Here is a 57,671-nt window from a genome sequence, read left to right as displayed (position 1 = left end):
ATTTTATGAGCTTGATTTCATCGATCAAGATGGTTGGCCACATTGGAAATTAATAAAAGAATTGCCCCATTTTGACATCCTTGAGCAAGAAAAACTCTTAAAAATCCAAGTCTTGGAATATTTCGAAAAAGAATTTGAAATAGACATTAAATAGAGAATTTACTTTGAATAAATATATTATTTAGTCTTAAAGGATAATTATTAAACCAAAGACTAACAAAAATAAATCTATTACAATATGAATATCGTATCCTATAATGTCAATGGTATAAGAGCCGCTATGAGGAAAGGTTTTGCCGAATGGTTGGCAGAATACTCTCCTGACATCATCGGATTACAAGAAATAAAAGCCACTAAGGATCAGATAGAAATTAATCTATTAGAAGACTTAGGCTATCATAGTTATTGGTATCCAGCTGTTAAAAAAGGATATAGTGGAGTAGCCATATTGAGCAAAGAAAAACCAAAAAACATTGAATATGGCATGGGTATATCATCATTTGACGATGAAGGGAGAATGATCAGGGCTGACTTTAAAGATTTTTCTTTTATCAGCGCTTATTTCCCGTCAGGAACAACTGGTGGACCAAGACAGGATTTCAAATACGAATTCCTTGACGAAATTTACGATTATACACAAGACTTGACAAAGCAGCTACCGAATCTTATCCTGAGTGGGGATTATAATATCTGTCATAAGGCTATAGATATCCATAACCCGGCCTCCAATAAAAACACTTCAGGTTTTCTACCTGAAGAAAGGGCATGGATGGACAAATTCACAAACTCAGGATTTGATGACAGCTTCAGACTGATCAATACAGATCCTCATCAATATTCTTGGTGGAGCTACCGAGCCAATTCCAGAGCAAACAATAAAGGTTGGAGAATAGATTACCATATGACTAGCACCCCAATGAAGGAAAGGATTACTGGAGCAGAAATCCTAGCAGATGTGGTTCATTCAGATCACTGTCCAATTTCATTGGAGATCAAATAGGTATACATATTTAGGAAGATAAATAACAAGATAAACTTAATGAAATCGATCAAAATTTCTATCCCTTCTCTTATCGAGAACATAAAAATCATAGAAAGCTTCATTGATAACGCAAAGGAGAAATTCCAAATCAATGATGACATTTATGGAAATATCATGATTTCAGTCACGGAATGTGTCAGCAATGCCATTATCCATGGAAATCAGGGAGACGCACAAAAAACCGTAAAATTGGAACTAAATTTCCTCGAAGACCAATTAAAGTTTATCATTGAAGACGAAGGCAAAGGCTTTGACTTTGACAATTTACAAGACCCCACTTCTCCTGAAAACATTGAAAAATCGGGTGGAAGAGGAGTATTCATCATGAAAAACCTTTGTGATGAAGTCAAATTCGAAGAAGAAGGCAAAAAAACAGTATTGACATTCTACATGAACTGATATGGCCATAAATTTCTTCCAAGAAGACATCAAATACAATCTTCCTAAAAAAAACATAACGAAGAAATGGTTAAGACTTATCGCACAAAAAGAAGGCTTCACCATTTCTGACTTAAACTACATATTCTGCACAGATGAATACTTGCATCAAATAAATGTAGAATACCTAAACCATGACACCTATACTGATATCATCACCTTTGATAATTCAGAAGAAGAAAATAATATCGAAAGCGACATATTCATTAGTATAGAAAGAGTAAAAGACAACGCTAAAAAAGAAGACCAGGATTTTCAAAAAGAAATCCTCAGAGTTCTTTGTCACGGAATACTTCATCTCTGTGGCTACAAAGACAAAACCCCGACAGAAACCCAAACCATGCGAACAAAAGAAAACGAATCCATAAATAGTTTCTTCAAACTAGCAATAGAAAAATAAAATGTTCCACGTGAAACACATACAATACTCATATCATAAACCTTATGCATTTCCAAAACGTTTCACGTGGAACACTAAAAAACATCAAACTTCATCACAATGTTCCACGTGAAACATTGTGATGAAAGACAAAATCTTAACAGACGTGTTCCACGTGGAACACCTTAAACTTATTTGATTATGTTTCCAGAGTACGACGTAATAGTAGTGGGAGCTGGTCATGCTGGTTGTGAAGCCGCGCATGCTGCAGCAAAGATGGGGAGTTCAGTGCTTTTATGTACAATGAACATGAATACTATTGCCCAAATGTCATGTAATCCTGCAATGGGAGGGGTGGCAAAAGGACAAATCGTAAGGGAAATTGATGCCCTAGGTGGACAATCTGGTATCATTTCTGATAAATCGATGATCCAATTCAGAATGCTAAATCGCTCAAAAGGCCCCGCAATGTGGTCTCCAAGATCACAAAATGACCGAATGAGATTTGCAGAAGAATGGAGACTAGCATTAGAAAGAACTCCCAATGTAGACTTTTGGCAAGAAATGATTACTGGCTTGATCGTAAAAGACAAACGTGTCACAGGCGTAAGAACCAGTATTGGATTAGAAATAAAAGCAAAATCCGTTGTCTTAACCAATGGTACTTTTCTTAATGGTCTTATCCATATCGGAGAAAAACAATTTGGGGGCGGTAGAACAGGGGAGGCTGCTGCGAGAGGAATTACAGAGCAATTGGTAGAACTTGGCTTTGAAGCAGGTAGAATGAAGACAGGAACGCCTCCGAGAGTAGACGGGAGAAGTCTTGATTATTCTAAAATGGAGGTGCAATACGGTGACGAAAAACCAGAGAAGTTTTCATTTTCCGATGAAACAACACCTCTAAAAGAACAAAAAACCTGTTGGATCACTTATACCAATAAAGAAGTTCATGAAACATTGGAAACAGGATTTGATCGATCTCCTATGTTTAATGGCAGAATTCAAGGTTTGGGTCCAAGATATTGTCCTTCTATAGAAGATAAAATCAATCGCTTTGCAGAACGAGATAGACACCAAATATTTGTTGAACCTGAAGGTTGGGATACAGTTGAAATCTATGTAAATGGATTTTCCACCTCTCTACCAGAAGATGTACAATATAATGCCATTAGAAAAATTCAGGGTTTTGAGAATTGTAAAATGTTCCGCCCGGGTTATGCGATAGAATATGACTTCTTCCCACCTACTCAATTGAAGCTTACACTTGAAACACAATTGGTAGAAAATCTGTTTTTCGCAGGCCAAATCAATGGCACGACAGGTTATGAAGAAGCAGCATCACAAGGTTTAGTTGCCGGTATGAATGCCGCTCAAAAAGTAAAAGAAGAAGCGCCATTCATTCTTAAAAGATCAGATGCTTATATTGGTGTATTGATAGATGACTTAATCAATAAGGGTACAGAAGAACCTTATAGGATGTTTACCTCCAGGGCTGAGTTCAGACTATTATTAAGACAGGACAATGCTGATCTCCGTTTAACAGAATTAGGCCATAAACTTGGTTTAGCATCTGATGAGAGATTAGATAAAATGATGGACAAAAAGAATGATACTGCGAAATTGATCAATGATCTCAAGCAGAAAAAGCTTAGCCCAGATAGTATCAACACAGGTTTGGAAGACTTACAAACTGCTACTATTAAGGAAAAAATTACAGTAGAAAAATTACTAAAAAGACCACAATTAGGTTTACAAACTATTAAGAACTTGGATGAAGAATTAAACAGCTACTTAAGTAGATACCCTAAACAGGTATTAGAACAAGCTGAAATTCAAGTAAAATATAATAGCTATATCGAGAAAGAACAACAGATGGTAGAAAAGCTCAACAATATGGAGAATTTCAAAATACCACTTAATTTTGATTATTTATCAGTTCCGGCCCTATCTGCAGAAGGCAAACAAAAGCTCAGTAAAGTAAAACCGGAAACCTTAGGACAAGCATCCAGAATCAGTGGAGTATCACCAGCTGATTTATCCATACTCACAGTATATTTAGGAAGATAACATGTACGAAAGATTAACCAAATGTCCACTTTGCCAGAGTGGACTTTTTCTTAATCATTTGGTGGTAAAAGATCACAGCGTTTCGCAAGAATCCTTTACCATTTGCAAATGTAGTAACTGCAATTTTTTATTTACAAACCCAAGGCCAGATCAAAAGCATATTGGAGATTACTATAAGTCTGAAGACTATATATCCCATACAGATAAATCCACCAACCTGGTCAACTTTATCTACAAACAGGTCAGGAAATTTACCCTCAAGCAAAAAGTAAACTGGATCAATAAATACAGTACCAAGAAGGGAAGGTTACTTGATTTTGGATGTGGTACTGGTCATTTTTTAAACCAAGCTAAATTAGACGGTTGGGAATCCATAGGTCATGAACCAAGTAAAGATGCAGCTACAATCGCCAAAAATAATTTCAATCTCAGCATATATACTGATCCCTATGAATTAAGTGCAGAGAAGAAATTTGATGCAATAAGCTTATTCCATGTATTAGAACATGTACATGATCTCAGAGGTACGATGGATCTACTCTTAGGCAGATTGAAGAAAAGGGGTACATTATTCTTGGCAGTTCCTAATTATAATGCATATGATTCCAAACTGTTCAAAGAAGAATGGGCCTCATTGGATGTACCTAGACACTTATACCATTTTACGCAAGAAACCATGCAATATTTGGCTGATGAATACAATCTAAGAATCATTGCCAAAGAACCCATGGTTTTTGACAGCTATTATGTCTCAATTTTATCCAACAGTATAAAATATAAAAGGAAAAATCTAATTTATTCCCTTATTACTGGATATAAGTCTAATAAAAGTGCAAAAACAAATAATAATAACTATTCAAGCATATTGTTTATATTAAAGAAAAAATGAATAGCAGGTTATATCAAATATTATTAGCTACCGTAGCGATAGTTTTTTGCTATGCTTGTGCAAAGCAAAGTTCTCCAATGGGAGGTCCAAAAGATGAAGAACCACCACAACTAATAGAATCAAATCCACCTGATCAATCCTTAAATATAAAACCAGAGAACATTACCTTAGAGTTTGATGAATTCATAAAGACAGACAATCCAACCAGAAATATCATTATCACGCCAAGCTTGGAAAAGGATAAAATGGAGATCCTGGCCGTCAAAAATACGCTACGGATTAAACTCAATCAGGAATTAGAAGATAGCACCACCTATGTTTTTAACTTCCAAAAAAGTATACAAGACATATCAGAGAGTAATCCAGCAACGAACCTTAAGCTCGTATTCTCTACTGGGGATATGATTGACAGTCTAAAATTTTCAGGAAATTTAGCTTATGTATTTCCTCAGAAGTCTTCAGAAATAAAGGATGTTCTTGTAGGCTTATATAGAGTGGAAGATGATACCATGAATGTTTTCACAGATCCTCCATATTATATCAGCCAAGCAGATTCAGCAGGACGCTTTGAAATTACCAATATCAAGGCTGGAGAATATAGAGCTTATGCTTTTTATGATGGTAACAATACTTCAAAAGCTGAATTCAAAAGCGAGCGGTATGGATTCATTACCGATACAATTAGGATAACAAAAAACATTTCAGGAGTTCATTTTAAACTATTCAGAGGTGATCTTTCGGATTTCAAAATCAATCGATCATCCAGCATAGGAAATAATTATGATATTGTATTAAGTAAGGAACCTTCCAACTTACACGTGGAACACCCTGATTTAGGTACAAAATTATTTTATAGAATAGAAGAAAAACAGATCCGCTTATTTCACAATGATCTTAGAAACGATAGTACACAAATCAAACTTGTGGCAACTGACTCGGTAGGTTTCAAAATAGACACTACTTTGTATGCAGCATTCATGGAAAGTGAAAGAAAAGCACAAACTTTACAAGCCTCCCTGGATAACAATAAAGAGTTCATAACGTCCATCAAAACAAAAATAACTTTTAACAAACCCATTACAGAAGTCAACTACGACTCACTTTATATCCAATATGACTCTGCCTCTTTTATTGAAATAGAACCTGAATACCTGAGCTTTAAAGACAGTAGCAGGAGAACTGAATTATACTTTGACATACCTATAATTGATTCATTGAACAGCAATAATTTCAACTTTATCGCTGCAGACTCAAGCTTTGTTGATATAGAACAAGAATATAATTCCACTGCACTTAAAACCTCTTTTAAGCGCTTAATCGAGGATGATTTGGCCGATGAAATAAGTGGGAAGATATTAACTGAAGAACTCCCTATTATGGTCCAACTGATCACCACTGACGGTTATGTGGTTAAGGAAGTCTATCTAACAGAAGATACTACCTATAGCTTTAAGAAAGTAAAAGCTGGAGAATATGAATTAAGGGCTATAATTGACAGAAATGGTAACAGACAATGGGATCAAGGTAATTATTTGGAAAAAAGACAACCAGAACCAGTCTATTACTATTTTGATGAGGAAAATAAAACCAGAAAGATATTGCTCAGAGGAAGATGGACCCGTCAGGACCTTAATATTGAAAAAAGCCCAGAATCTGGCCTAGATAAGCCAAACAACAGTCTAATTGATTCCTTAGACATTAATTCAAAGCCTAAAGAAACAATGTAGATAACCATGGAATATAGTGTTGATAAGTGTATATAACCTATGGACAAAAACAGACTTATCCCGAATGTGTATCAACTTTCGGGATATTTTTTTTTGCCCTGAGGATAACCTCTATTTTGTAAACGTCTATCCACATTTATACACACACACATTCATACACATTAAACTTATTGATCATTTATACACAAAAAACCTCCATTTATAAGAACTCCTTAAATCATAAGAACTTACAAGTTGATAAACTGTGGATAGACGGTGCATTAACTATGGAAAAACTATAATTAAACTGTTGGTAAAAATACCTTATAAACTTACCCACAAATCCACAGCTTAATAACTACAATAGTTTTTTATTTAAAAAAAGAATATATATAAATATATAGGATGTGGATGAATTGAGTGAAAAAGGGACTTCATCCTCTGATATGTGATTCAAACCTTTTTGATTAATTCCTTAAATGAAACTAAAAGGTATAAGTCATTTTAAAGGGGATTTAAGCGCTTAAAAAGTTTTTGACTAACAAGGTTACGTTTTAATCATTAAAATAAAGGAGAAGGCCTTAAAATAATGAAAAACGGGCTAAACTTTGATGAAGTGATATTGAACAAAAATGAATGTCATATAGAAAAGCCATAAAAATGAATCAAAGCCGATTTGATTTTGTGCAAGGTAATTGAAAGAATAAAGTGCATTTTACTTTTACGAAAAATGAATTCAAATAAAACTGCTGAAAACAAATAAAATGGATAAATTTAAAAAATGATGATCTCTTGATCTTTGAAGATTATTAGCCTGATTTTGGAGATAGTAAGGTTTCTAAAAGAAATTACATTATGATTAAACGGTTTTTCATCTTGATGCTTTTTGCCATGGCTTTTCAAACAAGCATTGTTACGGCTCAGGATAAAATATACTTTACTGATTTTTATGTTTCGGCTGGATTTAGGAATCAAGCCTATAAAGACCTAAGTGATTATTTGGAAAATTCAGGTTACCAAACTTTTGATCAGCAAACCGCCACATTGGGAGGTGGAGTATCTTACGTGGCTATGTCGGGATTAGGTTTTTACTTGGAAACAGAGTTTAATCTTAATAGAAAGCGTTACAGCAATGAATTTGTTAATTACAGGTATTTACCTATTCATGTTACAGGTGGATTTCAGTATCATTGGAAAAATACCACATTGAATGATTGGAGATTTTATCCAAAATTCGGACTGTTTTATGGCTCGACTTCATTGGATATGATTGCCAAGGATCTCAATACAGATTTCAATGAAAATCTAATGGGAGGAATGAATACCAGTTTTATGTATCAAAGAAATTATGGTATAAATATTAGTCTCAATGCGGATAAAATTTTGGGAGCATTTTTGAAGCCGACTACTCAAGTCGGTGTATACTCCCGAATGGGCTTACAAGTGGGCTATATGCTCAATGTTTTCACAAGTGTAACCAAGCTAAGAAGAAATTTCAACCCTGCCCTTCGCAAAGATCTCATCATTTCCAATGCTCCAAAATTTAATCCAAGCGCTTTCTATATCAAGCTGAATTTTGCTATTGGAAAGTTTGAAAAAGAGCGTGAATGAGCTAATTATTTATTGACAAAATTGACTTTAAATTGATGAAAAATAGCCTTATATGGTGTTAAATTTTGGATAAACATTCAATGGGACCTAAAAAAACAAATTTATAATTTCAGCATAAAATTTAAATTACCACTTTACCAAAATGAAAAGAATATACCTACTGTTTATTGTCTTATTTGGCATTCAAAATCTAACTTTTTCCAAAACAGATACGATCAAAGTTCATAGTCAAATTATGGACAAAACCATTTCCAATCTCGTCATTACACCGGAAAGTTATGATCAATCAGAAAGCTATCCAAGTGTTTACTTATTGCATGGTGCAGGCGGCAATTTTACCTCTTGGTCTGGAATAGCTGATTTGCAGTTTTATGCAGATCTATATGACATGATCATCGTTTGCCCTGATGGTGGAAGAACCAGTTGGTACTATGATAGCCCTGTGGATCCTCAAATGCAGTATGAATCTTATGTGACTTCTGAATTGGTCGAATGGGTAGATGATCATTATGCTACAAAGCAACGGAGAGAATTCAGGGCAATTACGGGTTTAAGTATGGGAGGACATGGAGGCTTATATCTGGGATTTAGGCATCAGGATATTTTTGGAAATGTCGGAAGTACCAGTGGTGGAGTTGATATCAGACCATTTCCCAGGAACTGGGACATCTCCAAAAGATTAGGAACTTATGCCGAAAACCCTGCTACTTGGGAAAAAAATACGGTTATTAATTTGGTACATCTGCTTGATGGAAAAAGTTTGAATATAATCATTGATTGTGGTACTGCTGACTTTTTCTATGATGCCAATGTCCGCTTGCATGAGAAGTTGGAAGAAAGAAATATTCCACATGATTTTATTAGTAGACCAGGTGCTCACAATGGAGCATATTGGAAGAATTCAATTGCCTATCAATTGCTGTTTTTTAACAATAAGTTCAAGTCATTATAGTTAATTTTCTACCTCAAAGGAAGAGCACAAATGATAAGCTAATCGGAAACTAAGTAAGGTTTATTTTATTCAAAATGAGTATATTAAAATAAATGCTTACTTGGTTTTTTATCGAATAAATTACTGAATTACAGTGACTTTAATCTTATTTTTAAATCTTTAAATAAAAAATCAAATTGGGGGAATTAGTATTTTAAATGTTATAAAATAAGGATCAATCAGCAGTAATTGATATTGAAATATTCAATCATTTATAAATTTATTTATTAAGTCTAAAAAATTAAAATATCGGATTTTGTTCCATTTTAACGAGGTTATTCCATTGATTTCAAATAGGCGTTGAACTTTTACTGCTTACTATTATACCTGCTGTGACAATAAATTATGGTTGAGATACTAAAAAATATGTATTGAAAATAATGCAAAATAATCACTTTTTTGTGGAGTCTGCTTAACCTCGAAACATGTTTAAATATCTTTTTATTATATGTTAAATGACCTTATTGATAATATACTTTTAGAATATTCTTATATCCAATTGTTTGGCTTGTCCTTTGGATATTTTATGTTCCTATACTTTGGCTTGGCTCCACTGTTTTCCTTGCTTTGTAAATATTTGGCCAAAAAAGATCTCCTTCATTTGATTGATAACCGCAAGCTGAAACCAGGGCAATTAACCTTTGAAAAATGGCATTCTCTAAAATCAATTATTGTTTTTGGATTTTCAGTTGTCCCGGTCATTTATTTTATCAGAATGGGATGGATTGACCTTTTACCAGATACATGGATGAACATTTTGATAGGATTAGTCGTACTAACTCTCTGGAATGAAGTCCATTTTTTTGTGGTACATCGCATCATGCACAAGCGCTTTTTTATGAAGAATATCCATTATGTTCACCATAAATCCAGAACACCAACTGTTTATTCGGTGTATAGTTTTCATTGGTTTGAAGCATTTTTGCTAAGCACTGTACCGATCACTATTGCGCCGTTTATACCTTTTTCTATCCTTGCGATTTTTATTTATCCCTTTGTTAGCATTCTATTGAATTATGCTGGGCATTGTAATTATCGATTTGGATCGGGCAAAGGAGATAATTGGTGGTTATTTGGAACTCATCATAATAAGCACCATAGCAAAGGGAAGAAGAATTATGGCTTTGCACTGAATTTCTTGGATAGATTATTTTCCAAGCCTAATCATTAGATCATGAGTGAAGTATATATAACAAGTGCCGGTATTTTTTTACCGAACAAGCCCATTTCCAATGAGGAAATGGAAGATTATCTAGGCAGAATAAACGGGAATGACAGTCGTGCCAGAATACGTATCTTAAAGCAAAATGGGATCAAGCAGCGCTACTATGCGCTCAATAAAAATCAGGAAACCACCCATTTCAATAGTCAATTGGCTATCAATGCTGTGCAAAGTGCCTTGGAAAAAAGTAATCTGAGAACAAAGGACATAGAACTACTTTGTACGGGAACTACTCAAGGGGACTTGCCCATTCCTGGTTTTGCCAGTATGGTGCATGCAGGTTTGGATTTTGAAAGGTGTGAAATTGCCAGTTTCCAAAGCGTATGTGCTAGTGGCATGATGGCACTAAAGGATGCTTTTGCCCAAATCAAGAGTGATGAAAAGCAAAATGCCGTTTGTGTGGGCAGTGAACTGTCCAGTAGGTTATTTAAGGCTTCCCGTATTGAAGCACAAAATGTAAGTTCATTACCTTTTGATGCAGAGTTTTTACGTTGGATGCTTTCGGACGGCGCAGGTGCCTTTGTCCTCCAAAACAAAAAAAGTGAGCAGGGCATTTCTTTGAAAATTGATTGGATAGATATTAAATCCCATGCAAATGAATATCCGGTTTGTATGTTTACCGGCAAGACTGATAATCAGAATGAGCTTGAAAGAACCTGGTTGGACTATCCCAGTTATGAAGAAGCTTCCAAGGCAGGGGCCATAAATCTAAAACAGGACACCCGATTACTGGATCAAGTGGTGAAAACTGGCGTAGCTCATTATTTTGAATTGATAGATAAGGGTAAAATAAATAGGGATGAAGTGGATTGGCTTTGCTGTCACTATTCCTCGGAAGTTTTTAAGGCCCCTATAAAAGAACTTATGGAAAAGGGAGGTGGTGCTATTCCTGATGATAAATGGTTTACCAATCTCACTAGCAAAGGCAATACTGGAGCAGCATCTATTTTTATCATTTTAGAAGAGCTGATGTATGCTGGAAAGTTAAAGCATGGGGACAAAGTCCTATGCATGGTTCCAGAGAGTGGCAGATTTATTACCTCCTTTATGCAGTTGACGGTAGAAGGAATTGATAAGAAAAGTCACAAAGCTTATCCGGTTCGTGAAATTGAAGCTCCAGGTTTGGTCATTGAGAAGAATGAAACTTCTGAATGGTTGATCCGACAGCTGGCCCAAATCTGGATTGATTTTGAAACGGCCTTGTTGAAAGTGCCCATTGTCTCGAGAATCCATAAGGGGCAGTTAAGTCTCGAGGATTATAAATTGCTGTTAATGGATCTTCGTCAGCAGGTGATAGATGGTTCGCAGTGGATTTCCCGCGCAGCATCCAATATTGATATCGACTTATTTGAGCTTCGGTCTGCTTTTATCAAACATACTGCTACAGAGCATAAGGATTATCAGATGTTAGAAAGAAACTTTGAAGCACTTGGAGAGCCTCTTTCTGACATTTATTCAGGTGAGAAAAATATTGGGACAGTAGCTTTGACCTCTTTTATGTTTCAGCAAGCCAGTAAGCCCAACCCAATTGATTTGCTTGGAGCCATGTTTATCATAGAGGGAATAGGAAAACGCTTGGCAGGTTATTGGGGAGAAATGATAAAAGACCAACTGCAGCTCAAAGATAAGCAAGTATCCTTTTTTACTTATCATGGTGTGGCGGATGATAATCATTTTCATAATTTGGAGGAAGCGCTGAACCATCCAAAGATGAATCTGGAAATAGCCAAAAGGATTGCTAAGACCGCAAAAACTACTGCCAAACTGTATACCATGCAGTTGGAAGAACTAGGAAATTATTAATATGAAAGAAAAAGAATTGGATATTAGCACACATGACGAGAGAGATCCAGATCCTTGGTTGGCCTTGTATCTCGACGATAGTATTCCTATCAACAATAAAGCGAAACGGGCATTGATGAGGGACAATTCCTCCAAGTCTTCACGCTACCTCTTACCGTTTATTCAGCTATGGTCAAAAGTAGCCATGTTTTTTATACATGCTTTTAAATTTTTCTTTCCAAAAGCCTTTAACTCCTCTAAGGTATTACACCGCGTGTTGGCTTGGGGCCTTAGGAATTTTGTCAGCCCTGATGCGAATTTGCTGATATTTAGGCATTTTCATGTAGGAACGGAAATTCTCCAATTCATTGCTGGAAATGTACCTGGAGTGAAGATTGTCGGCAATCCTTTAAAACCTAGGGATTTTGAGGATATTAAAGATGATTTATTTTTAAAACATGATTTGAATCTGTACAATTTTGTCATCCATCTCAACCATCAGCTTAAAGAAAAGGCTGTTTCGATATCAAAGCCAGAAAAGATCAATCTCGAAATGATCACCGAGGATCAGTTTGATCATATTGAATTTCCGAATAGATGGACCAATGTTTTGGATTTGCGATCGGCCATTGAGCTTTTTACACCATTTTACCAGCTGTTTCTAACTTCCAATGATTTTGTAAGAGCATCCAATTCTTTGCAGCTGGATGAAACCATCGCCATTTATACCTCCCAAATTTTAGGGACGCCTGGGCATTTGGGCTTGGTGAACAATAAGCATCCGATGGTACCTGTCAGCACTTTCAGTGCAGCTTACCGATTGGTTTTACATGGTTTGGCTGCAGAAACATTGCATGAGATATTGGTAGGGGTAAAGCTCAAAAAGAATGCGGATGGGGTCATGACACCAAATTTTAGATAAAGTTCTTTAGGACAACAGTTTCAAAGCTTATCATGTAGTTGAAATGCTTAGTTTGAGATAGTATTCAGTTTTATTGGTGAGAAGTGATATTCTATTGTCAAGTTTGACTGCTTCGATGCTTCGATAAGCTCAGCAAGCTTAGGATTAAGAACAGAATTCACCTTAGTCATTGAGCTTGTTTGTCCGACAAGTAGGTCTGTCGAAATGAGCCTTTACAAATTAGGAAAACACACCTTTAAGATTATCTAGCATTATTACGATCTATTCTGAGAACTTTTTAATAGAAAATAGTATGCATGCATACAAATTTTTCTTATATTACGTTAGATCATTAAGATTGACAGTACAATGAAACCCGAGGAAACCGTAGACTTTTATATCAAGACTGCTTGGCATGCCATCTCCCGGATGTATAATCAAAAGGGGGCAGAGGAAGGCCTGACCACCTCCATTGGTTTTGTATTGATCAATATTAATTCGCACGAAGGCACCCCAGCCACCAAAATTGCCCCTTTGATGGGCTTGGAATCAAGAAGCCTTACCAGAATGCTGAAAAGTATGGAAGAGAAAGGCTTGATTTGCAGAAAGCCAGATTCAACAGATAAGCGATCGGTCCGCATATTTTTAACAGCAGAAGGAAAGCGGAAAAAGGAAATATCTATTCAGACGATCAAGGAATTTAATGAGGCCATATATAAGGAGCTCAGTAAAAAAGAACTAGATCAATTTTTTAAGGTATTTCATAAAATCAACCAAGTAATAGAACAACAACAATCTGAAATGATAAGCCCGAACGATGTTTAGGGCCAATTGCTAAAGACTATAATTTATATGAAACGAACCATTCAAAAAGTAGCTATTTTAGGTTCCGGAGTAATGGGATCCAGGATTGCCTGTCATTTTGCCAATATTGGTGTGAAGGTATTATTGCTGGATATTTTGCCCAAAGAACCCAATGAAGCAGAAGTTAAGAAAGGTCTGACCATGGAAGACAAGCCGGTCAGAAATAGGTTGGTCAATGAGGCTTTGCAAAAAAGTCTGAAATCCAAGCCTTCTCCCATCTATGATCAATCCTTTGCCTCAAGGATTCAAACCGGAAACTTTGAGGATGACCTTCCAAAAATCAAGGATTATGATTGGGTGATAGAAGTGGTGGTAGAGCGATTGGATATCAAGCAGTCGCTCTATGAAAAAGTGGAATTATATAGAAAGCCCGGGACGCTTATTACTTCCAATACATCCGGTATCCCAATGCAGATGCTCTGCCAGGGAAGAAGTGACGATTTCCAAAGTAATTTTTGTGGTACCCACTTCTTCAATCCACCTAGATATTTGCGCTTACTGGAAATCATCCCTGGCCCCAAAACCAATCCTGAAATCATTGATTTTCTAATGGGCTATGGGGATAGGTTTCTTGGCAAAGAAACGGTTTTATGTAAAGATACTCCAGCATTTATTGCCAATAGGGTAGGTGTATATGCTATTATGTCCAGTATGCATACCATTGAAAAAATGGGACTAGGCGTATCTGAGGTGGACAAGCTTACTGGGACTGTGATAGGCAGAGCTAAGTCCGCAACTTTCAGGACAATGGATGTGGTGGGGCTTGATACCATGGTGAACGTGGCTAATAATCTTCATAAGGCCCTGCAGCATGACGAATCCAAGGACCAGTTTAAGTTGCCCAAGGTGGTTCAGTTTTTATCAGAAAAAAAATGGCTGGGAGATAAAACCGGGCAAGGTTTCTTCCATATGATCCGACATAAGGATGGACGGAAGGAATTAAAGGAATTGGATTTTGAGACCCTTGAATATAAACCCGTAGAAAAGCCCAAATTCAAAGCCTTTGAAGGATCCAAAGATATTCAGGACCTTAAAAAACGAATCAGGTACCTGTTGAACTTTGATGATAAGGCAGGAGAATTTTACAGGGCCACTTTCTATGATCTGTTTAGGTATTGTTCCTTCAGGATCCCTGAAATTGCAGATGAACTATACCGAATAGACCAGGCTGTATGTGCAGGATTTGGTTGGGAATATGGCCCTTTCGAAAACTGGGATATTGTCGGAGTACAGGAGACTGTCAAAAAAATGGAAGCCGCTGATCAGCAACCCGCAGACTGGGTTTATGAGATGATCGAGGCTGGCCATGACAGCTTTTACAAAGTAGAAAATGGCAAAAGGCAATACTATGATATCCCATCAAAATCCTATAAAGAAATTCCAGGCCAGCAGGAGTTTATCCTTTTGGATACATTAAAGGCAGGAAACAAAAAAGTATGGGGCAATGCAGGTTCCACCATTTACGATATGGGCGATGGAGTGCTTGGCTTAGAATTCCATACAAAAATGAATTCCCTGGGAGCAGAGGTAGTAGAAGGAATCAACACAGCCATTTCAATGGCTGAAAAGGATTATAAAGGATTGGTCATCGGAAATGAAGGAGCCAATTTCTCAGCAGGAGCCAATTTGGCCATGATCTTTATGTACGCTGGGGATCAGGATTTTGATGAAATCAACCTCATGATTGCGCAATTCCAAAAGACCATGATGCGGGTGCGCTATAGTTCAGTTCCTGTAGTTGTTGCTCCACATAATATGGCTTTGGGTGGTGGCTGTGAAATGTCCCTTCATGCGGATTCAGTGCAGGCACATGCCGAATTGTACATGGGCTTGGTGGAATTTGGAGTAGGTGTGATTCCTGGCGGTGGCGGCACCAAGGAGATGACATTGCGTTTCTCCAACAGCATCCATAATGGAGATGTTGAGCTAAACAGATTGCAGGAAGTCTTTATGAATATTGCCACAGCTAAAGTTTCTACTTCAGCGGAGGAAGCAAGAGGACTGGGCTATTTGCAAGACAAAGATGGTATTACGCTGAATAGAAAAAGACAATTGGCTGAAGCGAAAGCTAAAGTGATTGAATTATACGATGAAGGATATACCCAACCATTGCAGCAAAGCAATATCAAGGTATTGGGTAAAACTTCACTGGCCTATTTCGAAGCAGGAATTACGGGAATGCTCTACGGATCCTATATCTCTGACCATGATGCGAAGATTGCGAGAAAGCTAGCTTGGGTAATGAGTGGTGGAGACCTATCACAAGAAACAGAAGTTAGTGAACAGTATTTACTGGACTTGGAAAGAGAGGCCTTCCTCAGCCTTACTGGCGAGCAAAAGACATTGGAAAGAATCCACAGTATTTTGTTCAAGGGTAAACCGCTTAGAAATTAGTGATGAGTATCAAGTCGCTAGTATCATTAATAGCTAGAATAAAGAGTTAAGAACAAAGAAGAAAGACTGATTATTTTTTTACTAAAACCTATTGATATGCACAATTTTAGAAATCTCAATGTTTGGCAAAAGTCGGTGGATTTGGCTGTAAAAGTTTACTTCACCACGAAGGAATTTCCTAGCGAGGAAAAGTATGGAATAGTGTCTCAAATGAGAAGGGCCAGTGTTTCGGTGCCCTCTAATATTGCTGAGGGTAGTGCCAAATCATCTAAGAAAGTATTTTGCAATTCCTTGGAGACAAGTTTAGGGGAGAGTTATGAGCTTGAAACGCAACTAGAAATAAGTAAGAGAGTTGGATTAATATCTGAGAAAGATTCTGAGTTACTTGAAAATGATCTGGTAGAAATTCAGAGAATGATCAATGGGCTCAAGTCGAAGATAGCATCCCAATCTTGATTCTTTCATCTTTATTCTTTGTTCTATAAAAACAAATGAAATTTAAAACAAAACAACATGGAAGCTTATATAGTAAACGGATATAGAACAGCAGTGGGAAAGGCCAAGAAAGGTGGTTTCCGCTTTTATAGGCCGGATGATCTGGCTACGGATGTGATCAAACATTTATTGGCCCAGACACCTGGACTGGAACCAAGTAGGGTAGACGATTTGATCGTAGGAAATGCAGTACCTGAAGCAGAACAGGGCATGCAGATGGGAAGGATGATTTCCCTGATGGCTTTGGGAAAGGTGGTGCCTGGTTTCATCATCAACCGCTATTGTGGATCAGGTCTGGAGGCGATTGCCCTGGCTACTGCCAAAATCAAATCTGGAATGGCAGATTGCATCATTGCAGGTGGAACTGAGTCCATGTCCATGGTGCCTATGATGGGCTATAAAACTTCCCTTAACTGGAAGATTGCCCAGGAACATCCAGATTATTATCTCAGTATGGGCTTAACAGCAGAAGAGCTGGCTAAAGACTATGATATCTCTCGGGAAGATTCAGATCAATTTTCAGTAACCTCACATGAAAGGGCCATCAATGCGATCAAGGAAGGAAGGTTTAAAGATGAAATTGTCCCTATACAAGTGGAAGAAACCTATGTCGATGAATCCGGCAAAAGGAAAAAAAGAACCTATACGGTAGATACTGATGAAGGGCCAAGGCCTGGAACCAATATGGATGTATTGTCCAAACTGAAACCTGCTTTTAAACAGGGAGGGCAGGTGACAGCCGGAAACTCCTCGCAAACATCTGATGGGGCATCCTTTGCCCTGGTGATGTCCGAAAGGATGGTTAAGGAACTTAACTTAGAACCTGTGGCAAGGTTGGTGAGCTATTCTGTTGCTGGTGTGGATCCAAGAATTATGGGGATTGGACCGAAGGAGGCAGTTCCAAAAGCACTTAAGCAGGCAGGGCTTAGCTTGAATGATATCAGTTTGGTGGAGCTCAACGAAGCATTTGCCGCACAGGCCTTGGCAGTGATCCGCTCTTTGGATTTGGATCCTGAAATAGTCAATGTGAATGGTGGAGCTGTTGCGCTAGGGCATCCACTAGGATGTACCGGAGCCAAACTTACTGTTCAGATGATCAATGAACTTCGCAGAAGAAAACAAAAATACGGCATGGTCACTGCCTGTGTAGGAGGTGGTCAAGGAGTAGCTGGGGTGGTTGAATTGTTGAGGTAGACACTAGACTTGAGACACTAGATTTGAGATTAATTTTCAAAGTTGATACATTATTTTTTAACAAAAACAATTGTGTTATGCATAACTATAAAGAGTTTAAAGTATGGCAAAGATCAATTAAATTGACAGTAGAGATTTATAGGGTTTCAAGATTTTTTCCTTCCGAAGAAAAGTTTGGTTTAACATCTCAAATTAGAAGATGTGCTATTTCAGTCCCTTCCAATATATCAGAGGGAGCTGGTAGAAAAAGTGATAGAGAGTTTGCTCAATTTTTGGCGGTTTCCCACGGATCTATTTGTGAGTTGGAAACCCAACTAATTGTAGCAAAAGACCTTGAATTTATTGAAAGTAATGATTTTGATATACTTTCAGAAGAAATCAATGAGTTGCAAAAGATGCTTTATACACTGATTTTAAAATTTGAAGACTAGGTCTAGTGTCTAAAGTCTTATATCTAAAATCTAAAATAACATGGAAACAACAAAGAAAAATACCATCAACGGCGGGGAGTTTTTGATTAGGGAAACGGAAGCCAAGGACATATTTATTCCTGCGGAATTTTCAGAGGAGCAGCGCATGATGGCGCAGGCTTGCCAGGATTTTATCGATACGGAGATCTTAAGCAAGGTAGAAGAGATCGACAGTATGAAGGATCCTGAATTGGTACCGGGCATTCTTAAAAAAGCCGGTGAACTGGGCTTGCTGGGCATTTCTGTTCCGGAAGCTTACCAAGGATTGGGTATGAGTTTCAATACTTCCATGTTGATTGCAGATATAATGGGTGCTGCAGGATCTTTTTCCACTACCTATGGTGCACACACGGGTATCGGTACATTGCCGATCCTCTTTTATGGTACCGAGGAGCAAAAGGAAAAATACCTGCCCAAGCTCGCGACTGGGGAATGGGCTGCCTGTTACTGTCTGACAGAGCCAGATGCTGGATCCGATGCCAATAGTGGAAAGACCAAAGCTACCCTCACCGAAGATGGTAAACATTATTTGCTTAATGGGCAGAAGATGTGGATCTCCAATGGAGGATTTGCGGACCTGTTTATCGTCTTTGCCAAAATAGAGGATGATAAGAACTTAACAGCCTTTATCATAGAAAAAGATTTTGGTGGAATTACCATGAACGAGGAGGAGAAAAAGATGGGAATCAAGGGTTCTTCCACCCGTCAGGTATTTTTCAATGATTGCAAGGTGCCTGTTGAAAATATGCTTTCCGATCGACAAAACGGATTTAAGATCGCAGTAAATATCCTGAATATAGGCAGGGTTAAATTGGGCGCAGGTGTTTTGGGTGGTTGCAGGTTGGTGCTAAAAAATGCCCTGACTTACTCTTCTGAAAGAAAGCAATTTGGCTTATCCATCAATACTTTTGGTGCCATAAAATCTAAATTGGCAGAAATGGCAGCTAAGACCTATGTCAGTGAATCCCTTTCCTATCGATTGGGACAGAATATTGAAGATCGTATAGATGCCTTGATTGCTGAGGGCATGGATGTCAATAAAGCCAAATTGAAAGGAGTGGAGCAGTTTGCCATGGAATGTGCCATTTCCAAAATCCATGGTTCAGAGGTTTTAGATTATGTAGTAGACCAGGGGGTACAGATTTATGGCGGTATGGGGTATTCGGCGGATGCACCTATGGAACGTGCTTATAGGGATGCAAGGATATCCAGGATTTATGAAGGTACTAATGAAATCAACAGGATGTTGATGGTGGGCATGCTCTTGAAGCGGGCAATGAAAGGTGAAATCAACCTTTTTGATCCAGCAAAGGCTGTTTCTGAGGAATTGACCTCTGTGCCATCCTTTGAAACTATAGATACTTCGGAGTTATTTGCCGCAGAAAAGGCTGTTTTGAAAAAATTGAAAAAGGTATTTTTGATGATAGGTGGCAAGGCTGCACAAAGTTTGCAAGCGAAAATAGAGGAAGAGCAGGAAATCATGATGAACTTGGCTGATATCATGATTGAAATATATGCTGTAGAATCAGCTTTGCTAAGAACTGAGAAGAGAGTAGGCTTGAAAGGGGAAGAGGCATGCAAGCAGCAAATTGCTATGGTGCAAGTTTACTTAACCGAGGCAGTCAATAAGATACAATCTGCAGGCAAAGAAGCCATTGCAGCTTTCACTTCAGGAGATGAGCAAAAAGTGATGTTGATGGGGCTAAAACGCTTTACCAAAATGGACCCTTATAATACCAAGGAGCTAAGAAGGCAAATAGCAGATGATATGATCTCAAAAGGAAAGTACGCTTATTTTGAGTAAAATGAGTAAGGTATAGAAAGTCTTGAGATTTGAGTTTAGAAATGTTGTCCCGCTGTCTTAGACGCGGGACTTTTTTATACTTAGTGTTAATGGTTAAGCCGAGAGGATATTCTTCGCCAACTTATTAAGTAAGATCAATTTCCTTGAACTAAACAGGTTTATGATTGTTCTAAATATGCTATGAAAAATAGTATAGAATTATAAGATAATTACCAAAAATTGATAAGTAACTGATATGCAAAATTTTGAGTTTAAAAACCCCACAAAAATAATTTTTGGAAAAGGGCAAATGCAAAAGCTTGCTGAGGAAATTCCTTCTGGAGCGAAAATATTGATGACCTATGGAGGTGGTAGTATTAAGAAGAATGGAATTTACGAATCAGTAAAAGAAGCCTTAAAGGATTATGAGCTAATTGAGTTTGGTGGAATTCCAGCCAATCCAGAATATGCTGGTCTGTTGGAGGCTTTGGAGATAATTAAAAAAGAAAATATTACCTATATGTTGGCTGTAGGAGGTGGGTCGGTAATCGATGCAACCAAATTCCTTTCTTCTGCTGCCTTGTTTGAAGGTGAGGAACCTTGGGATATTTTGGCCAAGAAAATCAGGACAGAAAAAGGCTTGCCCTTTGGAACGGTTTTAACCATTCCTGCAACTGGTTCTGAGTCCAATTCGGGTTCCGTTATTTCCAATAAAATCACCAAAGAGAAACTAAGTATGGGCGGGCCAGGCTTATTTCCACAGTTTTCAATTTTGGATCCAACAGTTGTGAAATCTCTTCCCCAAAGACAAATTGCCAATGGTATTGCCGATGCATTTACTCATGTCTTGGAACAATACATGACCTATCCCGCGGATGCCTATTTACAGGACAGATTTGCAGAAAGTATACTACAAACCTTAATTGAAGTGGCACCAAGAGTAATGCAAGATCCAGGAGATTATAATGCGGCAGCAAATTTTATGTGGTCATGCACCATGGCCTTGAATGGTTTGATCCAAAAAGGAGTACCTACCGACTGGGCCATTCACGCCATGGGACATGAATTAACAGCCCTTTATGGGATTGATCATGCCAGAACTTTGGCTATCCTTACCTCCAGTCATTACCAGTACAATTTTGAAAAGAAAAAGGCAAAGCTTGCCCAGTATGCCGAAAGAGTTTGGGGAGTTGCTCAGGGAAGTGAAGGGGAAAAGGCTAATGCAGGGATTCAGAAAACGGATGAGTTTTTCCATTCTTTAGGAATTGAGACTAAGCTTTCTGCTTATGTAGATGATTATAGCAAAACTGCCCAAGAAATTGCGGCAAGATTTACTGATCGAGGTTGGCTTGGACTTGGAGAACATAAGGATATTTCACCGGAGGATGTTAAGAAAATTGTAGAGTCGGCTTACTAGCAAAGTGGAGACAAAACAATGGTTATTTACCCTGAAGAGATTTATTTCTCTTCAGGGTATTTTTTTAACTTACTTTTTATGATTCTATGTAATTAGGATTGAATTTGCTAAATTATTTGACTGAAAAGAGAATAATTGAATGGATATTTCATTTATTTAAGCCTAAAATACCTGCTATAATACCCACCTTATTTACAAACATTAGTGTCATGAACAGAAAAGAATTTTTGATACAATCGGGCATATTAGGCTCTTCCATGCTTTTATTTAGTGGATTTACTATTCTTAATAGGGAAGGAAAACCTAGTTTAAAACCTTTGGATATTTCAGCTCCCTTGGATGGTGAAGATCTTTTTAGTTATATCAATAGAAAATCGGGAAAGTATAATTTAGACCTTTATAGGCAATTGCTTGGCGCTGCCAATGAGTTCAAAGAAGGTGACCAAACCTTGGGCATAGCTGCCAAAGATGGGGCTTCCCGAAATCATGCTCGCACGCTCTTAGGAAATACACCATTGGGTGAGATCAATAAGCATGTAATTTATAAGGATGATCAGCTTGATTTGATCATGAATACCACTGATTCAGCAAAGAGAACAGAACTGGACAGCTGGACCATGGCAGAGCTCAAGGATTTTTTGCTTGAGAATGATGAAAGGGCAATAAAAGAGATCATGCCAGGTCTGAGCAGCGATGTGATTGGCTGTGTGGCCAAACTCATGAGTAATGACGAGTTGATACAAATAAGCCAAAAAGTTTTCAATCCATTGCCCAATAGTAAAATTGGCAGTAAAGGATATATGAGTGCAAGGGTCCAGCCCAATTCCCCTACCGATAATCCAGAAGATATCATTTGGCAGGTTTTCGATGCCTGGTCCTATGGGGTAGGCGATTTGGTTTTAGGAACTAACCCCGTTTCCTCGGAGGTGGATTCTGTAGCCAAAATTGAAGCAGCTCTTTTTGATATTTTGACCACTTTTGGCTTGGAAAGCACCATGCCAAATTGTGTGCTCTCGCATATAGATGTGCAGGCTGAAGTAGAAGAAAAACAGCCTGGAACTACTGGAATCTGGTTTCAGAGTTTGGCAGGAACCGTGAATGCCAATAAGACCTTTGATGTGAGCATTGATAAAATGATGGACCATCTGGCCAAGCGAGACGGACAATATGGCCTTTATGCTGAGACTGGTCAAGGGGCAGATTTTACCAATGGACATGGTGAGGGCTTCGATATGGTCTTGCATGAATCCAGGAAGTATGGGTTTATTCGGGCCCTAAAAGCAAAAATGGAGGAAGGAAAAACCGAAGATCAAATTCCTTGGGTACATGTAAATGATGTGGCCGGTTTTATTGGCCCTGAAGTTTTTAAAAGCAAGGAACAGCTAGTCAGATGCTGCCTTGAGGATACCTTTATGGGCAAATTACATGGCTTATGCATTGGTCTAGATGTGTGTTCTACTTTGCATATGGATGTCGACCTCAATGATTTGGATTGGTGCATTGAACAGATCATGCCGGCCAATCCTGCTTATTTGATGGCTTTGCCGACCAAAAATGACCCAATGCTCAGCTATTTGACCACTGGCTTTAACAATCATGTCAAAGTCCGTGAGCAGTTTGGCTATAAAGTCAACGATGCCATGTGGGATTTCTTTAAAAGAATAGGGGTGATTGGGAGTGACAATAAACCTACTGTTCACTTTGGTGACCCTACTTGGGTATATTATCAATATTGCTTGGCAAAGGGAGATCTAAGAAGTCGCGAAGAAATCTTTGCCGATGGCAAGCGAAAAATAGTGGCCATTAGAGAAAGGGGAGTGCCTATTGCTGAAGGCTATGGAGAGAATATATGGGACTTGGAACCACAGTTGGCCAAACAGGTGGATGAACTGTATGAGGATGCAAAGGTAAGTTTATGGACAGAGATGCCAGAGATTTTCGTCAAGGGAATTCCGTCTGCAGTGCCTATCCTTACCCAATCTATCGACAGAAAAGATTATGTATATCATCCAGAATCAGGTGAGCAGCTAAGCAAGGAAGCAATAAAAAGTCTTAGAGAAATAAAATCCAAATGGAAGGGAAATAGCCCAGACTTACAACTGGTGATTTCAGATGGGTTAAATGCTAGGGCTTTGATGGACGAAGGACATTTAGGGACATTCCTGGGAATGCTAAAAAGTACCTTGGAGCGTGAGGGATATACTATTTCAGATGAAAATATTGTCATCCGTCATGGCCGGGTTCGCGCAGGTTATGCTTGTGGTGAATTATTGTTTGGAAATGAAAGTGAGCCAAATTCCTGTAAAAGTATTTTGCATATTATAGGTGAAAGGCCAGGGTCTGGACACCATAATTTTTCAGTTTATCTTACAGCTGCTCCATCTGGGGTCTGGTCTAATAAAGGGGAGGTGGACCATAATATTTCCAGGGTGGTTTCTGGAATATCCGATAGTTCACTGGTACCAGGTAGGGCTGCTAAAGAAACAGTAAATATTCTTGGACAAATGATCGCTAAGTGGACTTGATAACTAGTTAACTTTTAATTTTATTGGGAAACAGTTAACTTTGTATAGTTTACTGTTTATCAATGAATTATAGGTGTTTTGTCATATGGATTTTTATTATTGGCTTTCCGCTAATAGGCTTTGGACAATCAGAAGCCGTGGATGAGGAAGGCATGAGTCTGCCTGAGTTTTCATTGGTAGATTTGGAAGGCAATACTTTTACTGATGAAGATTTCAGAGGGAGTTATTTGGTGCTACATATAGCTACTACCTGGTGTCCTTTTTGCAATGCAGAAGCCCCCTATCTGCAAGAATTAGCTGAAGATTATCAGGATAGAAATGTAAAGGTTTTGATTATAGATGTGAAGGAACCCCAAGGATTGGTAAAGGAGAAACTTCAAGATAGATTTAATTTTACCTTTCCGGTCTTACTGGATGAGGATGGAAAAGTCGCTGCCAGTTTTGCCCCAAAAGATGCTTTACCGGATTTGGCAAGGGATGAAGTAATGTTGGCTTCCAATATGCTGATCGATAAAGAGGGAAAAATCAGGTTCATGTCTCTTTTGGATTCCAAAAATTTTGATGCTAAGCTTGTGGCTTTAAAGGCTAAATTGGATGAGGTCTTGGAGGAGGATTAGTTTATGCTGTCTTGCATTGTTTTTGTTGTCTTCTAATACAGTTCAGGAAAAACATTGGCTGACATTTTTATCGCAAGAAATAAACTTAAATGCCAATGCTGAATTTATTGAACTTGTTTTTCAGATTGATCCGGATATGCATATTCAGGCAAATAAATTAACAGACCCTAATTTGATACCTACTAAAATATCCATTGATTGGCCAGCCAAATTAGAAGTAAGTCCACCTCAATATCCCAATCAAAAAATCATGAGGTTGAAGGGAAGTGAAAAAGAACTACAGGTTTTTTCAGGAAAATTTACGGTGAAGTATCCAATTTCCCATAGGCCTGCAGGCGTTTATACAATTAGAGGAAAAATGCATTATCAAGCATGTAATGAATACAAATGTTTCTTTCCACGAACCCTTAATTTCCGTTTCTTATTAAATATTGATTAGCGTTAATTTAGGTCGCTAGTGGATTTTCAGAAATATATATAAAAAGGTAAAAAAAAGCCCTGTAACTTTTTAATAGTTACAGGGCAAATTTATTGATTAGGAATGGAGTTATTTTCCTAATATATCCATGCTTGCTACATAAAAATTACGGTCTACTTTTATATTAGCTTGCTTGGATTCAAGTTCAAGTGATTTCCATTCCGTTGTTGGTTTTAGCCATTTTTCCTTTCCGTCGATCCATATTTTGACAGGCATATTAAAGCCTAATACAGAATTTTCCCATCGGTAAGAGATTGCACCGTCTTTAACTGTATAGCTGAATACTGGGATTTTGGTGTTCCTTAAGTATTGATCAAAGACTGTACTAAGATCTAATCCTGCTTTTTCGCTGATATAATTTTCAACCTGTCTGCTTGTGACCGTTTGATGATAAAATTCCCTATTGAGGCCTCTTAGTATTCCACGCCACTTTTCATCATCATTTATGATCTGCCTGATAGTATGTAATAGGTTAGCTCCCTTATAATACATGTCTCCAGAACCTTCATAATTGACCCCATATTTTCCAATTATCGGACGGTCATTATTGATGGCCATGCGTGTGCCCAAAACATAATCACTAGCAGCTTCAGTGCCATAGAAATAATCTAGGAACAGGCTTTCAGAATAGGCGGTAAAACCTTCATGCACCCACATATCAGCCACATCTCTATTGGTGATATTATTGGCAAACCATTCATGTCCTGATTCGTGAATGATAATAAAATCAAACTTCAAGCCCCAGCCAGTACCACTTAGATCACGTCCCAAATAGCCGTTTTCATAGCCATTTCCATAGGTTACAGAGCTTTGGTGTTCCATTCCTAAATAAGGGACTTCCACTAATTTATAGCCATCTTCATAAAAGGGATAAGGGCCAAACCAATATTCGAAGGCTTCCATCATGCGGACAGCATCCTTAAATTGTTTTTTGGCCTTTGAGAGATTTTCACGCAGGACATAATAGTCCATATCCAGTTCACCTTTTTCTCCTTGGTATTTTTCTGAGAAATGAACGTAATCCCCGATATTGATATTGATACCATAATTATTGATGGGGTTTTCCACTTTCCAGGTGTAGGTTTTTGTATTGGCTTTTCTGTTGCGTTCGGTCTTGATGAGGTGACCATTGGAGACATCCATTAAATTCTTGGGCACTTCTACTTTTATGATGGCACCATTATCCGGTTCATCAGATGGATGATCTTTATTAGGCCACCAAACGCTTGACCCTATACCTTGATTGGCATTGGCGATAAATGGTAGACCATTACTGTCTTTTTGCCAAGTGAGTCCTCCATCCCAAGGAGGTCTAATAGCTACTGTAGGTCTTCCAGAAAAGTGGAAAGTGATTTCATAATTTTCACCAATAGTTTGTTCTTCTTTTAAACTGATGAAATGTGCATTACCATCATGTTCTATTTCAAGTTCTTTGCCATTTTGAACAGCTTTACTTAGCTTCATAGGAGGCTGAAGATCAATCTGGAGCTTCTTTTTCTCTCCTTTGACTTGATAGGTCATGGTGTTGGTTCCCGAGACAGATTGTTTCTCAGGGTCTACCTTAATATCCAATAAATAATGCTGTAGGTCCCACCAGGCCCTTTCTTGGGTGATAGAACCCCTTAAAGTGTCCTGTCTGGTGAATGCTCCATCATGAGGAAAAAGTTGGGCATTTGCAGATAGACTACAAAGTAGTAAAGCTGCTATAGGCAGCTGTTTTATCCATTTCATATCCATTAAAATTGGGTTTCTATTCAACTTTAAGTTTACTAAGGTACTTTTTATTGACCATATGAGAGAACGTAATTTTTATAAATGTGTTAAGTGGCATGGAAAAGAATATTTTCGTACCTGATAAAGATATAGGTAGAATATTTCAATTCATTTCATATTTGTCATAGTAACCCATAATTTACAAAATCTAATGCAAGGCCCTAGGATTATTCATAGTCAAGAAAAGCATTTTATAGGAATGCATCTAAACATGTCCCTTTCTGAGAATAAAACATTTGAGCTCTGGAAAAGATTTATGCCGAGAAGGAAGGAACTGGAAGTTCATTTAGGAAATGAGCTTTTTTCCATAGATGTTTATCCAGAAGATTATTTTAAGGCTTATGATCCCTCTTTGGTTTTTCAAAAATGGGCAGCTGTGGAGGTGGCAATTGGATATACTTTTCCTGAAGGTATGGAAGCCCTAACTACTCCAGAAGGATTATATGCCGCTTTTGTCCATAAGGGACTCGCTAGTGAAGGGGCTAAAACCTATCAATATATTTTTAATGTTTGGTTGCCGCAATCAAAATACCAATTGGACGAGCGTCCTCATTTCGCAGTAATGGGAGATAAATACAAAAATGATGATCCCAATTCTGAGGAGGAGATTTGGGTTCCAGTTGTAGAAAAGTAATAATCGACTTTCTCAATTTTTGTTGTGCGGAGCTTATGTTTATCTATTCATTTTATCCGTCGAATTCTTGATTAACTAATAATTTATCTTAAAATACTGATTTCAAGCTGCTTATTTTTTATATTAGGTACACCTATGCCAGTATGAACCTAAATGCTTTTCTATTATGAAAAAATCAGTATTTGTCCTATTATTTTTAATAGGCTGTATGGGAACGACCATTGCCCAAACCTTTAAAGCCGATGATATTAATATTGAGTATGAACGGTATGTATTGCCAAATGGTCTGCGGCTTTTGGTACATGAAGATCATAAAGCGCCAATTGTAGCCGTCAATGTTTGGTACCATGTAGGATCCAAAAATGAAAAACCCGGAAAGAGTGGTTTTGCCCACTTATTTGAGCACTTGATGTTCAATGGCTCTGAAAATTTTGACGATGATTACTTTCAGGCTATAGAAAGGATAGGCGGGACGGATGTAAATGGAACCACCAATACTGATCGTACCAATTATTTTCAAAATGTGCCTGTAGCGGCTTTGGATCAAGTCCTCTTTTTAGAGTCCGACAGAATGGGACATTTATTGGGCGTTATCGATCAGGAAGTGTTGGATGAGCAACGGGGAGTGGTGCAGAATGAGAAAAGGCAAGGTGAAAATCAACCTTATGGTATGCAGTGGGATTATATTACCAAAGCCATGTATCCTAAAGGACATCCATATTCTTGGACGGTCATTGGAGAAATGGAAGATTTAAATGCGGCTACTGTCGATGATGTACATGAATGGTTCAAATCCTACTATGGTGCTGCCAATGCTGTGATAGCCATTGCAGGAGATATAGAGCCGGATGATGTTTATCAAAGGGTGTTGAAATATTTTGGTGATATTCCGGCCGGTCAAACGGTGGAGCGACAAGAAGTAAATATTCCCGTACATGCCAGGGATTCCTATCAGGTTTATGAAGACCGTGTACCAGAAAGTAGGGTGCTTTTTGCATGGAATAGCCCACAGTTCGGGGATAGGGAGGATATTCATTTTGATTTGATTGCGGCCTTACTGAGTAGTGGTAAGAGCAGTAGATTATACAAAAGGTTGGTTTATGAAGATCAATTGGCTAGTCAGGTGCAAGCTTTCCAAGCCTCATCAGAAATCGCGAGCCGATTTATCACTTATGCCAATGTAAGGCCTGGGGAGGATGTTCAGGAAGTCAGAAAAATCATGATGCAGGAAATAGAAAGGTTGGTGAATGAAGGTCCGACTGAAGAGGAACTCAAACGTGTAAAGGCGGCTTATTTTGCCAATTTTATTAAAGGAATGGAACGTATTGGTGGTTTTGGAGGCATTTCTGATATTTTAGCTTCTAATGAAACCTATTTTGGGGATGCATCTTATTATAAAACGGTATTGCAATATGTGGAAGAAGCGACTGTAGCTGATGTTAAGGCCACAGCCAAAGAATGGTTGAGCCAAGGCAAACATACACTGGTATGTAATCCCTTCCCTGATTATACAGTTAGTGAGGGGGCAGTAGATCGCTCATCATTGCCACCTTTGGGGGCGCCGAAAAGTTCCAAATTCCCTGACCTTCAAAAAGCTGAACTTTCAAATGGGATGAAAATCATTCTTGCTCAGAGGACAGGAGTTCCCACCTTGGCCATGAGTTTAATGTTTGATGCTGGATATAAATCGGATTATTTGTCTAAAGCCGGTACTGCTTCATTGGCCATGAACCTTATGGATGAGGGAACTAAAAATATGGGGACACTGGAGATCAGTGAAAAATTACAAATGCTCGGTGCCAGCTTGAATACAGGGTCCGATATGGATATATCTTCTGTCAGCATGACCACCTTAAAACCAACCTTGGATGAAAGCTTGGATCTTTTTGCTGATGTAGTGCTTAACCCGGCCTTTGCCGAGAAGGAGTTTGAGCGCTTGAAGCAGGAACAGCTGAATAATATCAAACGTGAAAAATCCCAACCAGTGCCTATGGCCCTAAGGGTAATGAATAGGTATTTATATGGTGAAAATCATCCATATAGTAATCCTTATTCAGGAACAGGATATGAAAATACGGTTGCCGAACTGAGCAGGGATGATATAGTGGACTTTTATCAGACATGGATCAAACCTAATAATGCAACATTGGTGATTACTGGTGATGTGGAAATGGCAGAGCTCAAATCTAAATTGGAAGCTGTTTTCAAAAATTGGAAGAAAGGGAATGTGCCCAACATAAGCTTCAAGAAACCTGAAACTAATACCAAGAATACACTGTATTTGATGGACAGGCCAGAATCCCAGCAATCTGTGATCATTGCTGGAAACTTAATTGATAAGTATGGGGATATTTCTGAAATCGCCCGTGAGCAGATGATCAATATTCTCGGTGGCGAATTTACTTCCCGCATCAATATGAATTTAAGAGAGGATAAACACTGGGCTTATGGGGCCTTTGGTTTGGTATTGAATGCAGAGCATGAGCGTCCTTTCTTGGTTTATGCGCCGGTTCAAACAGATAAGTCTGCCGAATCCATTCAGGAATTGAAAAAGGAGTTGACACAATTTATAGGTGACAAACCAGCTACTGAAGAAGAATTGGAAAAAGTTAAAAACAACCAAGTTTTGGCTTTGCCAGGCCAGTGGGAGACCAATTCATCCGTAAATGGATCTTTGTATAATTTGGTGAAGTACAATCTTCCTGAAGATTATTATCAGAAATATGATGCCAATGTTAGGAACCTTAACCTTTCTGATGTGAAGAAAGTAAGTGAGCAGGTAGTCCAACCAGAAAATGTCAATTGGTTTGTGGTAGGAGATAAGGAAAAAATAATAGATAAGTTGGAAAGCTTGGGCTTTGATCAGATTGTGGAGATTGATACCGACGGGAATCCAGTTAAAAAGGAGATGCCTAAAATTCCTCAGGAGGGGGACAAATGATGAAGTGTTTTGATTAAATCATTAAGTGCCTGGTTCTTATTAGGATCAGGCACTTTTTAATTTCTGGTAAAGGATGAAAAGACCTTTATCATATCCCTACTGTTCCCTTTGCGCTCTTAATAGCATCTTTGAGACCTTTTCGCGGAACACGTAGAATCCTTTTTATAATAAGGTTTTACCTAATTAAACACTCCAAAAAGCCAAATTTGTCTAAAAAAGGGATAAAAATATAATTTTGGAAAGTTTTTCAATATCTGGCGAATCAACCATTTTATCAGACCAAGATAACTTTGAACCTATGGTTGATTTATCCTTAAAATTGTATTAAAAAGAAGGTTGTATTATATTATTTATATGTTTTGTTAAATATAATATATAAAAAATAATAAATATTTCATTTAATATGTTTGTGATTTTGAAATATGTAAAATATTGTAAAAATATGTTTATTAATAATATTAATTGTGTATTTGTTATTTTTTCAAAATAATATATTTTTATATATCCGTGTTTGTATTGACATTGACTTCCTGTTATTCTGAAAAATGTTATATTTGCATTTATGGATAGAGAAGAAATTAATTCCGAAATTCACAAAATCATTGATAAACTACCTAGCGAGATCTTTGAAGATTTAGATGTAGTGACAGATAATCAGGATAAACACAAGACCAAACTCCTTCGCTTTTCTCACAGCCTAAATAAGATTTTAAGAGAGGATAAAAAAGTTTTCAAAAAGCTTATCAAGTAATTTTCATATCAAAATTGCTATTTGGGATGGTCTGAAAATTAGTATTTAGCCTCCCTGATATTTAAATTAGTTTTTGGATCAGTGGACAATTTTGCCTATCTCTCAATAGGTGATGAGAGAGTACATCCTAATAAAACCAAATTACCAATAGTTTGTACATAATTAACCAAAACTATCCCTGAGCTCTTTTTGCCTAGATTCTTAAGGTTTATTTGGCTATTTTTATTATTGACCTGTTTTGCCTTTTTAACCAATACCAAATAAACTGATGAAAAAGAGATTATTGATCATGGCTTGGCTGATGGCTTCATTGCCATTTTTTTCCATTGCCCAAGATTCCCAACTAACTATAGACCGCATTTATTCTGGAGAATTCTCTCAAAAGGGTCTTCCTACCTTGCAGTGGGTAGATGAAGGAGAGGCTTATGCTGTAGTGGAGAGAAATGCTTCCGGTCAACCTGAGATTGCAAAATATGTCACTCAAAGTGGAGAAAGGAGTCTACTGGTGGAAGCTGTAGATTTGATTCCTGAGGGATCAGATAGGACTATTGGCACGGAAAGCTTCAATTTCAGTCCGGATAAATCCAAACTTTTGATTTTTACCAATTCCTCAAGGGTGTGGCGTGCTAATACCAAAGGGGATTATTGGGTGTTGGATTTGGAGACCAAAGAGCTGAATCAACTGGGTAAGGAGTTTCCAGCATCTTCGTTGATGTTTGCCAAATTTTCCGAAGATCAATCCAAGGCCGCCTATGTGCATGATTTCAACCTTTATGTGGAGGAGCTTGAAACAGGCAAAGTTACCCAGTTGACCAATACAGGAGGTCAAGATATCATCAATGGAACCTTTGATTGGGCCTATGAGGAAGAGTTTGGGGCCCGTGATGGATTTCGTTGGAGTCCATCTGGAGAGCAGCTGGCCTTTTGGAACTTTGATATTTCCAATGTGGGAACTTTCTATATGATCAATAATACGGATTCTGTTTATTCTAAGCCAATTCCATTACAGTATCCAAAGGTAGGTCAGGATCCATCTTCAGTGAAAATAGGTGTGGTGGACTTAGCCACAGATGAAATCCGTTGGGTTCCGGTTCCTGGATCTTCTGTTCAAAATTATTTGCCTGGGATGCAATGGATAGATGGGCAAACCTTGTTGATCCAACAATTGAACAGGCACCAGAATAAGTTAACAATTTGGACTTATGATGTAAAAACTGAGGAGCTCAAAGAAATTTATTCAGAGAATGAGGATACTTGGGTAGACATTTATTATCCTGACGTATCAGCAGGTGGCTGGGAAGAAAATGACCTGAAACTGGTGGATGGAAATTTAGCATTCCTACGTATGACAGAGAATGATGGTTGGAGACATATTTATAAGGTGGAAATTGCTAGTGGAAAAAAGACTTTGCTCACACCTACTGATTTTGATGTGGCTAGCATTGCTGGTATGACTGATAAGGAAATCTATTTTCATGCTTCACCAGAGAATACCGCACAGCGTTATTTGTATAAGGTAGACTTAAAAGGTAAGGCAAAAAGCAGTAGACTAACTCCAGAAGAATTTGCTGGAATCAACGTTTATAACTGTGCACCTAATGGTGAATACGCTATTTTAAGCCACAGCGAAGCTTTGTCTCCAAATACTTATCATTTGATTGGTTTGAAGAAGCATGATGAAGTGAGAACCATGGAAGCTAATTTGGAATATAAGGAGCAACTAGAAAGCATTGACTTGCCTGAGGTGGAGTTTTTCCAAGTGGATATTGAGGGTGATATAGCGATAGATGGCCGAATGATCAAGCCGGTAGATTTCAATCCAAATAAGCAATATCCTGTATTATTCCATGTTTATGGAGAGCCTTGGGGAGCTGTGGCTACTGATAATTTTGTTGGTCTTTGGAATATCATGCTGGCGCAAAAGGGTTATGTAATTATTGACATGGACAACAGAGGTACACCATGTTTGAAAGGCAGTGAATGGAGAAAGAGTATATATAGGAAAGTGGGAGTGATCAATGCAGATGACCAGGCTAAGGCAGCCAAAGAAGTTTTTAAGACTTTTGACTTTATAGATCCAGAAAGAGTGGCAGTTTGGGGCTGGAGCGGTGGAGGTTCCATGACCCAAAACCTGCTTTTCAAGTACCCTGAAATTTACCAAACAGGTTTGGCTGTAGCAGGAGTTTCCTTTCAATTGATCTATGATAATATTTACCAAGAGCGCTATATGGGATTACCTCAGGAAAATCCCGAGGATTTCCTTAATGGTTCACCTATTACTTATGCCAATGGACTGCAGGGGAATTTATTATTAGTGCATGGTACCAATGACGATAATGTGCATTACCAAAGTCAGGAGTTATTGGTCAATGAATTGATCCGGCAAAACAAGCAATTTGAGATGATGGCTTATCCAAACCGTTCTCATGGGATTTATGAAGGAGCCAACACAAGAAAACATTTGTATACGTTATTGACCAACTATTTGATGAAGCATACTCCGGTCAATGAGTAGTAGATACCTATAATATTTATTAAAATTATTTGGGCCTCGACTCCATACGGTAGACATCTTTTTTGTCTGTCCGAGCTGAGTCGTGGCCATTATTTTTTCTTTGGAATATAATTAATATCCAATATAAATCCCCACAATTACAGCCAATGCTCCTAAGGCCAGCATTATCAAGGTCAGTTTTAGCGCAAAGCCCAACCATTTATTGAAAGAAATGCCCGCAACACTTATAATGGCCATCAAGGCACCATTGGTAGGAATAATCATATCCATCATTACTGCACCATATTGATAGGCCAGCACACATACCTGTCTTGAGATTCCAACTAGGTCAGACAGTGGGGCCAGTATAGGCATGGTCATGATGGCTTGGGCTGAATAACTCGGGACAGGAAAGTGTAGTATTGCCTGGGCTACCAACATGGAAACAGCAGCAAAACTTTTTGGGAAATACTGTAATGGGGTGAACAGTTCATAAATGATGGTATCTATAATCAAGCCCTGTTTAAGAATCAGGGTAATGCTATTAGCCAAACCCATTATGATCGCCGCAAAGGTCATTTCTTTAAAACCTGAAATATATGCCTCTGCTGTTCCATTGAAACCCAAGCCGCCCACAAGACCGGCAATAATTCCCAAAACAAAAAACTCAGCAGACATTTCATTAAAGCCCCAATCCAATATTAACAGTCCATAAATAACTATGATAAAGGCCAGGGCAGTAAGCATAAGTATTACGATATTCCTGGCTTTCATCTTATGCTTTTCGTCTGATTCTTCCTTTAGCTTTTCTACTTTATTATTATTGGCATAACGAATGATCAGGCCTGTCCAAAGTATATAGGCCAAAACAAGAATTATGATCCTATAAACACTTCCAGAGAAAAGCGGTAACTCAGCCGTCTTTTGGGCCATTCCTACAGCAAAGGGATTCATGGGGCTAAAGGAAGAACCTACCACTGCAGATCCATAGCTGATTCCTACAGCTACTAGGGCATTATAGCCTAAACGGTGGGCAAAAAATAACAATACTGGGGTCATGGCAATTATTTCTTCCTGAAGTCCATTGAGGGCTCCTCCAGTAGTGAATAATAGCGAAATCACCGCCAAGGCCGTGGATTCTTTTCCCGTAAGTTTTTCGGTTATATAATGTATCCCATCCCTAAATGCCCCAGTTTTATCCACCACGTAAAAAGCACCTCCGAGTAGGAGTATTAGTGCAATTAATTCCGCTCTCCCAATAATACCTTCAGGAATGGATAATAGAATTTGCCCGATTTTTAACGGTTCAGCTTCTATTTCTCTGTAGGAATCAGGAACCACAGTAACATAGCTGAGATCGGGGTTTTCTATCCGTTGGTATTCCCCTTTGGGCAGTAAATAGGTTAGAATACTTACAAAAAGAATAAAGCCCAGCATAATGACGAGGGCATTAGGGAATTTTCTCATATTCAGGCGGGTTGGATATTATAAATTAATAAATAATCCATAAAGTTTAATATATACGCAGGGGTATCGCTTTTAAACTATCAAAAATTTGATGTCAGCCCAGGCTAAACATTGGACTTCGGCACTAACTGGTGGTTAGACAGGTCCGCTCGGTCTGGCACCTTGATTTAAATAACATCATTGGCTTAAAACGATTTCCCTGAACATACACAGCGGTACTTATCTTTGATTTGAATATTGAGATCAGATTAAAATAAACCTAAGATCCGCTTCTGGGAAGTTTTTTATTGATGGTGAAGAATTAATTCACAGAATTCTATAAGTTCGGGATTGATTATTTAAGCATTAATTTTTACATAAAATATGAACCCTATTATTCCCAAATTTGGCTTTGGATTAAGTTTACTGTCTCTGCTTATGGCTTGTGAACCACAAAACTCAGAATTTACACTTGAGGATGGTGTTTCCCAAAATTTTGCTGAAACTAGAAAAGAGCTAATCAGTGAGGTCAAATACACCATGGATTTTGATATTCCTGTGGAGATAAATAAACCAATTCCGGCTGTTTTGGATTTGAGTTTTGTCTTGGGGAAAAAGGAAGATATTTTTCTTGATTTTAGTGCAGCCACCAAAAATCTCAAAAGTATCAAGGTGAATGGGGACAGTGTAGCCATAGTCCATCAACTGGAGCATATCCAAATTCCAGCTGAAAATCTGAATAAGGGAGCCAATAAAGTTTATATAGAATTCATTGCTGGGGAAAATTCACTTAACAGAAATGAGGAATATCTCTATACGCTTTTGGTTCCCGACAGGGCAAGGTCACTTTTTCCCTGTTTTGACCAGCCGAATATTAAGGCCAGCTATCAGCTGAACATTACTGCCCCTAAGGACTGGGAGGTTATGTGCGGTGCTCCTGAGTTCAGCCAATCAGCGAAGGGTGAAAGTATCCAACACCAGTTTGGGGAGACGGATAAAATGAGTACCTACCTATTTTCCTTTGTGGCTGGTAAGTTTCAAAAGGCCAAGGAAAATCCTGGAAGCTTTGATATGGAGTTGTTGTACAGGGAAACCGACCCAGAAAAGGTGAAGGGCTCAGTTTCTGAGATTTTTGAGCTCCATCAAAAGTCCATTAATTTTCTGGAGGATTATACCGCTTTTCCCTTTCCTTTTCAGAAGTTGGATTTTGCAGCTATTCCGATATTCCAATATGGAGGAATGGAACATGTGGGAGCCATTCAATATAAAGAACCGAGTTTGTTTTTGGATGAAACTGCCACTGATAGCCAGTTACTAGGCAGGGCAAAACTAATTTCGCATGAAGTTGCACACATGTGGTTTGGGGATTTGGTGACCATGGACTGGTTTGAAGATGTATGGTTGAAGGAGGTATTTGCCAATTTTATGGCTGACAAAATTGTTAATCCTTCTTTTCCTGATATTAACCATGATTTATTGTTTTTGGTGAGTCATTATCCTGCAGCCTACGCTGAGGATAGAACTCAAGGTACCAATCCTATCAAACAGCCACTGGAAAATTTGAAATACTCAGGAACCCTTTATGGCAATATCATATATCATAAGGCGCCTATCATGATGCGTCAACTGGAAGCACTTATTGGACAGGAGGGGTTTCAGGAGGGTATTAAAGCATATATGGAAACCTTCCAATATGGAAATGCTACCTGGGCAGATTTGGTGGGTATACTAGACAAGAGAACAGCAATAGATCTTGATCAATGGAGTGAAGTTTGGGTAAACCAAAGTGGGAGACCCATTTTTAAGGACAATATCAAGTATGATGAACAAGGTTTGATTTCCGATTTTGAGATTAGCCAATATGCAGAGGATGGAAGTGATCATTTTTGGCCACAGGTCTTTGAGATTAGCCTTATTTATAATGATAATGTAAAGGTTTACACCTTTGATATGAGGGATAGTAAGGTGCAATTACAGGAAGCAATTGGAGCCAAAAAGCCTCAATCTATTGTTTATAATTCAGATGGTTTTGGCTACGGGGTATTTCCTGTTCGTGAGGTTGAGTTGGAGTTCATTCCACAATTAGAGGATGATGTTGCTAGGGCGCAGGCATATATCAATAATTATGAAAACACTCTTTCTGGTAACCTGAACCCACTAGCAGCTATCAGTTTGCGTATAGAAGGATTAAAGGAAGAGGAAAATGAATTGTTGATTAGAAATATCAGTGGGCAGTTCAGTAATCTCTTTTGGGCTTATCTTTCCAAGGAGGAGAGAAATGCTGTTCAACCAGAATTGATAGCGGTGCTTTATGATAGGTTAAATGGTGAATCGCCCGCCAATGTAAAAAAGACCCTTTTTAGCCTTTATTCTTCATTAGCATACAGTAAAGATGCCAAGGAACAGCTGTACAAAATATGGAGTAAGGAAACTGTGATTCCCAACTTGAATCTTAATGAGGATGATTATACAGAATTAGCCATGAAGCTGGTACTTTTTGAACACCCCAAGACCGAAAAAATCATCAAAATCACTAAAGATGCTATCACCAATCCTGATAAGATGGAGAGGTTTGAATTTCTTTTACCAGCCTTGTCAGCAAATATAAGCACAAGGGACAATAAGGTTTTGGGTTTTGCTCAGGCAGAGAACAGGGAGAAGGAAGCATGGGTGAGTACTGCATTGTCATTTATCCACCATCCCCTTAGACAAGAAAGTGGCATCAAGTACTTACGTGCGAGTTTGGATTTACTGGATGAAGTGCAAAGGACAGGGGATATATTCTTTCCTAAGGCCTGGCTGAACAGTACCATAGGCCGTTATAGCTCTCCGAAAGCTCATAGGATTCTAAACGAATTTCTCGATGATAATCCAGATTTAAATCCAGTGTTGTGGAAAAAGTTAATGCAGGCATCAGATGATTTGGTCAGGGTAAATAGCCAGTAGGTAATTATTAGCTAAGTACTAATTGATTTCAAGGGATGCTTTATTTTCATTGTTATGATAAGATTATTTTTGATATTCTTGAGACAGTAATCTGATGTCCGATCAAAAATGATTTTATCTTTGGAAGACATCTTGATTAAATAGTCTAAAAAAACTGCTTTAATGAAACAGGCTCATTATTATATCGACAGAAGGAAGTTTTTAAAACTTTCAAGTGCCTTTGCAGGGGGTATGTTTTTATCTTCTTTCAACCTGATTGGAAAGGGTAAGAACATCAGAGTAGGCTTGGTGACGGATTCCCACTATGCGGATGCAGAGGCAAAAGGCACGCGATACTATAGGGAGTCATTGGATAAAATGAGTGAATTCATAGAAGTGATGAATGATGAAAAAGTGGATTTTATCATGCATTTGGGAGACTTTAAAGATCAGGATTTAAATCAGCGAGAGGAGGATACGCTTAAATTTTTAAGAGATATTGAGTCCGTTTATGCTCAATTTAATGGGCCAAGGTACCACTGTCTGGGTAATCACGATGTAGACAGCATTCGAAAACAACAGTTTCTGGACCATATAGAAAACACAGGGATTGCTAAGGACAAGAGCTATTATTCCTTTGATCAGAAAGGGATGCATTTTATCGTTTTGGATGCCAATTATCATGAGGATGGTCGAGACCATTTTTATAAAGACGGCGTTGATTGGACCAATACCAATATCCCTGAGGCTGAATTAGAATGGCTAAAGGCAGATCTTGAAAGTAATTCCTTGCCTACCATCGTATTTTGCCACCATCCACTTTTTGAATATTTTCATGGAAAAAGCCAGATGCATGTCAATAATTATCAGCGAGTGAAGGATATTTTGGAGGAATCTGGAAAGGTGATGGCGGTTTTTCAAGGACATGTGCATGAAGAACGTTTTGAGCGTCAAAAAGGAATTCATTACGTGACTCAATTGGCTATGGTGGATGGGAGCGGATTAGAGAATAGTAGCTTTTCCATTTTGGAAATAGACAAAAAGGGAATCAACCTGCTTGGTTTCAAAAAAGCCAGTGGTCATAAGATGAAAAGGGCAAAGCACTCGAAAAACTTATAGACATGGGCTAAACTAAATTTCAATATTTGGGGTTCTAAAGCAAATAACAAAAAATAGATCAATAAAATGGAAATGAAAAATTGGAATAAACCCCAAGTATATTTTGCCATCTTATTTTTGCTTTGCGGGATATTATCATTTGTTCCGAGCTTTAAGGAAAAACAACTGAGCATTTTGATTGATCATACCAATTATCTGATTAGCTATAATGTACTTTTCTATGCATTAAGTTTTCTTTTTGGAGCTATGGTTTTTTTGACTTGGATGGTTTCAATACTCCGAAACAAGCATGCCAATCGTTTATAATAGCTTTATCATAGGGCTTTAGCTGATTTTCTTTAAATTGGTTGTCAAACATTAATTTGACCAAAATAACCTTATGAGAAACTATCTTGGCTATCTGCTCTTTGGTATAGTACTTTTATTATTTCCGAATAAACTTTTTTCACAGTCCCCGGAAAAACCAAATGTAATATTAATCATCACGGATGATCAAGGATATGGTGACCTTGGTATTACAGGCAACCCTTATGTGAAGACCCCAAATATTGATCAGTTGGCAAGGGAGAGCATTCGCTTTAACCAATTTTATGTTTCTCCGGTTTGTGCGCCAACAAGGTCCAGTTTGATGACAGGACGATATTCACTTCGTACAGGAATTAGGGATACTTATAATGGAGGAGCCATTATGGCCTCGGAGGAAATCACTTTGGCAGAAATGCTCAAAGATGCTGGCTACCAAACAGGGGCTTTTGGAAAGTGGCATTTAGGTGACAACCATCCATCGCGACCAAATGATCAGGGCTTTGATGAATCTTTGATCCATTTGTCTGGAGGAATGGGACAGGTAGGGGATTTTACCACTTACTTTAAAGGAGACAGCAGTTATTTTGATCCGGTTCTTTGGCATAATGGTCAGCAGGAAGCCTACGAGGGGTATTGTTCGGATATTTTTGCTGGGGAGGCCATAAAGTTTATTGAAGATAATTCCCATCAGCCTTTTTTCTGCTATTTGGCCTTCAATGCTCCACACACACCCTTGCAGGTACCTGATGAGTATTTCGAAAAGTATAAGGATATTGACCCCTCAGTTGGATTTGATGAAGAAAAAAAGCCATACAGGGATATGAGTGAGAAGGATAAGGAGGATGCCCGTAAGGTTTATGCAATGGTGAACAATATCGATGATAATTTGGGGCGCTTATTCAGAAAATTGAAGGATTTGGGCATAGAGGAAAATACTATTTTGGTCTTTATGACAGATAATGGCCCACAGCAAATGCGCTATTTGGCTGGCATGCGTGGAAAAAAGGGTGATGTTTATAGAGGGGGTGTTAGGGTGCCTTTTTATCTGAAATATCCAGCAGCTTTCGATGGGGATATGGACATTGAAACAAGCGCTGTGCATATGGATGTGTTGCCTACTTTAGCAGACTTATGTCAGGCAGACTTGCCAACAGATCGTGTAATTGACGGAAAAAGTTTATTGCCGCTGATGCAGGGAGAAAAGGTGGCTTGGGAGGATAGGCCCCTGTTTTTTTATTGGACCAGAAGGTATCCTGAATTGTTCCAAAATATGGCTTTACAACAAGGCGATTATAGATTGGTGGCCCATACAGATTTTAATTCCGATTGGAAAGATTTTGAGCTTTTCGATATGGGAGTAGATCCCTATGAGCGTCATAATATTAATGAGGAATACCCTGCGGTGGCCCAAAATATGAAAAAGCAACTGGAGGCCATTTATAAGGAATTGATTCAATCGGAGCATATCCAAAACCAACCTTTTATCTCTGTAGGAAGTAAGCAAGAAAACCCAGTGGTGCTTAACAGGAATGATGCTGGAGGAGAACGTGGAATATGGAATCAAGAGGAGGTTTATGGCAAATGGAGGGTGAAAGTGGAAAAAGGAAGATATAGCATACGATATAAATTTATTAAACCTATTCCTGCTGGTGGAAGGATGGTGCTGGAAGCAGGAGCTCAAGTATTTCAATCCAAGAATTCGGAGGAGACTGATATGATTGTAATGGATAATGTAAACTTGGATAAAATGGAGGGTGATTTGATCCCATTCTACGCAAAGGGAGGAAAAAACATCATGCCTTTTTGGGTGGAAATAGAAAAACTGGAGTATTAATAATATGACAGAAAAAGAAAAAATGCTTGGTGGGCAGATCTACAATACCTTGGATCCCCAATTAATAGAACAATACCACAAAGCGAGAAGGTTGATTAAAGATTATAACCTGTTGGACTCTGAAGATATGGTAAAGAGAGAGGCTATTTTGAATGCACTGCTAGGTGAAAAGGGAGAGAAGGTATGGATAGAAGCGCCTTTTTTCTGTGATTATGGTGAGCATATTCACATTGGTGAGAACACCTTTGTCAATATGAACTGTACATTCTTAGATGATAATATAATTCGGATAGGTAAGAATGGATTGATTGCCCCTGGAGTTCAAATTTATACAGCTTCTCATCCCATAAAGGCTTCCGAAAGAATCCGAAGACCTGGAGAGCAGGCTTCAGATGAACCAATATACAGGACCTCTTCCAAACCAGTGACTATTGGCGATAATGTTTGGATTGGTGGAAATGTTTGTATTATGCCAGGGGTAAACATTGGAGATAATGTAACCATCGGTGCTGGTGCTGTAGTGACCAAGGATATTCCAGATAATGTCTTGGCATATGGCAATCCATGTAGAGTAATTAAAAGTATTGAATAGATATGAGAGAGGTTTTCCACATACTAAATGGAGATGCTTTAAAGGATCGATTTCCATTAGATTTGTCTGGGGAAACTATCGTTTTTAGGGAATGTTTAGTAGATGGTGATTTAAGGGGTGATACTGATCAGGAATTTTATCGTAACCGGGCTAGATTTATTAGCTCAGCCTATGGAGATTTTGATGAGAAAACCTATTTTGAAATGACCGTTCCGGAGCTGGAGAAAATAAAGACAATCCCCAATGATGCAAGTGTGTATTTATGGTTTGAGGATGACTTATTTTGTCAGGTTAATTGCTGGTATGTTTTGTATCAGTTGAGGAGGAAAAGTCATCATGGAGAAGTGATTTTGGTTAGACCATTTACCAGTATGGAATATGGTTTTGGTGGATTGGATACACAGGGATTGATAGAGGTGTTTGAGAAGGAGAGAAGTTTATCTCCTGAGGAATTTTTGTCCTTAAGTAAGCTTTGGGAAGCTTATTTGTTGAAAAAAGACAATGAAATGTATGAATTAGTAAATGAACTACCTAAATACTTTAATTACTTGAATGAAGTTGTAGTCGCAGAATTAGCCAGGAGGCCCTCTATGGGTGATTTGGGAAGGCCTGAAGAAAGTGTAATGAAGATCATTCAAGCGCTTCAAACTGATGAATTTTTGCCGGTATTTAGGGAGTTTTGTAAGCGAGAAAGTATATATGGTTTTGGGGATTTACAGGTTAAAAATTTGCTGGAAAAGGTGAAGGGAATATGATGAATATGGAATACTGAGGATAGAGAAAATCCAATGGTTTATTCATAAAATAAGTTCTTAATTGTATATTGAAGGAGTAAGTATTTTTTGAATCTTGTTTTTTAAATTAATCTTTCAGTAAAATCCATCTACTTAATGAAAAGAATTAAAAAATTTGGAGTCTTTCAGACCGCCAAAGTAGCAGCAGTAATCTATACTTTGATATCAGCTATTTTCTTTATTCCAGCAGGAGTAATCACCATGTTATTTTCCAAAATGGAATTCCCTATGTTTGGTGGAGGAGTGAGGGGGATTGTATTTATTTTTATGCCTTTTGTCTATGGCTTAATAGGATTTATAACTGTAGCTATAGGATGTGTGGTTTATAATCTTATATCCGATAAAATAGGAGGAATAGAAGTAGAGTTAGAGGACAGTCCAAGGCCTGATCCCTATAGCCAAAATTACGAAGCGTGATCAGCGTAATCATAGCTACAAAGTGGTGAACTGCTTAAGCCGTGACTTCACGATCCTAAATTTATAGGTAATGTGTAGGTGCAAATGATTTTTTGTGAAATAAATTAAAAATATATGAGCCTAATAACCTTAAAGACTTTTGATAATTCAGTAGAAGCACACCTTCTAAAGACCAAGTTGGAAAGTGAAGGGATTCAAACATTTTTGATGGATGAAAATATGGTTACACTGAATCCTCTGATAAGCCTTTCAGTAGGGGGAATCAAATTAATGGTACCGGAAAAAAGTATGGAGAAGGCGATCGGCCTGTTAAATAAGTTCAATCAAGCACCGGTTTATGATAATAAGGGTAAAATAGTAAAGTGTCCTCATTGTGAGTCCTTTCATATACGTACAGAGACGAGTTCGTTTAGAGATGGAAAGGGAATTTTGGCTATAATACTGTCTGCTATATTTTTTGTGTTGCCTTTATATGTGAAGCGCTATAATAGGTGTTTGGATTGTAATCAAGTGTTCGATAAACATAAATAAGTTTAAATTTTTCGATTATATATAGTTTTATGTACTTTTAATAAAGTTTTAAGTATTTTGTTGTAGTTTATACTGTGATTTGAACCATGACCAAAGAGCAACGACTTGCTTACTGTCAATCCTGTGCTCTCCGTAAGATGGATGGAGAAAAGGGATTGGTTTGTTCTTTGACCTCTGAGAAGGCTGACTTTATCCATGAATGTCCTGACTATAAATATGATTCAAGCGTGGACCTACAGTTAGATCCTGCACAGGAAAGGGAGTGGATGGATTTAAAGGAAATACTTTACGCCGATAATTTTGAAAGATTACGCTTGGAGCAAAATTTTCCCTTGGCAGTTTTCGGTGGTTTATTGATAGGGATAATTGGTGCAATTATTTGGGCAAGCATAACTTTGATGGCTGATCATAGATTGGCTTTTATGGTGATTGCCCTTGGGGCCTTAATAGGTATTTCCATTCGTTATTTGGGAAAGGGTATAGATCAGGTTTTTGGGATTTTGGCTGCTATCATTGCTTTGGTATCTTGTCTATTCTGTAATTTTATAGTGTCAATGGGCCTTATTGCCAATGCTGAGGATCTTGAGTATTTAGAAGTCCTTATTCTTTTTGATTATAATTATATTATTCAATTAATTATAGATAGTTCTAATTATTGGGATTTAGTTTTTTATATTATTGCTGGCTTTGCAGGTTATAAAATGGCCTTTAGGAGTTTTACCAAAAGAGAAATCTCAGAAATGTCATAAGCATTATATCCGTATCTTTTTGTTGAACTTTTATGAATCCAAGCATGAAGAAATTGGTTATCAGGAGACTTTTGGCTGGAATGATAGACTATGGTTGCATAATGGTCTATGCCCTGATATTATTGGCTATTTTTAGTGGAGTTTATTTTGTGCTTCAAATCAACCCTGCTAGTATTCACCCATTATTAGCCCAAGCAATTGGATTTTTAACTTTGACCATACCTGTTTTTATCTATTTTTATCGTAGTGAAAACGGCAGCTATCATGGTACCTTGGGAAAAAGGGCCTTAAAGATTAGGGTAGTTGGCGGAAATGTATGGTTAAGAAATGTGCTGAAATTGTTACCTTGGGAATTGGGTCATGCAGGTGTTCACTGGATGATTTTCTTTGCCAATATTGAAGAGGAGCCTGCTTTATGGCATTGGGTTTTATTGATTTTTCCTCAGCTACTTACATTAGGCTATTGGATAAGTATTTTATTAAGTCAGGGAAGAACGAGCATCTACGATCTGCTGACTAAATGCCGAATAGAAATGAAAGTATAGCCTTTTATCCAATTGGCTATATTTCAATGAAATAGCGATTATTCCTATAGTGATAATTGCTTATATTGCTGTATGTCAAACCAATAAAGTGTACTGGTATGCCAATTAGATTCAGTTTATTACTATTGTTTTTTGGCTTAATGGCTTGTTCATCTCCTATTGACCATGATGTTATTATCCGAAATGGGCAAATTGTTGATGGAAGTGGAAAGGCGGCCTTTTCAGCCGATATAGCTATTAATGCGGATACCATTACGGAGATAGGAGATCTTAAGGGAAAAAAGGCTCGCACAGAAATAGATGCCAAAGGATTAACAGTTGCTCCTGGCTTCATCAATATGCTAAGTTGGGCGGTAGAGTCCTTGATAGAGGATGGCCGGTCCATGAGCGATATTAAACAAGGCGTAACCTTGGAAGTTTTTGGAGAGGGGAGTTCTTGGGGGCCTCTAACTTCTGCTACCAAGAAGGAAATGAAGGATGATCAGGGTAAAATTAAATATGACATACCATGGAATACATTAGGCGAATACCTTGAGTTTTTGGAAGCAAAAGGCGTTTCTACCAATATTGCTTCATTTGTGGGGGCTACCACTTTACGTGTAAATACAGTTGGTTATGAAGACCGCGAGCCAAGTAAAGAAGAACTGGATAGCATGAAAATGATGGTGAGGGAAGCTATGGAAGAAGGAGCAATGGGGATAGGCTCCTCCTTGATTTATGCGCCAGCTTTTTATTCCACCACTACGGAACTGATTGCCCTTTGCAAGGTAGCTGCTGCCTACGATGGTATGTATATATCGCATTTGCGCAGTGAAGGAAATAGGTTACTGGAAAGTCTGGATGAATTGATCCAAATTGCTGATGAGGCTGAAATTAGGGCAGAGGTTTACCATCTCAAACAAAGTGGTGCAGAGAACTGGGATAAATTTCAATTGGTAGTGGACAAAATTGATTCCGCCCGAAAGGTTGGGCTTCATATTACCACGGATATGTATAATTATACAGCAGGGGCGACAGGTTTGGATGCTGCTATGCCCCCATGGGTCCAGGAAGGCGGTTATGAAGCTTGGTCTGCTCGTTTGCAAGATCCCGATATTCGTGCTAAAGTGCTAGAAGAAATGAGGACACCTGCAGAAAACTGGGAAAGTCTGATGCAGGCAGCTGGTTCCGCAGATAAGATGATACTGGTAGGATTTAAAAATGATAGCTTGAAGCATTTGACAGGAAAGACCCTGGCTGAAGTGGCTGAAATTAGAGGAAAGTTTCCAGAAGAAACCGCAATGGATTTGGTGATTGAGGATGGAAGCCGGGTGGGCACAGTTTACTTTTTGATGTCTGAAGAAAATGTCAAAAACCAGATAAAATTACCCTGGATGAGTTTTGGCTCTGATGCCCAGTCCATGGCTACAGAAGGTGTGTTTTTAACTTCCAGCACCCATCCTAGAGCTTATGGTAACTTTGCCAGATTATTGGGAAAATATGTGCGTGATGAAAAAGTGATCAGTTTGGAGGAAGCTATCCATAAGCTTAGCGAGTTGCCAGCTTCCAATCTAAAGATTAAAAAAAGAGGGAGTTTGAAACCAGGGTATTTTGCAGATGTCGTTATTTTTGATCCCCAAACCATCCAGGATAAAGCTACTTTTGACCAACCTCACCAATATGCAGAAGGAATGGTCCATGTTTTTGTGAATGGCAGACAAGTTTTGAAAGATGGTGAGCATACTGGTGCCTATCCGGGGAGAGTAGTCAGGGGACCAGGTTGGAAAGGCTGGGAATAATTTAAATTATAAGATGTATTGAAACAGAATTATCAGATCAAAAGAATTGGTCCTCAGCAAACTTGGGATTTGCGGCACAGGGTCATGTGGCCTGATAGGCCAATGGACTATGTTAAACTCGATGAAGATCATAATGGCCTTCATTTTGGATTGGAAGTGGATAGCCAATTAATATCTATTATATCCGTTTTTATAGAAGGAGGGAAGGCTCAGTTCAGGAAGTTTGCTACTGACAAGAGTCATCAGGGAATGGGATTTGGTTCACACTTATTGGCCCATGTTATAAAGTTATTAGAGGAAAATGAAATAGCATTAATTTGGTGCAATGCCAGGGTAGAGAAAACAGCATTCTATGAAAAGTTTGGTTTAGCGAAAACCGATAAAACCTTCCAAAAAGGAGGAATAGACTATGTAATTATGGAAAAGCAAGTGGCTCAAGATAGCATTGGTTAATGCATATCATTATAAATCACAAATTTTTGATTTGAAAGTATATGGACATCCTTACTCAAATTATTCTTTACGCTGGTTTTTCTGGAATTACGGTATTTATTGGTGCTTTACTGGCCAATTATTTTGATCATCATATACTTAAAAGAAGGATAAAGTATGAGATTACCCATACTGCTCAGGCTTTTGGGGCAGGAATTCTACTTTCTGCGTTGGCATTGGTATTGGTGCCGAAGGGATTGGAAGAGTTAAGTTTGTGGCCGATGCTAATTTCATTTTCATTGGGAGCAGTCCTGTTTTTTATCATAGATAAAAAATTGGCTCATAGTGGAGGAAAAATGGCTCAGCTTTTAGCGATGCTAATGGATTTTATTCCCGAATCCATTGCTTTGGGCGCTTTATTTGCCACTGATCAGGCGACAGGGACTTTGTTAGCAGTGTTTATAGGACTGCAAAATTTGCCAGAAGCTTTTAATTCATTTAGAGATGTGGTGATCAGTGGTTTTACGGTGAAAAAAACTTTAATACTCATGTTCTTTCTGAGTTTTGCAGGAATTATTGGTGCTTTGCTGGGTTATTTTTATTTGAGTGGAAGTCCGGAAATAACTGCTCAATTAATGGTTTTTTCCAGTGGTGGCATATTGTATTTGCTATTTCAGGATATTGCACCAGAAAGCTCCATGAAGAACCATAGATGGGGAAGTATTGGAGCCTGTTTAGGTTTCATGGTAGGAATGATAGGAGAGAAAGTCCTCTAAATTTATTTTAATTCATAGAGCTAAGGTACCGCATAAGTTTTACTTTTATCAAATGAATAAGCCATATTTTGATAATAAAGAATTTTCAGGAACAGACTTTAATGATAAGCACATCACATTTGGGGAGTATGAGTCTTGCACCTTTAGTCAGTGCGATTTTTCAGGGCAAGATTTAAGGGATATTATTTTTATAGATTGTGAATTTTTGTCCTGCGATTTTAGCAATGCCTTGCTTCTTCATACAGCTTTTCAGGATGTCAGATTTTTAGATTGTAAACTTTTGGGTTTGAGGTTTGATAAGTGCAATCAGTTTTTGCTGACGATGGAGTTTGAGCGATGTCAGCTTGATTTTTCCTCATTTTATGCTTTAAAGCTACAGAAAACCAAATTTAAAGCATGTAGACTTGAAGCTGTGGAATTTGTAGAAACTGATTTGATGGCTTCCTCATTTGAAAAATGCGATTTAAGAGAAGCTGTATTTGATAGGGCTAATTTGTCCAAAGTGGATTTTAGATCGGCCGATAATATATCTATTGATCCAGAAAGGAATAATATCAAGAAGGCTAAGTTTTCACTTTCCAATATCAGGGGCTTATTGGATAAATATGATATTTCTGTGAGTTAATGAAATTCCTTCGCTTTACTAGTTAAAGAATTAGTAGCTTCGATTTGAAAAGAGTATTGATAAAAAATAAAGGGAAGAGCCTTACTACTCTCCCCAAGTGATAAAATTAATTGACTTCTTTATACTCGCCCAAGAATACATTTACTCCCTTTGGCATGGGATTGCCATTGGCTCTTCTGAGGGTTGCAATCTGGCCGCTATGCCATATGGCATCTGTAAGAGGGCCATTGATGACTATCCAAAATGGGTAAGTATCACGAATCTTTATTTTTTTCATATCTGAAGTATCCATGCTTATGAGATGGTCATAGGTTTCTTTCAGAATAAGAAGGGTTTCTTTTCTTGTTGTTGCTAAATCTATGTTTTCCCTTTTTACATAAGGTTTTTGGATAACGGCGTTTCTAATCACTATGCTTAATCCATAAATATGTTCGATGGTTTCGCCAATCGTTCTGGCCGATTCCTCTGCTTTGAAGTCATAATCTGCTTCTTTGAGGTCTTGGGAAGCATAGCGGTACCTAAAGCCGAGGCTTTCTACCATTCTTCCCGCTACAGTGCCAGGGCTGTAGGACTCCGGATGCTCAGTAATATTGCCAAATGGCAGGTTTTCAGTGTTTTTTATTGGGCTTTGAGCATGAGAATAGGTGTGGCTCAGTGCAAAGAATATGGAAATGATTAAATAGTATTTTTTCATTCAATTGTTTAATTTTCCGTAAGGGAATGGTAAATCTATTATTGATATACAGTGGTTGAGAGATTATTTTAATAGTAAGGGATCTGCAGCTCTATTTTTTTGTAATCTATATTCCAGACTCTTTTTTACCCCATGCCATTCTTGGGCAATAATGGAGAATACCACTGTGTCCCGGTAGCTTCCATCGGCATTAAGCCGGTCATTTCTTAGGATACCATCTTGTTTGGCTCCCAATCGGGCTATGGCGTTCCTAGAATTGGTATTAAACCAGTCGGTTTTGAATTGAACAGCAATGCAATTCAGTTTTTCGAAAGCATATTGGAGTAGAAGGTATTTGCAGGCTGCATTTGCCCCAGTTCTTTGGTGGCTTTTGGCATACCAGGTATAACCAATTTCCAATCTTCTGTGGGCAGGAGCTGCATTGCAAAATCTCGTGGACCCGATGATTTTATTGCTTGATTTTTCTATAATGACAAATGGCATGGATGTTCCTGTCTCTTTTTGAGCCAATGCCTCATAGATATATTGATCAATAGTATTTTCTGAAGGTACTGATGTAAACCAAAGCTCCCAAAGTTTACCATCAGAAGCGGCCTCTAGTAGCCCCTTTTTATGGATTTCTTCTAGTGGAATAAGTTGGACTTTTTCTCCTTCTAAGCTGAGGTGTTTTAACCAATTTTCCATGCTAAAGTGAAGTGTGAAGTAAATGATTTATTCCTCAGCAAGATAGCAATTATAAAAATAGAGGAAGGAAAATGGTCGGGGTTTTCCTTCCTAATTTGGAATAGTAGATCATTTAGATGGCGCTTATTTGTGATTTAAAAAATCCATTAGGTAAGCTCGATAATCATAATATTCGGGATGTTCAAGCACTTCTTTTCTTACTCTAGGTCTTTCAAATGGGATGACCAACTCATCACCAATTTTGGCATATGGTCCACTGGTCATCATGATCACCCTATCAGCTAAAAATATGGACTCGTCCACATCGTGTGTTATGGCCACTGCCGTGATTTTTTCTTTTTGCCAAATTTCCAGCAGCACATCTTGTAGTTCTCCTCGAGTAAGCGAGTCCAGCATCCCAAAAGGTTCGTCCAAAAGTAAGATTTTAGGCTTCAAGGCAAAGGCCCTGGCAATACCTACCCTTTGTTGCATGCCTTGGGAAAGGGAAGTGGCTTTTTTATTAAAATCATTTCCAAGCCCCACCTTGTCCAGGTAGTATTTACAGATTTCCAATTTTTCGGCTTTGCTGGCGTGTGGGAAAACTTGCTTGACACCAATCATTACATTTTGAAGGGCTGTAAGCCATGGCAATAGACTGGGGGACTGGAAAACCACTGCGCGGTCTGGACCGGCACCACTGATGGCTTTTTGGTCTACATTAATATGGCCAGCAGTGATGTCATTGAGGCCAGCTATCATGGTCAAAAGTGTGGACTTCCCACAACCTGAATGGCCGATGATCGATACAAATTCCCCTTTTCTTATAGATAAATGAAGGTCATCAAGGACTACATAATCTCCTTTTGGAGTTGGATAGACCTTTCTGATTTCTTCACACCTTAGCATATCGGGCTGTCCCTCCAAGTGAGGTATATATAAACTTTCCTTGTTCAATAGTGCTTCCATAATAGCTTCGGATTAGGTTAAAAATATTTTACTTTTTGGTTTTTAATTTTTCTCCCGATGGAGACTCTTCCTGGCATTATTGGCTGCAAATCTGGAAGGATGTATTTTTGATCACTGCATTGCTGTCTGGTAGCTCCTACTTCTATCAAGTATTCCAATATGTCATTCCTTAATCTTTTGTAATGAGGATCTTTATTGATGGCAGTGACATCTCTGGGTCTTTCAAAATCAATCCTGAATTCAGGGCCTAAAGTAGCCATGGGTCCGGGCGTAAGCGGAATTATTCTGTCTGCCATGATGATTCCTTCGTCGACGTCATTGGTGATCAAGATGGCGGTTTTCTTATCTTGGCTCCATATTTTGATGATTTCTTCTTGTAGAGTTCCCCGGGTCAGGGCATCGAGTGCAGAAAGCGGCTCATCCATTAATAGTATTTCTGGGTTCATGGCAAGGGCTCTGGCTACGGCTACCCTTTGTCGCATGCCACCAGATAGTTCCTTGGGTAGCTTGTGAGCGGCATGGCTCAGGTTGACCATCTCAATATATTTTCGGATATGGTTTTCCTTTTTGGAGTTGGAAAGTTGTGGAAATGCTTCATCAACGGCCAATTTTATATTCTTAAATACGGTTAGCCAAGGCAAAAGAGAGTAGTTTTGGAAAATAACTCCTCTGTCTGGACCAGGCCCAGTAACAGGTTTACCTTGAAGAAGTACCTCTCCCGTATCTGGTGATTCCAGTCCATTGATCATATTGATCAAGGTAGTTTTTCCACTACCGGAAAAGCCTACGATGGCAACAAATTCTCCTTCTTTAACAGCTAGGTTGATATCATCTAATACCGCTACTTTTGAAGTGCCAGTGCCATAGGATTTATATATGTTTTTTAATTCTAGAATAGGCATGGTATTAGGCTTTATTGAATGTCATGAAATTTTGCACGGTTAACATGATCCTGTCCAAGAGGAAACCGATGATGCCAATTACAAACATGGCAACAATGATTTTGGCATTGGAGTCGCTGGCACCATTTTGGAATTCTTCCCAAACAAAGGAGCCAAGACCAGGACTTTGGGCCAATAGCTCAATGGCGATCAGTACCATCCAGGCTACCGAAACGGTAATTCTCAGCCCTGTAAAAATCAAAGGGAAAGAAGCAGGCAGTATGATTTTAAATATTTGTTTGCCAATGCTTAATTTGAGGACTTTGGAGACATTCATATAATCTTTGTCTACATTGGCTACTCCCATGCTGGTGTTGACTAACGTCGCCCACATGGCACAGAGCCCCACACTGATAAATGATATGATAAAGGACTTGTCCATATTGGGATCCGTGATGACCGTTTTTACAATCATAAATACCAATAATAACCACACAACTGGAGATACAGGTTTGAGTATTTGAATTAGCCAGTTGAAAGAATTCCTAAGTACCTCACTTAAACCTATGATGATCCCAATAGGTACGGCTACAAAGAGGGCCAAGAGAAATCCTGCTGCTACAGTTTTTAGGCTAGTGCCTATTTGGTCCAAAAAGGATGGTCTGCCTGTATAGGTAATTGGCGCTAGCCCTTGTTTTTGACGTTCAGCATTGGTTTTGGACACCTTTTCCTCAAATTCGTCTTTCTTTTCTGCAATTTGCAAATGGTCCTTCCAAAGTGCCAAGTAGGCTTGGTAGACTTGTTTGGGAGAAGGGAGGGTATTGGGTTGGCAACTGATGTCTCCGGATGCAATACATTCGGCCATAGCTATAGCTGCTTCTTCTCCCTGTTCTGTTCTAGCTTTTTCTATCCTGGCATCAGCTTCTTTATTAAATAGTGCAGTGGCACCCAAATGCCAAAACAGAATAAAGATAAATATGGACGCCAAGGGGAATAGGCTCTTTTTGATGAAAATACTGAGGTTTTTTTTTGGCTCTTCTCCACTGATTGTTTTAAATAGCGGCTCCAAAAAGCCTAAGCCCATAAATCGCATGCTTTTAATGGTCTTGTCTTTCATGGCTTGATCGATTTTGGTTCTTTATGATTGGATTTTAGGACATAGCTATGCTGTCCTTTATAGATTATCACTTATTCAGGCGAGGTAATACAAGGAACTCATGGCTTGGTTAAAGCGATGCTAGTTCCTTGTATTGACAGAAAACATTAATGGTGTTGTCTAATTTTTATTTCCGATTTTAAAGCTGTTGATATAAGAGATGGGGTCTTTTCCATCGTATTCTATACCGTCGATAAAGTCAGCGGTTGGAGCTTTATAACCATCAGTGCTGGGAACTTCTTCTGCTGAAAGTTTGCCCTCTTCCATTAAAATATTTGCTGCTTGTTCCCAGATATCAGGGCGGTAAATATCTTTGATGGTATTATGGTACCATTCTGCAGGTTTACTTTCTGGAATTTGTCCCCATCTTCTCATTTGGGTTAGGAACCATATACCGTCAGAATAGAATGGATAAGTAGCATGGTATCTAAAGAAAACATTAAAGTCTGGCATAGCTCTTTTATCTCCTTTTTCAAATTCGAAGGTTCCGGTCATGGAATTGGCAATTACTACGGAGTCTGCCCCTACATATTCAGGCTGTGAAAGTATACCTACTGCTTTAGGTCTATTGCCAGGAGTGTCCAACCATTTTCCAGCTCTGATCAGGGCTTTAGTAACGGCAATGGCAGTATTTGGATTTTCATCCACAAACTTCTTGGTCATCACAAATACTTTTTCTGGATTGTTTTTCCAAACATCATAATTGGTGGTCACTGGAACTCCAATGCCTTTAAATACAGCCTGCTGGTTCCAAGGCTCACCCACGCAATATCCATAGATGGTACCGGCTTCTAGGGTTGCGGGCATTTGTGGTGGAGGAGTAACGGAGAGTAAAACATCTGCATCAACCTGTCCTTGAATATTATCAGCGGTATAGAATCCAGGATTGATGCCTGCAGCACCGAGCCAATACCTTATTTCATAATTATGGGTAGATACTGGAAATACCATTCCCATTTTAAAAGGCTTTCCGCTGTTTTTGTATTCAGTGATGACTGGTGCCAATGCATCCGCTTTAATAGGATGGACCGGCAATCCATTATCATTGGTAGGAACATTTGGTTTCATTTTGTTCCAAACTTCATTGGAGACAGTGATGCCATTTCCATTCAGGTCCATGGAAAATGGTGTAACCAATTCAGCCTGCCTACCAAATCCTGCTCCAGCAGCGATTGGCTGGCCTGCGAGCATATGAGAACCATCAAGTTGTCCATCTATTACCCTGTCCAACACATTTTTCCAGTTGGATTGGGCTTCAATGGTTACATAAAGTCCTTCATCTTCGAAGAAACCGAGCTCTTTGGCAATGGCCAATGGCGCCATGTCAGTTAGTTTAATGAATCCAAAGGTGAGTTGGGGCTTTTCAATGGCCAGTTTGGAAGTAGATGGTTTTTCTGTATCAAGGCTACTCTTTTGGTCCGTATTTTTGGAATTTCCACTACTGCAAGCAGTCCATACGGTAGATAGAGACAATAGGATTCCAAGGCAAGTTAGCAACTTGCTATTTTTTAGATAGTTCATGTCGATAATAAGGTTTGTTAGGAAATTATTTTGCTGAGGTAAATAGTGTAGGTTTGAAAGTAATCATAGTCCAGGCCCAGTTTTGGAGATGGCTTTTATCGCCACCTCGGAGGGATTCCATGGTATCAGTAGCAAACATCTGTGAGTAGCCCAGGTTCCAGGTTACTCCGCCCTTAAGTTTTAATGTGTATACAAGATCGATTTCGGTACCCATGCTTTTTTTCAATTCATCACCTGATTCGCCATATTGTGTAGATCCAGTCAAGAAATGGTGGGCATTAGCGGCTATATTTCCTTTACCCACCTGCCATTTGGTTTTCAAGTAGATATCGTTTACGCCAACTGAGCCATTGGCAGGTCCTACAAAGAAATAATCCATAAAACCATTAAAGGCATGGTTCGTTCCAAAGTCCGGATTAAATGCTTTATTCGTGTTATTGGTTGGGTCACCATCACCTGAAATATACTCTATTCCCAAGGTTAGGGGAGTCACAGAAGTCTGGAAGGTAGCATTTACGCCAGCAAGGAGGGCATTCACATTGTTTTTAGCTAGTTTTCCCGTTTGGTAATAAAAGTCCCCGGCCAATTTGATGGCTCCTATCTGAGTAGATGGAATGAATCCAAAAGTTTGTTTATTGGACATCGTTGTGTCTGCATTTTGGTATCCTGCATTCAAGGCAAGCAAGGAAAACGAGGTAGATTCATAATCTTTATGGAACCAGCCATATTGGAGAGTTTTATAGTTTCCCCCTACATTGTAAAATCCAGCTCCGGCTCCTTGTAGAAATCCTGGTTCAGGGACATCAGCATCCTGGTTATAGGCAAATCCCAGATGTAGTTTGGCATTTTTTTCCTTCTCTTCGTAGATGAAAAGTAGGGCATCATGTCTTCTTCCCTGTTGGGCCCATTCTAGTCCTCCTAAGAATCTTTGGTTGTCATAGGAAATAATTTGCCGTCCAACTTTTAGACTAAAGTTAGGATTGAAGAAGTATTGACCCCAAGCTTCACTAATAAATGTTTTGCCCAATTCTTCCTTAAATATTTGGGGGGATTCTCCCCAGATACGGATGTCTTGGAATGCCAATTTAAATTTGAAATCACTGTTTAAATAGTCAAGGTATAGTCTGGATCTTTGTTCTGTGAAGAATGCCGGATCTTTGGATTCATCTGTTAGTGTCTTAAAACCATTTCTAAATTCTGTTCTTGGTCTTACTTCAGCCGAGATAGTAAACTGGGCTTGAGCTTTATAGGCAGTTAGGCAGATTAAAAATGCTGACAAGTAAAATATTCTTCTCATGGTTAATTGATTAATGGTCTTTTTTGTTAATATTTTTAAGTATTAGTACTTAGTTTTACAAACTTAAGGGCTTGGCCTTAGGTTTTATATGGAATAATACAGCTATTATCCCTTTTTTTGACCATATAAAAACCTGTCAAATCGCAGGTTTTTAATATAAACCCTACCATGAAGGCTTTAGAAGTAGTTTAGCTGTCAAGAAAAAAGTTATGATCGGATATCTCTTTACTAAGTAAACTTACGTTTTTTATACCTAGTCTTTTCCCAGAAGAATAAATAAGTTCTTCTTTTTTAAGGGCTGAAAGGGTTCTGATCACCTGTTCATCAGTTGTTCCGGCAAAATCCGCAATATCTTTTCTTGAAAGTAATAAACTGAAGTAATTGCCTTCTTGTCCAAATTTTCTGTTAATATATAATAAAGCATCGATGACTTTTTCTCGAACAGTCATCTGAGCAAATTTTTTCACTTTTGTTTCACTTCGGTTAAGCTCTTCAGCATAAAAGGTCATCAAATTATAGGTTAAGGATGGAATTTGATGTAACATATTATTCATGGTTTCCATCGAAAAATTGCATAAATAGGTGTCCTCAAGCGTTTTCGCGCCAATATGGTAAAATTGACCTGCTCCAAATCCCCTATGGCCGATGATCTCCCCACTACTGGCAAACCGGACGATCTGTTCTTTTCCATTAAGTCCAGTTTTGGTCACCTTGACCTTGCCATGGTTTACAAAATACAGTCCGTGCACTGGCGCGCCTTCGATAATAAAGTCTTGGCCCTTTTTACAAAAAACACTGTTTTTCATGCCTAGATAATCTTTGATTTCATCTAGCTGGCAATTTTTTTTAATGATGCAATTGTCATTTGTGCATACCTGGCAATCTGAACAAAAACCTCCCATAATATTATTTTTTATACGTAAATATACGTAAACAATTTTAAGGGATCAATTACATGCCTTTCAATTAATTTCTGGGAATTACTTATTAATGAAGGAATTCTGGAAATTTTATACTAAAATTAGACACTGTAAATTGGGATAGTATTGGGCCAAGTCCACAGAATTCTTACTTATCCGTTCTTGTATGACTTATCCCTAAACATCATACTAATCAAATTACAAAAAACATTTTTGGAATTTACTGATAATTAGTCTTTTATGTGAAAATAAATTTTAAATACATTAAAAATTTAAGCAAAATACTTCTTAACTTAATACAAATTGGCTCATTGGCCAGAATACTGCGGAGATGTTTCTTTCAAGCAGATTTATTTAATAATCGTTTTAAATGTGTTGAAAAGCATTAAAATGTAATAATAGAACCTTTTTTTGTTTAGAATTCTGAGTTATCAATTGACGTTAATTTACTAATTTCAAATTACTAAACTGTCGGAATATGGAAGCATACGAGATTATTATCAGACCTGCCACATTAGAGGATATGCCTAAAATCCAGGAGTTGTATGTGCAAACCATACAAGATTCCTGCAAAGGGGATTATAGTGAAATGCAACTGGCAGCATGGATTTCATCTGTAGTCAATGAAGAAAGATGGTTAGGAGCGCTTTCGAATGAATTTTTTTTAGTTGCTGAGGATGATGATAAGATAATTGCTTTTGGAGGATTGGAGAATGGAAATTACTTGGATTTTATGTATGTCCATCATGCATACCAAAGAATCGGATTGGCTGAGCGACTTTTAAAAGCCTTGGAAGATGAAGCTTCCAGACAGGGTGCAAAAGAAATTACTACCGATGCAAGTAA

The 57,671-nt window shown here is 38.3% G+C and carries 50 protein-coding genes (2 of these 50 only partly in view); 40 read left to right on the top strand and 10 right to left on the bottom strand.

Annotated features, from left to right (window positions below; translation table 11 throughout):
• From H7U17_RS13340 to H7U17_RS13235, 22 genes are all read left to right on the top strand, one after another.
• Positions 1-154: the end of a hypothetical protein gene (locus H7U17_RS13340; protein ID WP_186757233.1), read on the top strand. Its footprint begins 209 nt before the window's first position; 154 of the gene's 363 nt are visible here — the last part of the coding sequence; its start codon lies beyond the left edge, outside the window; it ends in the stop codon at positions 152-154.
• Positions 155-238: 84 nt separating this feature from the next.
• Entirely contained in the window at positions 239-1,000 is a 762-nt protein-coding gene (locus tag H7U17_RS13335) for an exodeoxyribonuclease III (RefSeq protein ID WP_186757232.1), read from the top strand.
• Between the two features lie 39 nt (positions 1,001-1,039).
• Positions 1,040-1,441: an ATP-binding protein gene (locus tag H7U17_RS13330; protein ID WP_186757231.1), complete on the top strand. Its 402-nt coding sequence runs from the start codon at positions 1,040-1,042 to the stop codon at positions 1,439-1,441.
• A 1-nt stretch (position 1,442) separates the two neighbouring features.
• Entirely contained in the window at positions 1,443-1,880 is a 438-nt protein-coding gene (ybeY, locus tag H7U17_RS13325; RefSeq protein ID WP_186757230.1) for an rRNA maturation RNase YbeY, read from the top strand.
• Positions 1,881-2,060: 180 nt separating this feature from the next.
• The gene (gene mnmG, locus H7U17_RS13320) at positions 2,061-3,926 is read left to right on the top strand and encodes a tRNA uridine-5-carboxymethylaminomethyl(34) synthesis enzyme MnmG (protein ID WP_186757229.1); all 1,866 of its coding nucleotides are present in this window, start codon (positions 2,061-2,063) and stop codon (positions 3,924-3,926) included.
• 1 nt (position 3,927) lies between these two features.
• Entirely contained in the window at positions 3,928-4,815 is an 888-nt protein-coding gene (locus tag H7U17_RS13315; RefSeq protein ID WP_186757228.1) for a class I SAM-dependent methyltransferase, read from the top strand.
• Positions 4,812-6,542, top strand: coding sequence for an Ig-like domain-containing domain (locus tag H7U17_RS13310; RefSeq protein WP_186757227.1), 1,731 nt, complete (start codon positions 4,812-4,814; stop codon positions 6,540-6,542). Before H7U17_RS13315 ends, H7U17_RS13310 begins: the two co-directional genes overlap by 4 nt.
• A gap of 834 nt (positions 6,543-7,376) precedes the next feature.
• Positions 7,377-8,132, top strand: coding sequence for a hypothetical protein (locus tag H7U17_RS13305; protein ID WP_222439207.1), 756 nt, complete (start codon positions 7,377-7,379; stop codon positions 8,130-8,132).
• Between the two features lie 142 nt (positions 8,133-8,274).
• Complete coding sequence (locus H7U17_RS13300) at positions 8,275-9,084, top strand: alpha/beta hydrolase (protein ID WP_186757226.1); 810 nt, start codon at positions 8,275-8,277, stop codon at positions 9,082-9,084.
• Between the two features lie 487 nt (positions 9,085-9,571).
• The gene (locus H7U17_RS13295) at positions 9,572-10,294 is read left to right on the top strand and encodes a sterol desaturase family protein (RefSeq protein WP_186757225.1); all 723 of its coding nucleotides are present in this window, start codon (positions 9,572-9,574) and stop codon (positions 10,292-10,294) included.
• Between the two features lie 3 nt (positions 10,295-10,297).
• A complete protein-coding gene (locus H7U17_RS13290) occupies positions 10,298-12,148 on the top strand; it encodes a beta-ketoacyl-ACP synthase III (protein ID WP_186757224.1) in 1,851 nt (616 codons plus the stop codon).
• 1 nt (position 12,149) lies between these two features.
• The gene (locus tag H7U17_RS13285; RefSeq protein ID WP_186757223.1) at positions 12,150-13,049 is read left to right on the top strand and encodes a DUF6999 family protein; all 900 of its coding nucleotides are present in this window, start codon (positions 12,150-12,152) and stop codon (positions 13,047-13,049) included.
• A 348-nt stretch (positions 13,050-13,397) separates the two neighbouring features.
• A complete protein-coding gene (locus H7U17_RS13280; RefSeq protein WP_186757222.1) occupies positions 13,398-13,853 on the top strand; it encodes a MarR family winged helix-turn-helix transcriptional regulator in 456 nt (151 codons plus the stop codon).
• A 27-nt stretch (positions 13,854-13,880) separates the two neighbouring features.
• Positions 13,881-16,286: a 3-hydroxyacyl-CoA dehydrogenase/enoyl-CoA hydratase family protein gene (locus H7U17_RS13275; RefSeq protein ID WP_186757221.1), complete on the top strand. Its 2,406-nt coding sequence runs from the start codon at positions 13,881-13,883 to the stop codon at positions 16,284-16,286.
• 96 nt (positions 16,287-16,382) lie between these two features.
• Positions 16,383-16,742, top strand: coding sequence for a four helix bundle protein (locus H7U17_RS13270; protein ID WP_186757220.1), 360 nt, complete (start codon positions 16,383-16,385; stop codon positions 16,740-16,742).
• A 57-nt stretch (positions 16,743-16,799) separates the two neighbouring features.
• Positions 16,800-17,975 carry a thiolase family protein gene (locus H7U17_RS13265; protein ID WP_186757219.1) on the top strand — a complete coding sequence of 392 codons (1,176 nt, stop codon included), beginning with the start codon at positions 16,800-16,802 and terminating at the stop codon, positions 17,973-17,975.
• Positions 17,976-18,052: 77 nt separating this feature from the next.
• Positions 18,053-18,406 carry a four helix bundle protein gene (locus H7U17_RS13260; RefSeq protein WP_186757218.1) on the top strand — a complete coding sequence of 118 codons (354 nt, stop codon included), beginning with the start codon at positions 18,053-18,055 and terminating at the stop codon, positions 18,404-18,406.
• Between the two features lie 40 nt (positions 18,407-18,446).
• Positions 18,447-20,249 carry an acyl-CoA dehydrogenase family protein gene (locus tag H7U17_RS13255; RefSeq protein ID WP_186757217.1) on the top strand — a complete coding sequence of 601 codons (1,803 nt, stop codon included), beginning with the start codon at positions 18,447-18,449 and terminating at the stop codon, positions 20,247-20,249.
• A gap of 235 nt (positions 20,250-20,484) precedes the next feature.
• On the top strand, positions 20,485-21,645 hold the full coding sequence (locus H7U17_RS13250) for an iron-containing alcohol dehydrogenase (RefSeq protein WP_186757216.1): 1,161 nt from the start codon (positions 20,485-20,487) through the stop codon (positions 21,643-21,645).
• 209 nt (positions 21,646-21,854) lie between these two features.
• Positions 21,855-24,170, top strand: a complete 2,316-nt coding sequence (eutB, locus tag H7U17_RS13245) for an ethanolamine ammonia-lyase subunit EutB (protein WP_186757215.1) — start codon at positions 21,855-21,857, stop codon at positions 24,168-24,170.
• Between the two features lie 62 nt (positions 24,171-24,232).
• Positions 24,233-24,787, top strand: coding sequence for a TlpA family protein disulfide reductase (locus tag H7U17_RS13240; RefSeq protein WP_186757214.1), 555 nt, complete (start codon positions 24,233-24,235; stop codon positions 24,785-24,787).
• Positions 24,788-24,812: 25 nt separating this feature from the next.
• Positions 24,813-25,226 (top strand): protein-disulfide reductase DsbD domain-containing protein, encoded by a 414-nt coding sequence (locus H7U17_RS13235; RefSeq protein ID WP_186757213.1) that lies wholly within the window; start codon positions 24,813-24,815, stop codon positions 25,224-25,226.
• A gap of 108 nt (positions 25,227-25,334) precedes the next feature.
• Here the strand turns inward: H7U17_RS13235 and H7U17_RS13230 are convergent, their stop codons facing one another.
• A complete protein-coding gene (locus H7U17_RS13230) occupies positions 25,335-26,996 on the bottom strand; it encodes a M1 family metallopeptidase (RefSeq protein ID WP_186757212.1) in 1,662 nt (553 codons plus the stop codon).
• 193 nt (positions 26,997-27,189) lie between these two features.
• Between H7U17_RS13230 and H7U17_RS13225 the strand changes: the two genes are divergently transcribed.
• From H7U17_RS13225 to H7U17_RS13210, 4 genes are all read left to right on the top strand, one after another.
• On the top strand, positions 27,190-27,672 hold the full coding sequence (locus tag H7U17_RS13225) for a GyrI-like domain-containing protein (RefSeq protein WP_186757211.1): 483 nt from the start codon (positions 27,190-27,192) through the stop codon (positions 27,670-27,672).
• Between the two features lie 166 nt (positions 27,673-27,838).
• The gene (locus H7U17_RS13220; protein WP_186757210.1) at positions 27,839-30,613 is read left to right on the top strand and encodes a M16 family metallopeptidase; all 2,775 of its coding nucleotides are present in this window, start codon (positions 27,839-27,841) and stop codon (positions 30,611-30,613) included.
• 562 nt (positions 30,614-31,175) lie between these two features.
• A complete protein-coding gene (locus H7U17_RS13215; protein WP_186757209.1) occupies positions 31,176-31,364 on the top strand; it encodes a hypothetical protein in 189 nt (62 codons plus the stop codon).
• A gap of 268 nt (positions 31,365-31,632) precedes the next feature.
• Positions 31,633-33,879 carry a S9 family peptidase gene (locus tag H7U17_RS13210; RefSeq protein WP_186757208.1) on the top strand — a complete coding sequence of 749 codons (2,247 nt, stop codon included), beginning with the start codon at positions 31,633-31,635 and terminating at the stop codon, positions 33,877-33,879.
• 111 nt (positions 33,880-33,990) lie between these two features.
• On the opposite strand, the gene H7U17_RS13205 is transcribed toward H7U17_RS13210, so the two are convergent.
• Positions 33,991-35,325 carry a YfcC family protein gene (locus tag H7U17_RS13205; protein WP_186757207.1) on the bottom strand — a complete coding sequence of 445 codons (1,335 nt, stop codon included), beginning with the start codon at positions 35,323-35,325 and terminating at the stop codon, positions 33,991-33,993.
• 363 nt (positions 35,326-35,688) lie between these two features.
• Here H7U17_RS13205 and H7U17_RS13200 point away from each other — a divergent pair, with 363 nt between their 5' ends.
• The 13 genes from H7U17_RS13200 (at position 35,689) to H7U17_RS13140 (ending at position 48,727) form a co-directional block, all read left to right on the top strand.
• Positions 35,689-38,250 carry a M1 family metallopeptidase gene (locus tag H7U17_RS13200; protein ID WP_186757206.1) on the top strand — a complete coding sequence of 854 codons (2,562 nt, stop codon included), beginning with the start codon at positions 35,689-35,691 and terminating at the stop codon, positions 38,248-38,250.
• A 162-nt stretch (positions 38,251-38,412) separates the two neighbouring features.
• Positions 38,413-39,348, top strand: coding sequence for a metallophosphoesterase family protein (locus H7U17_RS13195; RefSeq protein ID WP_186757205.1), 936 nt, complete (start codon positions 38,413-38,415; stop codon positions 39,346-39,348).
• A gap of 379 nt (positions 39,349-39,727) precedes the next feature.
• Positions 39,728-41,488 carry an arylsulfatase gene (locus tag H7U17_RS13190; RefSeq protein WP_186757204.1) on the top strand — a complete coding sequence of 587 codons (1,761 nt, stop codon included), beginning with the start codon at positions 39,728-39,730 and terminating at the stop codon, positions 41,486-41,488.
• A 4-nt stretch (positions 41,489-41,492) separates the two neighbouring features.
• Positions 41,493-42,080 (top strand): sugar O-acetyltransferase, encoded by a 588-nt coding sequence (locus H7U17_RS13185; protein ID WP_186757203.1) that lies wholly within the window; start codon positions 41,493-41,495, stop codon positions 42,078-42,080.
• A gap of 2 nt (positions 42,081-42,082) precedes the next feature.
• Positions 42,083-42,835 (top strand): DUF1835 domain-containing protein, encoded by a 753-nt coding sequence (locus H7U17_RS13180; protein WP_186757202.1) that lies wholly within the window; start codon positions 42,083-42,085, stop codon positions 42,833-42,835.
• A gap of 135 nt (positions 42,836-42,970) precedes the next feature.
• The gene (locus H7U17_RS13175) at positions 42,971-43,291 is read left to right on the top strand and encodes a hypothetical protein (protein WP_186757201.1); all 321 of its coding nucleotides are present in this window, start codon (positions 42,971-42,973) and stop codon (positions 43,289-43,291) included.
• A gap of 114 nt (positions 43,292-43,405) precedes the next feature.
• The gene (locus H7U17_RS13170) at positions 43,406-43,822 is read left to right on the top strand and encodes a putative signal transducing protein (protein WP_186757200.1); all 417 of its coding nucleotides are present in this window, start codon (positions 43,406-43,408) and stop codon (positions 43,820-43,822) included.
• A gap of 86 nt (positions 43,823-43,908) precedes the next feature.
• Complete coding sequence (locus tag H7U17_RS13165; protein WP_186757199.1) at positions 43,909-44,571, top strand: hypothetical protein; 663 nt, start codon at positions 43,909-43,911, stop codon at positions 44,569-44,571.
• 44 nt (positions 44,572-44,615) lie between these two features.
• Positions 44,616-45,116 (top strand): RDD family protein, encoded by a 501-nt coding sequence (locus H7U17_RS13160; RefSeq protein WP_186757198.1) that lies wholly within the window; start codon positions 44,616-44,618, stop codon positions 45,114-45,116.
• A 98-nt stretch (positions 45,117-45,214) separates the two neighbouring features.
• On the top strand, positions 45,215-46,894 hold the full coding sequence (locus H7U17_RS13155) for an N-acyl-D-amino-acid deacylase family protein (RefSeq protein ID WP_186757197.1): 1,680 nt from the start codon (positions 45,215-45,217) through the stop codon (positions 46,892-46,894).
• 18 nt (positions 46,895-46,912) lie between these two features.
• Positions 46,913-47,347, top strand: a complete 435-nt coding sequence (locus H7U17_RS13150) for a GNAT family N-acetyltransferase (protein ID WP_230981413.1) — start codon at positions 46,913-46,915, stop codon at positions 47,345-47,347.
• A gap of 41 nt (positions 47,348-47,388) precedes the next feature.
• Complete coding sequence (locus tag H7U17_RS13145) at positions 47,389-48,102, top strand: ZIP family metal transporter (protein ID WP_186757196.1); 714 nt, start codon at positions 47,389-47,391, stop codon at positions 48,100-48,102.
• 52 nt (positions 48,103-48,154) lie between these two features.
• Positions 48,155-48,727 carry a pentapeptide repeat-containing protein gene (locus H7U17_RS13140; protein WP_186757195.1) on the top strand — a complete coding sequence of 191 codons (573 nt, stop codon included), beginning with the start codon at positions 48,155-48,157 and terminating at the stop codon, positions 48,725-48,727.
• Positions 48,728-48,833: 106 nt separating this feature from the next.
• Here H7U17_RS13140 and H7U17_RS13135 read toward each other — a convergent pair whose 3' ends face one another.
• The 8 genes from H7U17_RS13135 to H7U17_RS13100 all read right to left on the bottom strand — a co-directional run bounded on the left by H7U17_RS13135 (position 48,834) and on the right by H7U17_RS13100 (position 56,711).
• Positions 48,834-49,421, bottom strand: coding sequence for a DinB family protein (locus H7U17_RS13135; RefSeq protein ID WP_186757194.1), 588 nt, complete (start codon positions 49,419-49,421; stop codon positions 48,834-48,836).
• A 63-nt stretch (positions 49,422-49,484) separates the two neighbouring features.
• Complete coding sequence (locus H7U17_RS13130) at positions 49,485-50,105, bottom strand: GNAT family N-acetyltransferase (RefSeq protein ID WP_186757193.1); 621 nt, start codon at positions 50,103-50,105, stop codon at positions 49,485-49,487.
• A gap of 123 nt (positions 50,106-50,228) precedes the next feature.
• Entirely contained in the window at positions 50,229-51,050 is an 822-nt protein-coding gene (locus H7U17_RS13125) for an ABC transporter ATP-binding protein (protein WP_186757192.1), read from the bottom strand.
• A 17-nt stretch (positions 51,051-51,067) separates the two neighbouring features.
• Positions 51,068-51,952 carry an ABC transporter ATP-binding protein gene (locus tag H7U17_RS13120; protein WP_186757191.1) on the bottom strand — a complete coding sequence of 295 codons (885 nt, stop codon included), beginning with the start codon at positions 51,950-51,952 and terminating at the stop codon, positions 51,068-51,070.
• 4 nt (positions 51,953-51,956) lie between these two features.
• The gene (locus H7U17_RS13115) at positions 51,957-53,048 is read right to left on the bottom strand and encodes an ABC transporter permease (RefSeq protein ID WP_186757190.1); all 1,092 of its coding nucleotides are present in this window, start codon (positions 53,046-53,048) and stop codon (positions 51,957-51,959) included.
• Positions 53,049-53,207: 159 nt separating this feature from the next.
• Positions 53,208-54,608 (bottom strand): CmpA/NrtA family ABC transporter substrate-binding protein, encoded by a 1,401-nt coding sequence (locus H7U17_RS13110; RefSeq protein ID WP_186757189.1) that lies wholly within the window; start codon positions 54,606-54,608, stop codon positions 53,208-53,210.
• Positions 54,609-54,633: 25 nt separating this feature from the next.
• Complete coding sequence (locus H7U17_RS13105; protein ID WP_186757188.1) at positions 54,634-55,905, bottom strand: alginate export family protein; 1,272 nt, start codon at positions 55,903-55,905, stop codon at positions 54,634-54,636.
• A gap of 188 nt (positions 55,906-56,093) precedes the next feature.
• A complete protein-coding gene (locus H7U17_RS13100) occupies positions 56,094-56,711 on the bottom strand; it encodes a Crp/Fnr family transcriptional regulator (RefSeq protein ID WP_230981412.1) in 618 nt (205 codons plus the stop codon).
• Positions 56,712-57,303: 592 nt separating this feature from the next.
• On the opposite strand from H7U17_RS13100, the gene H7U17_RS13095 reads away from it, so the two are divergent.
• A protein-coding gene (locus H7U17_RS13095; RefSeq protein WP_186757186.1) for a GNAT family N-acetyltransferase crosses the window boundary here: on the top strand, positions 57,304-57,671 show its 5' portion. Its footprint extends 112 nt past the window's final position; 368 of the gene's 480 nt are visible here — the first part of the coding sequence; it begins with the start codon at positions 57,304-57,306; its stop codon lies off the right edge, out of view.

This window comes from Echinicola salinicaeni (assembly GCF_014280965.1).
In the GTDB taxonomy this organism is placed as follows: Bacteria; Bacteroidota; Bacteroidia; order Cytophagales; family Cyclobacteriaceae; genus Echinicola; species Echinicola salinicaeni.
This window is presented reverse-complemented; position numbering and strand designations above follow the sequence as displayed.

What these genes read in the sequence shown, in the direction of transcription:
- H7U17_RS13125 (WP_186757192.1), bottom strand. Translation starts at nt 51,050, where the DNA reads ATGGAAGCACTATTGAACAAGGAAAGTTTATATATACCTCACTTGGAG.
- H7U17_RS13145 (WP_186757196.1), top strand. Translation starts at nt 47,389, where the DNA reads ATGGACATCCTTACTCAAATTATTCTTTACGCTGGTTTTTCTGGAATT.
- H7U17_RS13265 (WP_186757219.1), top strand. Translation starts at nt 16,800, where the DNA reads ATGGAAGCTTATATAGTAAACGGATATAGAACAGCAGTGGGAAAGGCC.
- H7U17_RS13130 (WP_186757193.1), bottom strand. Translation starts at nt 50,105, where the DNA reads ATGGAAAATTGGTTAAAACACCTCAGCTTAGAAGGAGAAAAAGTCCAA.
- H7U17_RS13330 (WP_186757231.1), top strand. Translation starts at nt 1,040, where the DNA reads ATGAAATCGATCAAAATTTCTATCCCTTCTCTTATCGAGAACATAAAA.
- H7U17_RS13300 (WP_186757226.1), top strand. Translation starts at nt 8,275, where the DNA reads ATGAAAAGAATATACCTACTGTTTATTGTCTTATTTGGCATTCAAAAT.
- ybeY (WP_186757230.1), top strand. Translation starts at nt 1,443, where the DNA reads ATGGCCATAAATTTCTTCCAAGAAGACATCAAATACAATCTTCCTAAA.
- H7U17_RS13120 (WP_186757191.1), bottom strand. Translation starts at nt 51,952, where the DNA reads ATGCCTATTCTAGAATTAAAAAACATATATAAATCCTATGGCACTGGC.
- H7U17_RS13215 (WP_186757209.1), top strand. Translation starts at nt 31,176, where the DNA reads ATGGATAGAGAAGAAATTAATTCCGAAATTCACAAAATCATTGATAAA.
- H7U17_RS13170 (WP_186757200.1), top strand. Translation starts at nt 43,406, where the DNA reads ATGAGCCTAATAACCTTAAAGACTTTTGATAATTCAGTAGAAGCACAC.
- H7U17_RS13315 (WP_186757228.1), top strand. Translation starts at nt 3,928, where the DNA reads ATGTACGAAAGATTAACCAAATGTCCACTTTGCCAGAGTGGACTTTTT.
- H7U17_RS13255 (WP_186757217.1), top strand. Translation starts at nt 18,447, where the DNA reads ATGGAAACAACAAAGAAAAATACCATCAACGGCGGGGAGTTTTTGATT.
- H7U17_RS13135 (WP_186757194.1), bottom strand. Translation starts at nt 49,421, where the DNA reads ATGAAAAAATACTATTTAATCATTTCCATATTCTTTGCACTGAGCCAC.
- H7U17_RS13180 (WP_186757202.1), top strand. Translation starts at nt 42,083, where the DNA reads ATGAGAGAGGTTTTCCACATACTAAATGGAGATGCTTTAAAGGATCGA.
- H7U17_RS13240 (WP_186757214.1), top strand. Translation starts at nt 24,233, where the DNA reads ATGAATTATAGGTGTTTTGTCATATGGATTTTTATTATTGGCTTTCCG.
- H7U17_RS13270 (WP_186757220.1), top strand. Translation starts at nt 16,383, where the DNA reads ATGCACAATTTTAGAAATCTCAATGTTTGGCAAAAGTCGGTGGATTTG.
- H7U17_RS13140 (WP_186757195.1), top strand. Translation starts at nt 48,155, where the DNA reads ATGAATAAGCCATATTTTGATAATAAAGAATTTTCAGGAACAGACTTT.
- H7U17_RS13185 (WP_186757203.1), top strand. Translation starts at nt 41,493, where the DNA reads ATGACAGAAAAAGAAAAAATGCTTGGTGGGCAGATCTACAATACCTTG.
- H7U17_RS13250 (WP_186757216.1), top strand. Translation starts at nt 20,485, where the DNA reads ATGCAAAATTTTGAGTTTAAAAACCCCACAAAAATAATTTTTGGAAAA.
- H7U17_RS13295 (WP_186757225.1), top strand. Translation starts at nt 9,572, where the DNA reads ATGTTAAATGACCTTATTGATAATATACTTTTAGAATATTCTTATATC.
- H7U17_RS13275 (WP_186757221.1), top strand. Translation starts at nt 13,881, where the DNA reads ATGAAACGAACCATTCAAAAAGTAGCTATTTTAGGTTCCGGAGTAATG.
- H7U17_RS13290 (WP_186757224.1), top strand. Translation starts at nt 10,298, where the DNA reads ATGAGTGAAGTATATATAACAAGTGCCGGTATTTTTTTACCGAACAAG.
- H7U17_RS13260 (WP_186757218.1), top strand. Translation starts at nt 18,053, where the DNA reads ATGCATAACTATAAAGAGTTTAAAGTATGGCAAAGATCAATTAAATTG.
- H7U17_RS13165 (WP_186757199.1), top strand. Translation starts at nt 43,909, where the DNA reads ATGACCAAAGAGCAACGACTTGCTTACTGTCAATCCTGTGCTCTCCGT.
- H7U17_RS13175 (WP_186757201.1), top strand. Translation starts at nt 42,971, where the DNA reads ATGAAAAGAATTAAAAAATTTGGAGTCTTTCAGACCGCCAAAGTAGCA.
- H7U17_RS13205 (WP_186757207.1), bottom strand. Translation starts at nt 35,325, where the DNA reads ATGAGAAAATTCCCTAATGCCCTCGTCATTATGCTGGGCTTTATTCTT.
- H7U17_RS13210 (WP_186757208.1), top strand. Translation starts at nt 31,633, where the DNA reads ATGAAAAAGAGATTATTGATCATGGCTTGGCTGATGGCTTCATTGCCA.
- mnmG (WP_186757229.1), top strand. Translation starts at nt 2,061, where the DNA reads ATGTTTCCAGAGTACGACGTAATAGTAGTGGGAGCTGGTCATGCTGGT.
- H7U17_RS13100 (WP_230981412.1), bottom strand. Translation starts at nt 56,711, where the DNA reads ATGAAAAACAGTGTTTTTTGTAAAAAGGGCCAAGACTTTATTATCGAA.
- H7U17_RS13220 (WP_186757210.1), top strand. Translation starts at nt 27,839, where the DNA reads ATGAAAAAATCAGTATTTGTCCTATTATTTTTAATAGGCTGTATGGGA.
- H7U17_RS13155 (WP_186757197.1), top strand. Translation starts at nt 45,215, where the DNA reads ATGCCAATTAGATTCAGTTTATTACTATTGTTTTTTGGCTTAATGGCT.
- H7U17_RS13310 (WP_186757227.1), top strand. Translation starts at nt 4,812, where the DNA reads ATGAATAGCAGGTTATATCAAATATTATTAGCTACCGTAGCGATAGTT.
- H7U17_RS13225 (WP_186757211.1), top strand. Translation starts at nt 27,190, where the DNA reads ATGCAAGGCCCTAGGATTATTCATAGTCAAGAAAAGCATTTTATAGGA.
- H7U17_RS13200 (WP_186757206.1), top strand. Translation starts at nt 35,689, where the DNA reads ATGAACCCTATTATTCCCAAATTTGGCTTTGGATTAAGTTTACTGTCT.
- H7U17_RS13285 (WP_186757223.1), top strand. Translation starts at nt 12,150, where the DNA reads ATGAAAGAAAAAGAATTGGATATTAGCACACATGACGAGAGAGATCCA.
- H7U17_RS13195 (WP_186757205.1), top strand. Translation starts at nt 38,413, where the DNA reads ATGAAACAGGCTCATTATTATATCGACAGAAGGAAGTTTTTAAAACTT.
- H7U17_RS13160 (WP_186757198.1), top strand. Translation starts at nt 44,616, where the DNA reads ATGAAGAAATTGGTTATCAGGAGACTTTTGGCTGGAATGATAGACTAT.
- H7U17_RS13190 (WP_186757204.1), top strand. Translation starts at nt 39,728, where the DNA reads ATGAGAAACTATCTTGGCTATCTGCTCTTTGGTATAGTACTTTTATTA.
- H7U17_RS13305 (WP_222439207.1), top strand. Translation starts at nt 7,377, where the DNA reads ATGATTAAACGGTTTTTCATCTTGATGCTTTTTGCCATGGCTTTTCAA.
- H7U17_RS13110 (WP_186757189.1), bottom strand. Translation starts at nt 54,608, where the DNA reads ATGAACTATCTAAAAAATAGCAAGTTGCTAACTTGCCTTGGAATCCTA.
- H7U17_RS13105 (WP_186757188.1), bottom strand. Translation starts at nt 55,905, where the DNA reads ATGAGAAGAATATTTTACTTGTCAGCATTTTTAATCTGCCTAACTGCC.
- H7U17_RS13230 (WP_186757212.1), bottom strand. Translation starts at nt 26,996, where the DNA reads ATGAAATGGATAAAACAGCTGCCTATAGCAGCTTTACTACTTTGTAGT.
- H7U17_RS13280 (WP_186757222.1), top strand. Translation starts at nt 13,398, where the DNA reads ATGAAACCCGAGGAAACCGTAGACTTTTATATCAAGACTGCTTGGCAT.
- eutB (WP_186757215.1), top strand. Translation starts at nt 21,855, where the DNA reads ATGAACAGAAAAGAATTTTTGATACAATCGGGCATATTAGGCTCTTCC.
- H7U17_RS13115 (WP_186757190.1), bottom strand. Translation starts at nt 53,048, where the DNA reads ATGAAAGACAAGACCATTAAAAGCATGCGATTTATGGGCTTAGGCTTT.
- H7U17_RS13335 (WP_186757232.1), top strand. Translation starts at nt 239, where the DNA reads ATGAATATCGTATCCTATAATGTCAATGGTATAAGAGCCGCTATGAGG.